Genomic DNA, 43,759 nt, shown 5'->3' on the forward strand with positions numbered 1-43,759 from the left:
CGCAGCATCCGGCGCTGGCCGGCGCCGGCCCGCTGCTGTTGCTGCCCGGCCGCGGCACGCGCCTGAAAGGCCACGCCGACGGCCTGCAACTGCTGGCCGACGTGCGCGCCGAGGGCTTCGACGCGCGCCTGTGGCTGCCCGGCGCGCGCGAAGCCGGCCGCGAGGAGTACATCGACGAAATGCAGACGCTCGCCAACGGACTCGGCATCGCCGACGCGGTCGCCTTCACCGCGCCGACCGACGCGATCGCGCGCGCCTACGCCGCCAGCGATCTGGTGCTGCAACTCTCGCGCAAGCCCGAAGCCTTCGGCCGCACCGTGGTCGAGGCGCTGTCCTGCGGTCGGCCGGTGCTGGGCTGGAACCACGGCGGCGTCGGCGAACTGCTCGCGCGCCTGCAACCGCGCGGCGCGGTCGCGCCGTTCGATCCGCAGGCGTTGCGGGCCGGCGCTTGCGAATTGCTAACGCATGCGCCCGCGCCAGTGGATACGATGGCGTTTTCCTTGCGGGCCATGCAGGAGGCCACGCTTGCCGTCTATGCCGAACTCGTCGATGCCTGAGCCGGCCGCGCCGTCGCCGGCGGCGCTGGGCCCCGCGTCGGCGGCAACCATGCCGCCCGATGCGCCGCGCACGCCGCCGGCGGAGATCGTCGGCTGGCGCTGGGCGCCGGTGTGGGTGCTGGCCTACGTCGCGCTGCTGTTCGCGCCCGGCTTCGCCGAGGCGGTGCTGAGCCTGGGCGCGCTGACCATGCTGGTGAAGCTGGCGCTGGGGCGCATGCGCACCGGCCCGCGCTTGCTCAGCGACGCGGCCTGGGCGCTGACCAGCGCGTTGTTCGCGGCGTACTGGCTGCCCGAACTGGTCTCGGCGATCGACGCGGTCGATCCGGCGCGCGCGTTGCGCGAGGCCGCGGTGGACCTGCGCTACCTGCCGTTCCTGTGGCTGGTCGCGGCGGCGGTGGCATCGACGCGCGGGCGCCGCGTCACCTTCGGCGGGCTGGCGCTGATCCTCGCGCTGTGGATCGCCGACGCCTTGCTGCAGGCGCTGTCTGGCACCGCCGAAAGCCCGCTGTTCCGCGCCATCGACGCGGCCAAGCATTCGATCAGCGGCCACGGCATGTGCAGCGCGGCCGAGCTGGCGCTGGCCGACCGCCTCGGCGGCGTGCTCGGCCCGTGCAATCTCAAGCTCGGCCAGGTCATCGCCAGCTTCTCGCCGTTCCTGCTGTATGCCGCCGGCCGCCGCTACGGCCTGGCCGGGTGGCTGGTCGCGACCGCGCTGACCGGCGTGGTGGTGGTGCTGGCCGGCTCGCGCGCGTCGTGGATCACCTTCGCCCTGGTGCTGCTGCTCAGCGGCTGGCGTCTGCTCGGATGGAAGAAGCTGCTGGCGTTGTTCGCCTGCGGATTGCTCGCGCTGGTCGTGCTCGATCGCACCTCGACCCAGGTGCACGAGCGGCTGGTGCGCACCGCGCACATCGTCAGCGCCGACATGTCCGGCATCGACGATGCGCTGTCCGGGCGCGCGCGGATCTGGCGCGCGGCCGGCTGCATGATCGCCCAGCACCCGATCAACGGCGTCGGCGCGCGCGGTTTCCGCGAGGCCTTTCCCGCCTGCGATCCGCTGCCGGGCGTCAACACCTCGTGGGGCTACGGCCCGGCGCTGCACGCGCATCAGCTGATCCTGGAAGTGCTCAGCGAAACCGGCGCGTTCGGCCTGTTGATGTGGCTGGCCGGCGCCGCGCTGGCGTGGCGCGCCTGGGCCTTCGCCGACGTGCAGGCGCGCGAGCGCGCCCGCCCGGCGATGGTGGCGCTGGCGGTGACGGTGTTCCCGCTCAATACCCACCTGGCGTTTTATTCGACGTTCTGGGGCGGGCTGACGTTGCTGTTGGCGGCGTTGTATGCGGGCAGCCTGCTGGCGCAGCCGCGCAGCGAATAGCTTCTGTGCAGGAGCGGCGCGAGCCGCGACCGCGACAACGCAACTGCGATGAAACCTGCGGCGTCGCTGCGTTGTCGCGGTCGCGGCTCGCGCCGCTCCTACAGGGGGCGCTCGCGGCTTACGGTTGCCGCTTGTACGGCGACACCATGCCTTCGGGCCGGCGCTTGAAGCGGCGGTGGATCCACAGGTACTGGCTCGGCGCCTGCCGCACCATCGCTTCGATCTGCGCATTGACCCGCGCGCTGTCGGCGGTGGCGTCGCTGGACGGGAAGTCGCTCAGCGGCGCGCCGATGCGCAGCACGTAGTCGGCGCCTTCGCGGCGATGGAAGAACGGCACCACCGCGCAGCCGGCCAGGCGCGCGAACTGGTGGGTGGCGGTGATCGTCGCCGCCGGCACGCCGAAGAACGGCGCGAACACCGTGTCCTTGCCGCGCATGTCCTGGTCCGGCGCATACCACAGGAAGCCGCCCTGCTTGAGGTGGCGCATCGCCGGGCGGATTTCCTCGTTGGTGAACATGGCCGCGGCGTAGCGCAGGCGGCCGCGCTTGACCGCCCATTCCATCACCGGGTTGCGGTGCTTGCGGTACATGCCGGCCAGCGGCAGGCGGTCGCACATCAGCCGGCCGCACATTTCCAGGGTCATGAAGTGGCCCGACACCATCAGCACGCCGCGGCCGGCGGCGCGGACCTCGTCGAGCAGCTCCACGCCCTCGATCCGCACCGTGCGCCGCATCGGCTCGACCCCGCCCCACCAGGCGCGGGCGAACTCGAAGAAGCCGATGCCCAGGTCGCGAAAGCTCTCGCGCAGCAGCGCCTCGCGCTCGGCCTCGCTCTTTTCGGGGAAGCACAGCGCCAGGTTGACCTGCGCCGCGCGCCGGCGGGTGCCGGCCACGCGCAGCGCGAACGCGCCGATCAGCGCACCCAGTCCGCGTTGCAGCGCCCACGGCAGGCGCGCGCCGGCGCACATGACGGCCAGCGCCAGCCACATCGGCCACAAGCGCGGCGACAGCAGGGAAGGACGGGGGGGCAGGGCGGGTTCGGCCATGGCGATAGTTTATTCGCTGCGCTGTTGTGGGAGGGCCTTCAGGCCCGACGCTTTTGTGTCCGCAGCGACGCGGCGATCGGAGCGAACAGCATCGGGGCTCAAGCCCCTCCCACAGAAGCGGCCGGGTTGCGGTTTTCGCTGGAACGACGAAACCGGAACAGCGCCGACGGCCGCAAGCGCCGGGCCTGCTTCATGAACACCGCCTCCACCCCGAACCGCCGCCGCAGCCTTTATCCTTGGCGCCATGCGGAAGGATTTGATCGAGCGCCTGTTGCGCGGCCTGTATTCGGTCGCCCTGTACCTGTTGGCCCCGGTCACGGTGTACCACCTGATCTGGCGCGGCTTCCGCCAGCCCGCGTACTTCCGCGGCTGGCTCGAACGCTACGCGGTCTACCGCGGCCCGGCCCAGACCCGCACCCTGTGGCTGCACGCGGTCTCGGTCGGCGAGGTCAACGCCGCGATCCCACTGGTCAACGCATTGCGCCGCGGCCGCCCGGACCTGCGCCTGTTGGTGACCACGATCACGCCGACCGGCGCCGACCGCGCGCGCGCGGCCTGGGGCGATTCGGTCGAGCACGTCTACCTGCCCTACGACCTGCCCGGCGCGGTCGGCCGTTTCCTCAAGCATCACCAGCCGTGCGCGGCGTTGATCATGGAAACCGAGCTGTGGCCGAACCTGCTGTTCGGCTGCCGCGACCGCGGCATTCCCGCCTACATCCTCAACGCGCGCCTGTCGGAGCGTTCGCTGCGCGGCTATCGGGTGCTGGCGCCGCTGGTGAGCCGCGCGCTGCGCACGGTGCGCACGGTCGCGGCGCAGTCGCGCGCCGACGGCGAGCGCTTCGTCGAGCTCGGCGCCGATCCGCGCCAGGTGGTGGAGACCGGCAACCTCAAGTTCGACGTTAGCGTGCCCGATGCGCTGGAGGCGTTCGCGCAGGAATGCCATCGCCACACCGGCGAGCGGCCGGTGTGGATCGCCGCCAGCACCCACGAAGACGAAGAAGCGGTGACGGTGACCATGCACCGGCATCTGCGCGAGCGTTTTCCCGATCTGTTGCTGCTGTGGGCGCCGCGCCATCCCGAGCGCTTCCGGGTGGTGGCCGAGAACGCGCGCAGCGCCGGCTGGCAGGTGTCCACGCGCTCGCGCGCGCGCTGGCCGCAGCCGGGCGACGATGTGTTCGTGATCGATACGCTCGGCGAACTGATGAGTTTCTACGCCTGCGCCGACGTGGCCTTCGTCGGCGGCAGCCTGCAGCCGATCGGCGGCCACAACCTGCTCGAGCCGGCCGCGACCGGCACCGCCATCGTCACCGGCCCGCACCTGCACAACTTCGTCGAGATCGCCCAGCGCCTGGACGACGCCGGCGCGCTGCGCATCGGCCAGGACGCCGAGCAGGTGGAAGCGGCGGTGGAGCGTTTGCTGGCCGACCCGGCCGAACGCGCGCAGATGGTCGCCGCCGGCCGCGCGCTGGTGGAAACCGGCCGCGGCGCGCTGACGCGGACGATGGCGCTGCTGCAACCGGCGTTGCCGCCGCGCTGAGATCCTCGTTGCGCCCGATGAGGCGCGAGCGTGGCCGCGCAGGCAAGCGGCCACGCTCGCCCTGGACACTGCTGCGGCGGGCGCAAGTTAACTAGACGCCGTCGACGCGCGCCGCAGCAGGGCTTTGTGCGCAAACCGTTGCGATCGCGACATCGCAGCGGCAGCGCGACCGCAGTCGGCCGACAAGCCCGTCGCGTTCGCAACGCAGGCCCGCGGCCCCGGAGCCGCCGCGGGCGTTCTTCGATCAGACCTCGCCGAACTGCGGGCCGCCGTCGTCCGCGACATGCTTGGCGCAGGTCACCGAGCCGAGGTAGTCGTAGCCGATGATCACCACGTCGGGGCCGGCCTGGTTGGTGCCGTAGGCGCGCAGGAAGGTCGCGGTCGGCGCGCTCACGGCGGTGCCGCCAGCGGACGTGCAGCGCTGCAGCGCGGCCTGCTTGGCGCGGGTGGCGGCGGCCGCCTCGGTGCTGCCCGAGCCGATGGCGGTGGCCTGGAAGCGTTCGGTGCGGGCGTTGGCGGCGCCGGCGAACAGGACGGCGGACGCGGCGACGGTCAGGGCGATGCTGCGGATGTTCATGCGTTGTCTCCAATGGACGAAGGGGATGATCGCTACACGCGGAACTGCAGCGCGGGCCGGGTATCGGCCGCGATGCGCTGCGTTCGAAGGATGAGCGCCGCCTTCGCCGCAGAAGGTTGCATCGCATGCGGGCACGATGCGCGAACTTGTGATGGGTTGACGGAAAGATCGCCGAATCAGACGAGTCTGATGCTGCGCGCCGCATCCATCGCCCAATGCGCAACGCACAACGCGATCGGCGCGCAAGCGGACAGGCGCCGTCGCGATGCATGGACCTGCGCCGCATCGACCGGCACGACGCGGATCGTGCGGTTGCGCTCATTCGCGCGCATCGCGCCTGCGCTCTTCGCGTCCGCAACAAGATCGATCGCGACGCGCGGATGTGCGATGCGGCCGCCGGAGCAAAGGCCGAGCCGAACGAATTCGATCGTTCGCGCGCACCGCACATCGCGCGCACAAACAAAAAAGCCGCCGGTTTCCCGGCGGCTGGGTGGCTTGCGGCGCGCGCGGCGCTGCTCAGCGCATCGTCGGCGGCGGCGCCAGCTCGGTGGCGGCGTTCGCGGTCAGCAGGCGGTTCACGTCCTGCACGTCGGCGATGTCGAGCGAACCGGCGGACTGCTCCAGCAGCAGGCGGTTGAGCAGGAAGTTGTACTTGGACTGGGCGTAGGCCTGCTGCGCCTGCAGCAGCGTGCGCTGGTTGTTCAACACGTCCAGCACGGTGCGGGTGCCCACTTCCAGGCCGACCTGCGAGGCGTCGTAGGCGGCCTGCGCCGAGACCACGGCCAGGCGGCGCGCTTCGACTTCGCTGATGCCGGCGACCAGGGTCTGGTACGCGTTGCGGGTGCTGCGCACCAACTGGCGGCGCTGGAATTCGTACTGGTCCTGGGCGGCGTCGCGGCGGGCCAGGGCCTGGCGCACGCCGGACTGCACCGCGCCGCCGGAGTACAGCGGAATCGACAGGGTGATGCCGAAGTTCGGGCCGCGGCCGGAGCTGGACGGCTGGTCGAAGGTCTGGCCGAGGAAGCGGCGGTCGCTCCAGCTGGTGCTGTCGCTGTAGCCGCCGTTCAGGGCCAGCGTCGGCCAGTGGCCGGCGCGCGCGGCTTCCACGTTGATGTCGGCCGATTCGACCTGCAGCTTGTACGCGCGCAGCGAGGGATTGGAGTTGACCGCGTTCTCGACCCAGGCGTCGACCTGCTGGCTTTCCGGCAGGGTCGGCTTGAAGTCGGCCGGCAGCGCCTTGAGCGTGGTCACCGGCTGGCCGGTGATCTGGCTCAGCGCCTGGTAGTTATCCTCGACCGTGTTGCGCGCGATGATGGTCTGGGCGCGCGCGTTGTCGTACTGGGCGCGCGCTTCGTGCACGTCGGTGATCGGCGCCAGGCCGACTTCCAGGCGCTTGGTGGTGTAGTCGAACTGCTTCTGCAGCGCGGTTTCCGAGGCCACCGTCGCGGCCAGGTTCTCCAGCGCGACCAGCACGTTGAAGTAGGCCTGCGAGGTGCGCACGATCAGGTCCTGGCCGGCCGACTCCAGGGTGTAGTCGGAGGCTTCGCTGAGCTTGTTCTGGCTCTGCAGGCCCTTGATCAGCGAGCGGTTGTACACGACCTGCTGGGCGCTGACGCCGTAGCGGCGGCTGCTGTTTTCGCTGGTGATGTCGGTGCCGCGAGGAACCACCGGCGCGTTGGGATCGGTCGGATCGCTGGAACCGCCGCCGGATTCGCTCTCGGTGCGGCTGCGGGTGAAGCTGGCCTCGCCGGTCAGCGACGGCAGCAGCCGCGCGCGCGCCTGGATGCGGTCTTCCTTGGTCGCCAGCCGGTTGGACTCGGCCTGGGCGAGCGTCGGGTCGCTCTGCCGCGCCTGCTCGTAGGTCTGCAGCAGGTCTTCGGCGGACGCGGCGGCCGGCAGCAGGCCAAGAGCGAGGGCAAGAACGAGCGGACGGCGGATCATGCGGCTTCCTTGGACTTGCATGTATTGATGGGTCCGCATGCTGGCACGCGGGCTCTTACGGTGGGCTGACGCTGGCCTGACAGGACGGTCAGAACTCGAAGGCGGGCGCGGGCGCGGCGCCTTGCAGATAAGGCAGATCGGTTTCGAACAACGACTGGATGCGCGAAGCGTTGACTTCGTTGCGCTCGCCGCCGCCGACCAGCACCGCTTCCATCGCCGGCGAACGGCCGCGCACGACGAACAAACGGCCGCCCGGCTGCAGCCACTGTAGCCACTGCGCCGGAATCTGCGACACCGCGCCGGTGACGCAGATCGCGTTGAAACGGCGGTCGGTGCTGTAGTTCAGCGCATCGGCGTCGACCACCTGGGCGTTGAGGATGGTCTGCGCGGCCAGGCGTTCGCGCGCGGCGGCGGCCAGGTCGGGGTGGATCTCCAGGCTCACCACTTCGCGCGCCAGCCGGCCCAGGCAGGCGGTCAGGTAGCCGCTGCCGGTGCCGATCTCGAGCACGTCGTCGGTGGGATTCACGCCCAGCGACTGCAGGCTGCGGCCTTCCATCACCGGCTTCATCATGAATTCGCCGTGCGCCAGCGGCAGGGCCAGGTCGGCGTAGGCGAGGTTCTTGTGCGCGTCGGCGACGAAGGCTTCGCGCGGCAGCGCGGCCAGCACGTCGAGCACGCGCGGGTCGAGCACGTCCCAGGGCCGAACTTGTTGTTCGACCATCAGTTCTCGGGCCTTGGCGTAATCGATCGTAGTCATGTGGAGGGTCTGCGGAATTCGTGCGCGGGGACTGCGGATTCTACCGGGACCGCGCTTCCCGGCGGGAAAAAGAATTAACCAGCGCGCGGGGCGGGCTCAGTGCCGAAAGTCACCAGAACTCCTGGCAGGGCGCGCACTTACGCGCATTCGCGAGAGCGCCAGACCCGGCACAGTCAGCGCTCGCGCCGGGCATAGGCGCGCAGGAACATGTCCACCGAGGCCTCCAGATGGGCGCGGATTTCGGCCGCGCCGGGCAGCGGATAGCCGAGCATCAGCAAGGCGTACGGCTCGCCCTTGAGCACGGCGAAGAACTGCCGCGAGGCGGTGTCGGCGTCGTCCAGCGCCAGCTCGCCGGCCTCGCCGCGCCGCCGCAGCAGGCCGGCGAATTCCTCGTGCAGGCGATGCGGACCGACGTCCCAGAACAGCTGGGTCAGCGGCGACTGCGCCAGCTGCGGCGTGCACAGCAGGCGGTGGATGCGGATCGCCTCGGGCGCGGCGGCCATGTCGAAGAAGGCCTGGGCGATCGCCAGCAGGCGCTCGCGCAGCGGCGTGCCGGGCTCCGGCGCGAACAGCTGCGGCGGCAGGTGCTGCTCGCAATGGGCGCGCACGGCGGCGGCGAACAGCGTCTCCTTGTCGCCGAAGTGGCTGTAGACGGTGAGCTTGGAGACGCCGGCCTCGGCGGCGATCTGGTCCATGCTCACGCCGTCGTAGCCCTGGATCAGGAACAGGCGCTTGGCGGCTTCGAGGATGGCGGTGCGCTTGCTCAGATCCTTCGGCCGGCCGGGTCCGGCCGGCTTGGAGGCGGACGGCGGCTGACCGGCGGTATCGGTTGGACTGGAGGGACGGGGCGAGACCATGATTGAATACTGGACTATCGGGTTTGATATTTATACAGTACTGACGAGTACATTAATTGCCTGAGAGGCCGTCCGCAATGCGCAGCCGGGTTCCTTCCGCCTTCTATTCTCTCCCGACCGGCCGCCGTTGGTGGCTGGCCGCGGCGCTGGCCCTGGCCCTGACCGCCTGCGGCGGCGCCCAGCCGGCCGCCGAAGCCGCCCGCCCGGTGCTGGTGGCCCGGCCCAGCGGCGCGGTGACCGCGGTGTCGGCCTATGCCGGCGAAGTCCGCGCCCGCGAGGAGAGCCCGTTGTCGTTCCGCGTCGGCGGCAAGCTGGTCGAGCGCAAGGTCGACGTCGGCGCCCACGTCGCCGCCGGCCAGGTGCTGGCCGTGCTCGACCCGGGCGACCTGGACGCCCAGACCCGCGCCGCCCAGGCCCAGTTGGCCGCGGCGGAGGCCGAGTATGCCCGCGCCCGCGCCGATCAGGTCCGTTACGACCAGTTGGCCAAGGATCAGCTGATCAGCCGCTCGGCCAAGGACGCCCAGGACGCTCAGGCCAAGGCCGCCCAGGGTCAGCTCAATTCGGCCCGGGCCAATTGGGAGGTGGCGCGCAACCAGTCGGCCTATACCCAGTTGCGCGCCCCGGCCGCCGGGGTGATCGCCTCGCGCAGCGCCGAGGCCGGGCAGGTGGTCGCCGCCGGCCAGCAGGTGTTCGCGCTGGCCGCCGACGGCGCGCGCGAGATCGCCTTCGCCGTGCCCGAGGGCGCGATCGCCGCATTCAAGCCGGGCCAGCAGGTGCAGGCGGAACTGTGGTCGATGCCGGGCAAGCGCTGGCCCGGGCGGGTGCGCGAAGTCGCGCCGGCGGCCGATCCGGCCTCGCGCACCTACGCCGCGCGGGTCACCGTCGACGCGCCGGCCGGGACGCTGGAGCTGGGCCAGAGCGCGCGCATCTATCAGGCCGATCCGGCCGGCTCGGGCCTGAGCGTGCCGCTGGCCGCGGTGCAGCAGACCGCCCACGGCACCGCGGTGTTCGTCGCCGACCCGCGCGCCGGCACGGTCAAGCTCAAGTCCGTTGCTACAGGCCCCTACGGCGCCGAGCGGGTGCCGGTGCGCTCGGGCCTGGGCGCGGACGACTGGGTGGTGGTGGCCGGCGGCCATCTGCTGCGCGACGGCCAGAAGGTGTTGCCGGTGGACCGCGAGAACCATCCGGTGGAGCGGTGAGCGCCGTCGGCGCCGCCGTTCCGCATGCGGCCGCGACGCGCGGCCGCTTCCGTTCCCGACCGGCCGCGCGCGCCACGCCGCGCGTCTCGCCCTAACGAGCTGATCCCATGCGCTTCAATCTTTCCGAATGGGCGTTGCGCCACCGCAGCCTGATCGTCTACGCGATGCTGGTGCTGGCCCTGGCCGGCGCCATGTCCTACCTGCGCCTGGGCCGCAGCGAGGATCCGGCCTTCACCTTCAAGGTGATGGTGGTGCGCACGCTGTGGCCGGGCGCCACCGCCGAGCAGGTCTCGCGCCAGGTCACCGAGCGGATCGAGAAGAAGCTCATGGAGACCGGCCAGTACGAGTTCATCCGCTCGTACTCGCGGCCAGGCGAATCGCAGGTGATCTTCGCCGCCAAGGACTCGCTGCGCTCCAAGGACATCCAGCCGCTGTGGTATCAGGCGCGCAAGAAGATCGGCGACATCCGCCCGACCTTGCCCGACGACATCGTCGGCCCGTTCTTCAACGACGAATTCGGCGACACCTTCGGCAACATCTACGCGTTGACCGGCCAGGGCTTCGACTACGCCGTGCTCAAGGACTACGCCGACCGCGTGCAACTCGCGCTGCAGCGCCAGCCCGACGTGGGCAAGATCGAACTGTTCGGCGTGCAGGACGAGAAGATCTGGGTCGAGCTGTCGAACGTGAAGCTGTCCACCCTCGGCGTCCCGGCGCAGGCGGTGCAGGATGCGCTGAACCAGCAGAACGCGCTGGTGCCGGCCGGCTTCTTCGAAACCGGGTCCAGCCGCGTGCCGGTGCGCGTCGGCGGGCAGTTCACTTCGGTCGAACAGATCCGCGACTTCCCGATCCGGGTCGGCGACCGCACCTTCCGCCTGGGCGACGTGGCCGAGATACGGCGCGGTTTCGCCGACCCGCCGCAGCCGCGCATGCGCTTCATGGGCGAGGACGCGATCGGCATCGGCGTGTCGATGAAGGAAGGCGGCGACATCCTCAAGCTCGGCAAGACCCTGGAAATCGAGTTCGCGCGCCTGCAGAAGACCCTGCCGGCCGGCATGGAGCTGCGCAAGGTCGCCGACCAGCCCGCGGCGGTGGAGGAGTCGGTCGGCGAATTCGTGCGCGTGCTGGCCGAGGCGGTGGCGATCGTGCTGCTGGTGAGCTTCTTCTCGCTGGGGCTGCGCACCGGCCTGGTGGTGGCGCTGTCGATCCCGTTGGTGCTGGCGATGACCTTTGCGGTCATGGACTTCTTCGGCGTCGGCCTGCACAAGATTTCGCTCGGCGCGCTGGTGCTGGCGCTGGGCCTGCTGGTGGACGACGCGATCATCGCGGTGGAGATGATGGCGATCAAGATGGAGCAGGGCTTCAGCCGCCTGCGCGCCGCCGCGTTCGCCTGGGAAAGCACGGCGTTCCCGATGCTGACCGGCACCTTGATCACCGCCGCCGGCTTCCTGCCCATCGCCACCGCGGCCTCGAGCACCGGCGAATACACCCGCTCGCTGTTCGAGGTGGTGACCATCGCGCTGTGCGTGTCGTGGATCGCCGCGGTCGCCTTCATTCCGTTCCTTGGCGACAAGCTGCTGCCCGACTACGGCCACGCCGCCGCGCCGCCCAAGCCCGGTTCGCTGGCCGCGCGCTGGAACGGCGCGCGCGAAGGGCTGGCGCGGCGGATGCCGGCGCTGGCCGGCGCGATCGCGCCGAAGCCGCCGATCGACGGCCACGTCCACGACCCGTACGCGTCCAAGTTCTACCTGCGCTTCCGCGGCTGGGTGCTGTGGTGCGTGCGCCGGCGCTGGCTGGTGATCGCGGTGACCGTGGCCGCCTTCGTCGGTTCGATCTTCCTGTTCCGCTTCATCCCGCAGCAGTTCTTCCCCGACTCGGTGCGGCCGGAGCTGATGGTGGACATGGAACTGGCCGAAGGTTCGTCGCTGCGCCAGACCGCCGAGCAGGCGCAGCGGCTGGAGGCGATGCTCAAGCAGCGCAAGGACCTGGCGAACTACGTCGCGTACGTAGGCACCGGTTCGCCGCGCTTCTACCTGCCGCTGGACCAGCAACTGCCGGCGGCCAACTTCGCCCAGTTCGTGCTGATGCCCAAGGACCTCAAGGCGCGCGAAGCGCTGCGCACCTGGGTGATCCAGGACGTCGCGCCGCGCTTCCCCGAGCTGCAGTTGCGCGTGACCCGACTGGAGAACGGCCCGCCGGTCGGCTATCCGGTGCAGTTCCGCGTGTCCGGCGAGCACATCGACCAGGTGCGCAAGATCGCCTATCAGGTGCGCGAGAAGATCCGCGAGAACCCGCACGTGGCCAACGTCAACCTCGACTGGGACGAGCCGAGCAAGGTGGTGCGCCTGCAGGTCGACCAGGAGCGCGCGCGCGCCCTGGGCGTGAGTTCGGCGCAGCTGTCGCAGTTCCTGTCCAGCTCGCTGTCGGGCTCGCACATCAGCACCTATCGCGAAAGCAACCGGCTGATCGAGATGTTGCTGCGCGGCCCCGGCGAGGAGCGCATCCAGCTCGACATGCTCGGCAATCTGATGGTGCCGACCAGCAGCGGCCGCAGCGTGCCGCTGAGCCAGATCGCGACCCTGGAGTACGGCTTCGAGGAAGGCATCATCTGGCACCGCGACCGCCTGCCGACCATGACCGTGCGCGCCGACATCTACGACGGCACCCAGCCGGCGTCGGCGATGGGCCAGATCTCGCCGACCCTGGACGGATTGCGCGCGCAGCTGCCGTACGGCTATTCGATCGACGTCGGCGGCAGCGTCGAGGACTCCGCGCGCGGGCAGAAGTCGATCAACGCCGGCATGCCGCTGTTCCTGTTCGCGGTGTTCACCCTGCTGATGCTGCAGCTGCGCAGCTTCTCGCGCAGCTTCATGGTGCTGCTGACCGCGCCGCTGGGCCTGATCGGGGTGACCTTGTTCCTGCTGGTGTTCCGGGTGCCGTTCGGCTTCGTGGCGATGCTGGGCACGATCGCGCTGGCGGGCATGATCATGCGCAACTCGGTGATCCTGGTGGACCAGATCGAACAGGACCGCGCCGAGGGCCACGAGCCGTGGAAGGCGATCGTCGATGCGACCGTGCGGCGTTTCCGCCCGATCGTGCTGACCGCGCTGGCGGCGATCCTGGCGATGATTCCGTTGTCGCGCAGCGCCTTCTTCGGGCCGATGGCGGTGGCGATCATGGGCGGGTTGATGGTGGCGACGGCGCTGACCTTGCTGTTCCTGCCGGCGTTGTATGCGGCGTGGTTCAAGGTGAAGGTGCCGCAGGAGACCTGATCGGGCGGCCGCTTCGTTGCGGCCGCCGCGCCTGTTCTATCCCGTCATTCCTCTCGCCCCGTCATCCCCTCACCCCGTCATTCCGGCGAAAGCCGGAATCCATTTTGATTTTCGCGAAGATGCGGTCGCGGCTCGGGCAAGCGCGAAAGCAAAGTCAAAATGGATTCCGGCTTTCGCCGGAATGACGGGGTAGGAGGATGACGGGGTAGGGTAGGGATGACGCGATGTAAGACGCGATGGAGGTCGCGCAGCGGCCGTCGCAGACGTCAGGCGTGCTCCACGCTGAACGCCAATGTCGCTTCGATCGCCCGCTTCCACCCCGCATACAGCTTCTCGCGCTCGGCCTCCAGCATCTGCGGCTCGAAGCTGCGCTCCACCTGCCATTGCTGCGCGATCTGCTCGCGGCTTTCCCAGAAACCGACCGCCAGCCCGGCCAGATACGCCGCGCCGAGCGCGGTGGTCTCGTTGACCTGCGGGCGCTGCAGCGCGACGTTGAGGATGTCGGCCTGGAACTGCGCAGTGAAGTCGTTGGCGATGGCGCCGCCATCGGCGCGCAGCGAGGTCAGTTCGATGCCGGCGTCGGCCTGCATCGCGCTGAGCACGTCGCGGGTCTGGTAGGCCAGCGATTCGAGCACGGCGCGGATGAAATGTTCCTTGCTGGTGCCGCGGGTCAGGCCGAACGCCGCGCCGCGCACGTCGCTGCGCCAGTACGGCGCGCCCAGGCCGACGAAGGCGGGGACGAAATAGACGCCGTCGGTCGAGCGCGCGCGTTCGGCGTAGGCCTGCGAATCGCTGGCCTTGCCGAGCATGCGCAGGCCGTCGCGCAGCCACTGCACCGCCGAGCCGGCGACGAAGATGCTGCCTTCCAGTGCGTACTCGACCTTGCCGTCCACGCCCCAGGCGATGGTGGTGAGCAGGCCGTTGTCGGAGCGCACCGCCTTCTCGCCGGTGTTCATCAGCAGGAAGCAGCCGGTGCCGTAGGTGTTCTTGGCCATGCCGGCCTCGAAGCAGGCCTGGCCGAACAGCGCCGCCTGCTGGTCGCCGGCGACGCCGCAGATCGGCACCGAGTTGTTGAAGAAGTGGCGCGCGCCGGTGTGGGCGTAGACCTCGCTGCTGGAACGCACTTCCGGCAGCATCGAGGCCGGCACGCCGAGCATCTCCAGCAGTTCCGGGCACCACTGGCGCTTGTGGATGTCGTACATCAACGTGCGCGAGGCGTTGGAGTAGTCGGTGACGTGGGCCTTGTTCTCCGACAGGTTCCAGATCAGCCAGGTGTCGATGGTGCCGAACAGCAGGTCGCCGCGCTCGGCCTTGGCCCGCGCGCCTTCGACGTTGTCGAGGATCCACTTGACCTTGGTGCCGGAGAAATAGGCGTCGATCAGCAGGCCGGTGCGTTCGCGCACCATGTCCTCGTAGCCGTCGGCCTTGAGCTGCTCGCAGATCTGCGCGGTCTGGCGCGATTGCCAGACGATGGCGTTGTGCACGGCCTGGCCGGTGTGGCGGTCCCAGACCACGGTAGTCTCGCGCTGGTTGGTGATGCCGATGCCGGCGATCTGCGACGCGCCGATCTGGGCCTTGGTCATCACCTCGATCGCGGTGGTCTGCACGCTGGCGAGGATCTCGCGCGGATCGTGCTCGACCCAGCCCGGCCGCGGGAAGATCTGCTCGAACTCGCGCTGCGCCACGCCGACGACGCGGCCTTCGCGGTCGAACAGCATGGCGCGCGAGCTGGTGGTGCCTTGGTCGATGGCGAGGATGTAGCGTTGGGTCATGGTGGGCCGCCGGGGTAGGGGTTAGCGGGTAGGAGATAGGAGATAGGAGATAGGAGATAGAAGATAGAAGTAGCGTCGAGGCGAGGAGGGGGGGCAGGCGCGCGCTTTGGCTATCTCCTACCTCCTATCTGCTATCTCCTAGCCGTACGCTGCCTGAAACGCGAACGCCCCCAACACCGCGCCAACCACCGGCGCCACCACCGGCACCCAGGCATAGCCCCAGTCCGAGCCGCCCTTGCCGGCGATCGGCAGCAGCGCGTGGGCGATGCGCGGGCCGAGGTCGCGCGCGGGGTTGATGGCGTAGCCGGTGGGGCCGCCGAGCGACATGCCGATCACCACCACCAGCAGGCCGACGCCGAGCGGGCCCATGCCGGGAGCGAGGCTGTTGGCGCCGATGGCGAGCGCGCCGAAGGTCAGGGCGAAGGTGCCGATGGCTTCGGTCAGCAGGTTGGCCTTGGTGTCGCGGATCGCCGGCGAGGTGCAGAAGATCGCGCGCTTGAGTTCCGGGTCGTCGGTGACGCGCCAGTGGGCGAGATACGTCAGCCAGACCAGGGTCGCGCCGGCGAAGGCGCCGGCGAGCTGGGCGAGCACGAAGCCGGGCACCACGGCCCAGGACAGCTTGCCGATCGCGGCCAGGGCGATGGTCAGCGCGGGGTTCATGATCGCGCCGCTGGTCGGGCCGGCGATGTAGATGCCGATCAGCACCGCCAGCCCCCAGGCGGCGGTGATCACGCCCCAGCCGGCGCCTTGCGCCTTGGACCGGTTGAGCAGCGCGCCGGCGACCACGCCGTTGCCGAGCAGGATCAGCATGGCGGTGGCGATGAACTCGCTGAGGTATTGCGACATCGGTGAGGCCATTGCGGTGGATTTCCTTATGTCGCGGGGTTCGGGAATCTTCCTGCAGGAGCGGCGCGAGCCGCGACCGCGACGTCGCAGCTGCGACGCAAGCGCGGTGTCGCGGTCGCGGCTTGCGCCGCTCCTACAGGGAGCAATCGAGAGGTCAAGGCGATCATGCGGCGGCGCGCTGCGCGATGTAACGCTGCAGAGCGTCACGGCCGGCGGCGTCGAAGCGCAGGCCGAGCTTGGAGCGCCGCCACAGGATGTCTTCGGCGGTGCGCGCCCATTCGAAGTCGATCAGGTAATCCACTTCGGCCTGGTAGAGGTCGGCGCCGAAGCGCTGGCCGAGGTCTTCCAGGCGCACGCAGCTCTCAAGGATGCGCAGCGCGCGGCTGCCGTAGTTGCGGCACAGGCGGTAGGCCAGCGGGTCCGGCAGCCATGGCCGGCGCAGGCTGAAATCCTCGAAAAACCCCTCGAAATCGGCGTTCGGCAGGTCGCCGCCGGGGAGCCTGGAGGCGCCGGTCCAGGCCGGGCGGCGGTTGTCCAGCAGCGGCGCCAGGATGTCGCAGGCCTCCTCGGCGAGCTTGCGCGCGGTGGTGATCTTGCCGCCGAACACGCTCAGCAGCGGCGCGCCGCCGCGATCGAGGTCGAGCACGTAGTCGCGGGTGATCTGCGAGGCCTTGTCGCTGTCGTCGTCGAGCAGCGGGCGCACGCCGCTGTAGGTCCACACCACGTCTTCGGCCAGCACCGGGCGTTGGAAATAGCGCGAGGCGGCGGCGCACAGGTAGTCGATCTCCTCGCCGGAGATGCGCGGCGCCGAGGGATCCTCGCGATAGTCGACGTCGGTGGTGCCGATCAGGGTGTAGTCGTGCTCGTAGGGAATCGCGAACACGATGCGGCGGTCGGGCTGCTGGAAAATATAAGCGTGGTCGTGCTCGAACAAGCGCGGCACGACAATGTGGCTGCCCTTGATCAGGCGCAGGTTGCGCTTGTGCGCGACGTGCGCGACCCGGTCGAGAAAGCTCGCCGCCCACGGCCCGGTGGCGTTGACCAGGGCGCGCGCGCGGACCGCGCGGAGCGTGCCGTCGGCGCCGCGCAGCTGCGCGTTCCAGTGCCGCGCGTCGCGCTCGGCCGCGACGCAGGCGGTGCGCACGCACACCTGCGCGCCGCGCTCGGCCGCATCCATCGCGTTGAGCACCGACAGGCGCGCGTCCTGCACCCAGGCGTCGGAATAGACGAAGCCGCGGCTGAACTCTTCGCGCAGCGCGCGCCCGGCGATGTGCTTGCGCAGGTTGACCGAGCGCGAACCCGGCAGGTCGCGGCTGCGGCGCCCGCCGAGGCGGTCGTACAGGAACAGGCCGATGCGGATCATCCACGCCGGCCGCAGATGCGGCTGGTGCGGCAGCACGAAGCGCAGCGGCCAGATGATGTGCGGGGCCATGCGCAGCAGGCGCTTGCGTTCGGCCAGGGCCTTGCCGACCAGGGCGAACTCGAACTGTTCCAGATAGCGCAGGCCGCCGTGGATGAGCTTGGTGCTGGCGCTGGAGGTATGCGAGGCGATGTCGCCCTGCTCGCACAGGATCACGGACAAACCGCGTCCGGCCGCGTCGCGCGCGATCGCCGCGCCGTTGATGCCGCCGCCGACGATCAGCAGGTCGGCCGTGGGTACTTCTGCTTCGGTCATGCGGCTTCGGGGGCGCGTTCGCGTCTGGCTGCGGGCTGCTTGGCGCCGGCCCAGGGTGCCTCGGGATCATGGCACAGCGTGATGCGGCGATTGTTGCCTGGGTTCACATCAATGACGGGTGAGGGATCGATGTCGGCCGCGGATCGACGACACAAAAAAGAAGCCCGATGCGGGGGGGCATCGGGCGAGGGGATGGTGTTGCTGGAGAGAGCGGTGGGGTTCGCTTTGTTATGAGTGGCCGATCGTGGTGGCGCATGGAGTTCGCATGGTTCGCAGGAAGCCGCGGCTGCGCCCCTCTCCGCGCGGGAGAGGGACGCAGGGCGCGCTCAGTCGCGCAGTTCGGCGACGTGGCAGGGCAGGTCGAGCTGGGCCAGCACCGCGGCGGTGACCGCGGCGGTGCTCGCCGCTTCGCCCGCGGGCGCGAGGTCGGCGGTCAGCACGCCGGCGTCGAGCACCGCGGCCACGGCTTGTTCGATGCAGGCCGCTTCGGCCTCCAGGCCCAGCGAGTGGCGCAGCAGCAGCGCGGCGCTGAGGATGGTGCCGCAGGGGTTGGCGATGCCGCGGCCGGCGATGTCCGGGGCCGAGCCGTGGATCGGCTCGTACAGGCCGACCTTGCCTTCGCCGAGCGACGCCGATGGCAGCAGGCCGAGCGAACCGGCCAGCATCGAGGCCTCGTCGGTGAGGATGTCGCCGAACATGTTCTCGGTGACGATGACGTCGAACGCGCGCGGCTTGGCGATCAGGTGCATGGCCATCGAATCGACCAGCTGATGCTCCAGGGTCACGTCGGGGAATTCCTCACGCGCCACCCGGCTGGCGACTTCACGCCACAGCCGCGAGGTTTCCAGCACGTTGGCCTTGTCCACGCTGACCACGTGGCCGCGGCGGCCGCGCGCCAGTTCGCAGGCGCGGCGCACCACGCGCTCGATCTCGGCCACGCTGTACTCGCACAGGTCGCTGGCGCTGGTGTCGCTGCGCTGCTTGTCGCCGAAATAGATGCCGCCGGTGAGTTCGCGCACCACGATCAGGTCGACTCCGGCCAGCAGGTGCGGCTTGATCGGCGAGGCGCCCAGGGTGGCCGCGTGCGGCTGCACCGGGCGCAGGTTGGCGTACAGGCCCAGGCCCTTGCGCAGCGCCAGCAGGCCTTGCTCGGGGCGCACCTTGGCCTTGGGGTCGGACCACTTCGGGCCGCCGACCGCGCCGAGCAGCACGGCGTCCGCGCGCTGGCAGGCCTGCAGCGTGGCCGCCGGCAACGGCTCGCCGGTCGCGTCGATGGCGGCGCCGCCGATCGGATGGCGATGCAGCTGGAACTGATGGCGGTAGCGGGCGGCGACCGCCTGCAGCACCTCGACCGCGGCGGCGGTGACTTCCGGACCGATGCCGTCGCCTTCGAGAACGACGATGTCAGCGCGCATGGACTTGCTCCTGTGAAAACGATGCGGGTTGGGCCGCGGCGCGGCGTTGTTCGAATCCGTGGATGGCATCGAGCTGGCGCAGCAGGTAGCCGAGCTGGTCGACGCCTTCGAGCAGGCAGGTCTGGGCGAACGCGTCGAGCGGGAACTGCACGCTGCGCCCGTCGGGCAGGTGCAGGCGGCGCTCGCGCACGTCGATGCGCAGCTCGATGCCGGGCGAGTCGAGCAGTTCGTCGAGCAGCTCTTGCTCGACCACGATCGGCAGCAGGCCGTTCTTGAGCGAATTGCTGCGGAAGATGTCGGCGATCTCGCTGCTGATCACCGCGCGCAGGCCCAGGTCGGTCAGCGCCCACGGCGCGTGTTCGCGCGAGGAGCCGCAGCCGAAGTTGCGCCCGGCCACCAGGATCGCGGCGCCGGCGTTGGCCGGCTTGTTGAGCTCGAACTCCGGGTTGGGCGAGCCGTCGGCGAGATAGCGCCAGTCGTTGAAGGCGAACTTGCCCAGGCCGCGGCGCTCGGTGGTGGTCAGAAAGCGCGCCGGGATGATCTGGTCGGTGTCGATGTTGCGTTCGCGCAGCACCACGCTGCGCGAGACGACTTCGGAGAATCCAGTGGAAGCTTGGGCGGCGGACATCACGCAACCTCCTTCACATCATTGAGATAGTCGCGCGGATCGACCACGTGTCCGGCGACCGCGCAGGCCGCGGCGGTCAGCGGCGAGGCCAACAGGGTGCGCGCGCCCTTGCCCTGGCGGCCCTCGAAATTGCGGTTGCTGGTGGACACGGCCAACTGGCCGGCGCCGACCAGGTCGCCGTTCATGGCGATGCACATCGAGCAGCCCGGCTCGCGCCATTCGGCGCCGGCCGCGCGCACCACCGCGTCGATGCCTTCGGCTTCGGCGGCGCGCTTGACCTGTTCGGAACCGGGCACCACCAGCATGCGCACGCGCGGATGCACGCGGCGGCCGCGCAGCACCTGCGCGGCCTGGCGCAGGTCGGACAGGCGCGAGTTGGTGCAGCTGCCGACGAACACCACGTCCACCGGCCGCCCGGCCATCGCCGCGCCGCCGTCGAAGCCCATGTAGGCCAGAGCCTTGGCTTCGTCGGCGTCGTTCGCCTGCGGCAGGTGCGCGTCGATCGCCGCGACCTGGCCCGGGTGCGTGCCCCAGGTCAGGGTCGGCTTGATCGCGCCGGCGTCGATGCGCACTTCGCGGTCGAACCGCGCGCCGTCGTCGGTCTTGAACTCGCTCCAGCGCGCGACCGCGCGCTCCCAGTCGGCGCCGCGCGGCGCGCGCGGGGTCTGGGCGAGATAGTCGAAGGTGGTCTGGTCCGGCGCGATCAGGCCGGCGCGCGCGCCGGCTTCGATCGACATGTTGCACACGGTCATGCGCTCGTCCATCGACAGCGCGCGGATGGTCGAGCCGCGGTATTCGATGACGTGGCCGGTGCCGCCGTTGACGCCGATCGCGCCGATGATGTGCAGGATCAGGTCCTTGGCGCCGACGCCGGGCGCCAGTTCGCCTTCCACATCGATCGCCAGGGTCTTGGGCTTGCGCTGCAGCAGGCACTGGGTGGCCAGCACGTGGCCGACCTCGCTGGTGCCGATGCCGAAGGCCAGCGCGCCGAACGCGCCGTGGGTGGCGGTGTGGCTGTCGCCGCAGACGATGGTCTGGCCGGGCTGGGTCAGGCCCAGTTCCGGGCCGATCACGTGGACGATGCCGCGATGCTCGCTGTCGTAGTCGAACAGTTCGACGCCGTGGCGCGCGCAGTTGCGGCGCAGGGTTTCGACCTGGTTCTCGGCTTCGGCGGTGTAGTAGGGCAGGCGGCCGTCGGCGCCGGCGGGCAGGGTCGGGGTGGAGTGGTCGAGCGTGCCCTTGGTCAGATCCGGGCGGCGCGGCGAGAGCCCGCGCGATTCCAGTTCGGCGAAGGCCTGCGGCGAGGTGACTTCGTGGATCAGGTGCAGGTCGATGTAGAGCACCGCCGGCGCGGCCTCGGATTCGGGCGCGACCAGGTGGGCGGTCCACAGTTTGTCGAACAGCGTGGTGGGTTGGGTGGCTGAAGTCATGATGGAGGCGACTATGGCTTTCGGTTTCAAGGTGTTTGGTTTTCCTTCTCCCGCGAGCGGGAGAAGGTGGCCCGAAGGGCCGGATGAGGGCGAGCGGCTACGTGCCCTCACCCCAACCCCTCTCCCGCAAGCGGGAGAGGGGCTTCGGTTCTTCATGCGGTCGCCGCGACTTTGCGCGCTTCGCGCGGCTGCTCCGCCTGCCGCTGCGTGCGCACCCGCCGGTTCGCCAGCTCCAGCCAAGCCAGCGCGCTGGCCTCGATGATGTCGGTGCTGGTGCCCGAGCCGGTCAGCTCGACACCGTCCACGCGCGCGGTGATGCTGGCCTGCCCTTGCGCGTCGTCGCCGGTGGTCACGCTGGAGACGTTGTAGCTGTCGATCGCCAGGGTCGTGCCGGTGGCGCGCGCCAGCGCGGCGAACAGCGCGTGCACCGGGCCGTCGCCGACCGCGGCTTCGCTGACCGTGGCGCCGTCGGGATCGACCAGTTGCACGCTCGCGGTCGGCAGGCTGCCGTCGGCGACGCCGGTGCTGACATGGGCGCGCACCAGCCGGTAGCCGCGCGCGGCCTTGGCGTCGGCGCCGAGCACCAGCGCTTCCAGGTCGGCGTCGAACACTTCGCGCTTCTTCTCGGCCAGGGCCTTGAACGCGGCGAACACTGAGTTCAGGCGCGCCTCGTCGATACTGAAGCCCAGCGCCTGCAGGCGGTCGTTCAGCGCGGCGCGGCCGCTGTGGCGGCCCATCACCATCTGCGACTGGGCCCAGCCCACGTCTTCCGGCGCCATGATTTCGTAAGTGCCGCGGTGCTTGAGCATGCCGTGCTGGTGGATGCCCGACTCGTGCGCGAACGCGTTCTGCCCGACCACCGCCTTGTTGCGCTGGACCACCATGCCGGTGATGCGCGAGAGCAGGCGCGAGGTCGGCACCAGCCGGCGGGTGTCGATGCGGGTGCTGGCGTTGTAGTAGGCGTTGCGCACGCGCAGCGCCATCACCAGTTCTTCCAGCGCGCAGTTGCCGGCGCGCTCGCCGATGCCGTTGATGGTGCATTCGACCTGGCGCGCGCCGCCTTCGATCGCCGCCAGGCTGTTGGCCACGGCCAGGCCCAGGTCGTTGTGGCAGTGGGCGCTGAACACCGCCTTGTCGGCGTCGCGCACGTTGTCGCGCAGGTATTCGAACAGCGAGCGGATCTCGCTGGGCGTGGTGTAGCCGACGGTGTCGGGAATGTTCAGGGTACGCGCGCCGGCGGCGATCGCCGCGCTGCAGATTTCGACCAGGTACTCCGGCTCGGTGCGCAGCGCGTCCTCGCACGAGAACTCGACGTCGTCGACGTAGCGGCGCGCCTGTTCGACCGCGGCGACGGCGCGTTCCAGCACCTGCTGCTTGTCCAGGTTGAGCTTGTGCTGGCGGTGCAGCGGACTGGTGGAGATGAACACGTGGATGCGCGGCTTGGCCGCACCATCCAGCGCGCGCGCGCAGGCTTCGATGTCGCCGGGGTGACAGCGCGCCAGGGTCGCCAGCGACGAGGCGCGCACTTCGCGCACGATCGACCGCACGCCCTCGAGGTCGGCCTCGGAACTTGCGGGGAAGCCGGCCTCGATGACGTCCACGCCGAGCTCGCTGAGCGCGTGGGCGAAGCGCAGCTTCTGGCTGGCGCTCATGCTGCAGCCGGGCGATTGCTCGCCGTCGCGCAGGCTGGTGTCGAAAATGGTGACGTGTTGCGGCGCGTCGGCAATCGACGCTACCGGACCGGGCGACTCGTTCATGCGGGGATGTCCTCTGTAACGCTGCGATTCGGGGAGGGAGAGGGGGAAGGCGACGCCGCACGCGGCGGCGGCAGGTTGGCGAGCTTGTAAATGTCCGCCTCGATGGTGGCGCCGGCACGCGACAGCGAGGTGTCGCGATTGCGACGGCGCGGCCGCCGCGGTGCGCGCGGTCGCACATCCGACAACAGCTGCGCCAGCACCAGGGCGTCGAGGTTGCCGCCGGAGACCACCGCGCACTTGCGCTTGGCGGCGATGCGGCGGCCGGCCGCCAGCGCCAGCGCGCCGGCGCCTTCGGCGATGATGTGTTCTTCCAGCGCCAGCCGGACCAGGGTTTCGCGCAGTTCGGCTTCGCGCACGATCACCACGTCGTCCAGCAGCTGCGCCAGCAGGCGTTCGGTCAGGCGGCCGGGGTCTTTGACCCGCACGCCGTCGGCCAGGGTCGCGGCCGGTTCGATCAGGCGGCGGTCGCCGCGCAGCGCGCGCGCCATCGAATCCACGCCTTCGACCTGCGCGCCGATGATGCGCACGCCCTGGGATTTCAACGCCAGCGCCACGCCGGACGCCAGGCCGCCGCCGCCGATCGGCACCAGCACCACATCCGGCGCGAACGCGGCCAGCTCCAGGCCGACCGTGCCTTGCCCGGCGATCACGTCGGGATCGTCGAAGGCCGACAGCAGGCGGTAGTCGTGTTGCTGCGCCAGTTCGATGGCGAAGGCCTTGGCTTCGTCGTAGGTCTCGCCGTGCAGGCGCACGGTCGCGCCCCAGTGGGCGACGCCGGCGATCTTGGTCTGCGGCGCGCAGCGCGGCATCACCGTGATCGCGTTCACGCCCAGGCGGTAGGCGGCCCAGGCCAGGCCCTGGGCGTGGTTGCCGGCGGAGGCGGCGATCACCGGGCGGTGGTCGCCGCGTTCGCGCCCGGCCAGCAGCGCGTTGAGCGCGCCGCGCACCTTGTAGGAGCCGGTGCGCTGCAGGTTCTCGAGCTTGAGCCAGCAGCCGAAGCGTTCGGCATGGTGCAGCGGGGTGACGGCGAGGTAGCGGCGCAGCCGCGCCTGCGCCGCCAGCAGATCGGCGGCGCCGACGGTCGTCTCGGTGCGTACTACGTCGCCGTCCATGCTCAGACCGCCGTCAGCCAGTGCGCGTAGCGGCCGTCCTGCCCGCGCACCACCTTGGCGTACAGCGCCGCCAGTTCGCGGGTGACCGGGTTGTCGCCGAACTCGCGGCGGTCGAGCACGCTGATCGCGCAGGCCTCGGCCGCGGTGCCGCAGACGAACACTTCGTCGGCGTCGAGCAGCTCGTGCAGGGTGACTTCGCGCGAGGCGGCGCCCGACAGCGCGATCATGGTGTCGCGGGTGATGCCCGGCAGCGCGTCGCGATGCTCGACCGAGGTCACCTCGCCGTTCTTGACCATGAACACGTTGGCGCCGGTGCACTCGACCACGTAGCCCTTGTCGTCGGTGAACAGCGCCTCGTCGAAACCGCGCTGTTTGGCTTCGCGCTTGGCCAGGATCGAGTTGACGTAGGCGCCCGACAGCTTCAGCGGCGGCAGCGAGGTCGCCGGGTTGCGCTTCCATGGCGACACGGTCAGGCGGGTGCGCGCGCCGCCCAGGTGCACGACCTTGGCGATGGTGGCGACCATCAGGTGCTGGCTCAGCGGATCGACGTCCAGGCCGATGCTGCCGGTGCCCATCCAGGTCAGCGGACGGATGTAGGCGTCGCGGTGGCCGTTGGCGCGCAGCGTGTCCAGCACCGCGCGGCCGGCGCGTTCGACATCGAAGTCGATGCCGAACATGTCCGCGCCCTTGCGCATGCGTTCCAGGTGCTCGGGCAGGCGGAACACCGCCGCGCCGCCGTCGGCGGTGGCGTAGCTGCGGATGCCTTCGAACACCGCGGTGCCGTAGTGCATGGCGTGGGTGGTCAGCGGCGCTTCGGGGGCGTCGCTGGTGATGAACTTGCCGTCGAACCAAATGACAGGTTGGCGCTGGGAAGCCGGGACTTCGCCGCGAGCGCGGGACTCAGAGCTTTCTGCCGCATCGAAAGCCTCACCGCTGCGGCTAGGCGCCTGCGAACGCTCGCGAACGACCGCAGCGGCCTGCGCCGGCGACTGCGCTTGTTCGGGACGTTCCAGAACTTCGGTGTTCATGTGCATGGGGAAACCTCGACAGCAAGACAGTCGTAGAGCTTGGCGAGCTGGCTCTGCAGCGCGGTGTCGGCGCGGTCGCCTTCCACGGTCATGCGCAGGTGCCAGCGGTCGCCGTCGGGTTGCGCCTCGCCGTCCACCGACAGGGGACGGAAGCCGCGGCGTTCGGCGGCGCCCAATACCCGGGCCAGGGCGCCTTCGGCCTGGCGCAGGGTCAGATCAAGCTGGTATCGCATGGGCGCTCTCCTGTTCGGCGGCGGGGGGCGTCAGGCTGACGATCGCGTCGGCGTCGGCGGCTTCCGGATCCAGCATCTGCGCGTTGTTGTGGTTCGGCGGAACCAGCGGCCAGACGTTGGCGGCCTGGTCGATGGCCACGTGCAGCAGCACGGGGCCGGGGGTGTCGAGCATGTAAGTCAGCGCTTCCTCGACCGAATCGGCGCGGTCGACGTACATCGCCTTGATCCCGAACGCGGCCGCGATCGCGCAGAAGTCCGGGTTGTCGGACAGGTCGATCTCCGAATAGCGGCGCTCGAAGAACAGTTCCTGCCACTGCCGGACCATGCCCAGGGCCTGGTTGTCGAGCAGCACGATCTTCACCGGCAGGCGATAGCGGGCGATGGTCGCCAGTTCCTGCACGTTCATCAGGAACGAGCCGTCGCCGCTGACGCAGATCACCGTCGCCTCGGGGTTCTCCAACTGCGCGCCCAGCGCGGCCGGCACGCCGAAGCCCATCGCGCCCAGGCCGCCGCTGGTCAGGTGCTTGCGCGGATCGTCGAAGCGCCAGTGCTGGGCGACCCACATCTGGTGCTGGCCGACGTCGCAGGCGACCACCGCCTGCGGCGCGCGCTCGGACAAGGCGCGCAGCAGCGCCGGCGCGTACACGGTCTCGCCCGGCGCGTCGTAGCGCGGCGCGCACTCGCGCTTGCGCTGCAGGCAGGTGTCGCGCCAGGCGCGGCGGGCGCCGCCGTTGCGGCCCTGCAACTGCGCGGTGATCGCCGGGGTCAGCGCGTCCAGCGAGCGGCGCAGGCAGCCGCGCACGCCGGCGTCGGCGTGGCGCAGCTTGCCGATCTCGCAGGCGTCCAGGTCCATGTGCACCACCCGCGCGTTCGGCGCGAACTCGGCCAGCTTGCCGGTGGCGCGGTCGTCGAAGCGCGCGCCGACCACGATCAGCAGATCGCATTCCTGCACCGACAGGTTGGCGGCGCGGTTGCCGTGCATGCCGAGCATCCCTAAGTTCAGGGCGTGATCGGCCGGCAGCGCGCCCAGGCCCTTCAGCGTCAGCACCGCCGGGATCTGGCTGCCCTCGACGAAAGCGCGGAACGACTCGACCGCATCGCCCAGCGAGATGCCGCCGCCGCCGTAGACCAGCGGTTTGCGCGAATGCGCGATCAGCGCCGCCGCCTCGTGGTAGGACGCGTCCGGCGCCGCCGCCACCGGATCGGTCGGCAGCGGCGTGTGCGCGGGCAGGTGCGAGGCGTCGGCGTTCTGCACGTCCTTGGGCAGGTCGATCAGCACCGGCCCCGGCCGGCCCGAACGCGCCAGCCGAAACGCTTCGCCGAGCATGCGCGGCAGGTCGTCGACGCTGCGCGCCAGGAAGCTGTGCTTGACGATCGGCAGGGTCATGCCGAACACGTCCAGTTCCTGGAACGCGTCGGTGCCCATCAGCGAGGTCGCGACCTGACCGGTGATGCAGACCATCGGCACCGAATCCAGCATCGCGTCGGCGATGCCGGTGACCAGGTTCGACGCGCCGGGACCGGAGGTGGCTACGCAAACGCCGACTCGCCCGCTGGCACGGGCGTAGCCGTTGGCCGCGAAAGCCGCGCCTTGCTCGTGGCGGACCAGGATGTGCTTGAGGTCCGATCCATGCAAAGCGTCGTAGAAAGGCATGATCGTGCCGCCCGGATAACCGAACAGCGTGTCCACGCCTTCTGCGGCCAGCGCTTGCGCCAGCCAGCGGGCACCGTTCATCAGGCGGCCTCTTCCTGTCGTTCGCCGCGCGATGCGGCCGGGGCGGCCGCCGCAGCGGCCGCGGTCTTGGGAGCGTTGTCGAGCCACTTCATGTTCGCGCGCAGCTTCTTGCCGACCGCCTCGATCGGATGCTCCAGATCGCCGCGCTTGAGCGCCTTGTAGTTGGCGTTGCCCGAGGCGTATTCGGCGATCCACTGCCGGGCGAAGGTGCCGTCCTGGATTTCGGTCAGCACCTTGCGCATCTGCGCCTTGGTGTTGTCGTCGACGACGTAGCTGCCGCGGGTCAGCGCGCCGTACTGGGCGGTCTCGCTGATGAACTCGTGCATGCGAGTGATGCCGCCTTCGTAGAACAGGTCGACGATCAGCTTCAGCTCGTGCAGGCACTCGTAGTAAGCGACTTCCGGCTGATAGCCGGCTTCCACCAGGGTTTCCCAGCCGGCCTGGACCAGCTTGGTCGCGCCGCCGCACAGCACCGCCTGCTCGCCGAACAGGTCGGTCTCGGTCTCTTCCTTGAACGTGGTCTTGATCGCGTTCTGGCGCGCGCCGCCGATGCCGGCGCAGTAGGTCAGGGCGAACTCCTCGGCGCGGCCGCTCTTGTCCTGGTGCACGGCGTAGACGCTGGGCACGCCGCGGCCGATCTCGTACTCGCGGCGCACCAGCGCGCCCGGGCCCTTGGGCGCGACCAGCACCACGTCGAGGTCGGCGCGCGGCGCGATCTGGCCGTAATGCACGTTGAAGCCGTGCGCGAACAGCAGGCACGCGCCTTGGCGGATGTTCGGCTCGATCACCTCGCGATAGAGCTGCGCCTGGACCATGTCCGGGGTCAGCACGGCGACCAGGTCGGCGTCGGCGACCGCTTCGGCCGGCGTCTTGACGGTGAAGCCGTCGGCCTTGGCCTTGATCTCGGTCGGGCCGCCGGGGCGCAGGCCTACGGTGACGTCGAAGCCCGAGTCGCGCAGGTTGAGCGCGTGGGCGCGGCCTTGGCTGCCGTAGCCGACGACGGCGATCTTGGGGCGGGAGGCGGTGCTGGTCATGGCGGGGTCTCGTAGGGAGGAGTTAGCGGAGAGGAGGTAGGAGGTAGCGGAAAGCGGGTTACGCGGGTTCGGATGCTTCGGGTTCTAAGGCGGGGTGTTCGATCAGGGTCGCTTGGATTTTTTTCGGCGCTTGCAGGGGGCCGGGGGCGGTGACGGCGCCGCGCGAGGCGGAACCAACGCTGCGCGCGTACTTGGCCAGCACGCCGGTGGTCACGCGCGGGGCGATGCGCGCGGGCTCGCGCGAGGCCAGGTCGGCGGCGACGCTCAAGGTGCGGCTGGCGACGTCGATGACGACGCGGTCGCCTTCGCGCAGCCGCGCGATCGGGCCGCCGTGCGCGGCTTCGGGCGAGATGTGGCCGACCATGAAGCCGTGGGTCGCGCCGCTGAAACGGCCGTCGGTGATCAGCGCGACATCGTTGCTCAGTCCCTGGCCGACCAGCGCCGCGGTCACCGCCAGCATCTCGCGCATGCCCGGGCCGCCGGTGGGGCCTTCGAAGCGGATCACCACCACGTCGCCCGCGTTGATCTGTCGCGTCTGCACCGCGGCGAACGCCGCTTCTTCCGAATCGAACACCCGCGCCGGGCCTTCGAAGTGCTCGCGGCCGTGGCCGGCCAGCTTGAGGATGCAGCCTTCCGGCGCGAGGTTGCCGTAGATGATCGAGTAGCCGCCGCGCGGCTTGATCGGGTCGCTGATCGGGCGCACCACGTCCTGCTGCGCGGCCATCGTCGCTTCGCGCAGCTCCTGGAAAAAGGAACGGCCGGTGACCGTCGGAATATCCTCGATCAGACCGGCCGTCTTCAGCTCGCGCGCCACCAGCGCCGCGCCGCCGAATTCGAACATTTCCGCGGCGGTGTAGCGTCCGCCGGGTTTCAGGTCGGCGATGACCGGCGTGTGCGCGGCGGCTTCGAATTCCTCCAGGTCGAAGGCGACGCCGGCTTCGTGGGCGATCGCCAGCAGATGCAGCGCGGCGTTGGTCGAACCGGCGGTGGCCGAGACCGCGCGCGCGGCGTTGCGCAAGGAGGCGGCGGTGATCAGCTCGCGCGGCGTCGGCGAACCGTCGCGCAGCCGCTGCATCACCAGCTCGCCGCACAGGCGCGCGGTTTCCGGCTTGTCGTCGTGGATCGCCGGGACGTCGTTGTAGCCCAGCGGCGACAGGCCCAGGAAGGTCAGCACCATCGCCATGGTGTTGGCGGTGAACTGGCCGCCGCAGGCGCCGGCGCCGGGGCAGGCGTGCGATTCGATCCGGTGCAGCTCGGCGTCGTCGATGCGCCCGGCCGAATGCGCGCCGACCGCTTCGAACACGTCCTGCACGGTCAGCGGCTTGTCCTGCGCGCTGCCCTTCTTCGACGGGCAGTGGCCCGGCATGATGGTGCCGCCGTAGAGGATCACGGTCGGGATATCCAGGCGCGCGGCGGCCATCGCCGCGGCGGGGATGGTCTTGTCGCAGCCGACCAGCAGCACCATCGCGTCCAGGCAATGGCCGGAGACCGCCAGTTCGATCGAGTCGGCGATGGTCTCGCGCGAGGCCAGCGAGGCGCGCATGCCGTCGCTGCCCATGGCGATGCCGTCGGTGACGGCGATGGTGTTGAACTCGATCGGCGTGCCGCCGCCGTCCTGGACGCCGCGGCGCACGTGCTGGGCCAGGTCGCGCAGGGTGATGTTGCAGGGCGAAACGTCGCTCCAGGTGTGGACCACGGCGACCAGCGGTCTGGCGATGGCCGCGTCGTCCAGGCCGGTGGCGCGCAGCATCGCGCGCGCGGGGGCTCGGGCCGGGCCTTGCTTGATGGCGTTGCTTCTCACGAACGGCGTTCCTTGGAGGCGAATCCTTCGCCGTTGCCGCACGTCCGCGTGCGGTGTTGCCAGGAACCCGAGGCCGTATAACGAAAAACCCCGCGCCTTTTGGGCGCGGGGTTCAGGTTCTTTCGACCTTCGGGTGGTGTGGTTTTCTACACGAACCCGTATCCCGCGCTGGTGAGCGAGGTAATAAGTACGAGGGCAAGAATAATGCTTGCGATGGCCGGAGCGGCCTTGAGCAGGGTGCTGCGGAGCTGCGCGGCGCGCGCGGATTCGTTCGAGGCCGCGATGGCCTGCGAATTCGTCCGGCGGTGGTTGCTGCGCTGCGTCATGGGTCGAGAAGACCATGCGCGCTCAGGGCTTGTCAATAGTTTCCTCGGCAATCATCGCGAGCCGCTAAAACCATCACAGCCCGCGCTTGCGGCAGGCCCGGATAGGGCCGCGGCGCGGCCGGCCGCGTTCAGGATCGCGGCGGCGCCGTCGCGGAAGACGGCGCGCCGTGTGTGCGAAGCCGCGCTGATTAGTCCGCGCGCGTTCCTTATAGTGCGGCCGCGACCGCCTCGGCCAGCAAGCGCTCGCGCAGCGCCGCATAGTCCGCCGCGATCGGTTCCGCCGAGGCCGGCCGCGCCAGCGATGCGGCCAGCGCCGGCGGCGGCTCGACCGCGTGGCCGACCAGCGGCTCGACGATGCTGTCGAACTTGGACGGATGCGCGGTCGCCGCCACCGCCCACGGCCGCTCGTCGCCGTGCGCGCGCAGGTGTTCGAGCGCGCGCAGCCCGGTCGCGGTGTGCGGGCAGGGCACGATGCCGTAGCGGGCCGGCGCGGCGCGGATGGTGTCGACGATGGCCGCATCGTCCACGCCCTCGGCCTGGATCGCCGCGCGCAGTTCGGCGTCGTCGCGGTGCCAGTGGCGCAGGCGTTCGAAATTGCTCGGCGCGCCGACGTCCATCGCATTGGCCAGGGTCGCGCGGGTCGGCTGGGCGGCGTAGTCGGCGCCGGCGAAGTAGCGCGGCAAGGTGTCGTTGGCGTTGGTCGCCAGCCGCAGGTCGCCGACCGGCGCGCCCATGCGCTTGGCCACCAGCGCGGCGCAGGCGTTGCCGAGGTTGCCGGTGGGGACGATGAAGTTCAGCGGCTCGCCGTGGGCCGCGTAGTACTGCGCCGCGGCGTGCGCGTAGTACGCCGCCTGCGGCAGCAGCCGGCCCAGGCTGATGCTGTTGGCCGAACTCAGCGGCACCCGCGCGCGCAGCGCTTCGTCGCCGAGCGCCTGCTTGGCCAGGCGCTGGCAGGCGTCGAAATCGCCGTCCACGCGCAGCGCCCGGACGTTGTCGCCCCAGCAGCCCAGGCCGTGGGCCTGGCGCGGCGAGACCCGGCCGTCGGGGTACAGGATCAGCACCCGGAAGCCGGGCCGGCGGTGGAACGCCGCGGCCACCGCGGCGCCGGTGTCGCCGGAGGTGGCGACGACGATGGTGGTGTCCGGCGCATCGGGCGCGCGCAGGCCGGCCAATGCAGCGGCGAGGAAACGCGCGGCGTAATCCTTGAACGCGGCGGTGGGGCCGTGGAACAGCTCCAGCAGCCAGCTGTCGGCCGGGCTCAGCGCACGCAGCGGCGCGTCGAACGAGAACGCCTGCGCGCACAGCTCGCCGAGGCGTCCGCGCAGCGCCGATCGGGCGAAATAGGGCGCGAGCACGGCGTGCGCGGTCTCGGCCAGCGAGCCCGCGGCGAGCGGCTGCGCCAGCAGCGGGATCGATTCGGGAACGTAGAGGCCGCCGTCGGGCGCGAGGCCGGCGGCGAGCGCGGCGTCGATCGGCGTGGGCGCGGTCTGGCCGCGCGTGCTGAGGAAGTTCATGCGTAATCCGGTTGGGGGCGGCGCGCCGCGGTTCGGCTCAGGAACCCGGCGCGTTGCGGTAAGCGGGGGACGGATCGTCGCGATGCGACGCGGGCGGACTCAGTCGAGCACCTCCGCGCGCGGCCCCGCCACCGGGGTGACGTAGGCGCGCGAGTCGAAGCCGGCATCGGCGAACGCCTGGCGCATCGCCGGCGCCGCCGCGGCCGCGTCGCTGCGCGAGGCGAACCAGGCGAAGCAGCTCGGCCCGGCGCCGGAAATGCTGGCGCCGAGCGCGGCGTGGTCCAGCGCCGCCGCCTTGACCGCGGCGAAGCCCGGAATCAGCGGCGCGCGCCGCGGTTCCACCAGCAGATCGACCAGGCCTTCGCGCAGCAATGCCGCATCGCCGCGCTGCAGGCCGGTCAGGAACAGCGCCAGGTGCGCGCTCTGCTTGACCACCTGCGCCAGCGGATACGGATCGGCCAGCACCGCGCGCGCGCGCCGGGTTTCCAGCACTTGATCGGGATGCACCACCACCGCATGCAGCCATTCGGGCACCGCCAGCGCAATCATCCGCGCCGAGGTCGCCATGACCACGCCGCCGAGCAGCATCGGCGCGACGTTGTCGCCGTGGCGGCTGCCGCTGGACACCGATTCGCCGTCGAGCGCGAATTCGTACAGCGCATCGCGCGACAACGGCTTGGCCAGCACCGCGTTGGCCGCGACCAAGGCGGCGACGCACGACGCCGCCGAGCCGCCCAGGCCTGAGCCCAGCGGGATGCCCTTGTCCAGCTCCAGCTCGAAGCCGTGTTCCAGCCCGAGCTTGTCGCGCAGCGAGATAAGCGCCTGCCCGGCGGTGTTGCGCGCGGCTTCCAGCGGCAGCGAATCCGCGCCCGGCACCGCGCCGCGGATCGCGCGGATGCGCACGGTCGGCTCGGCGATGCGCCGCACGGTGGCGACATCGCGCACGCCGTCGATGGAATGGCCGAGCACGTCGAAGCCCACGCCGATGTTGCCGACGCTGCCGGGCGCGAACGCGCGCGCCTGCTGCGCAGGCGTGTGCGGCGCGGGCGCGGCGGCGGCCTCGTCGGCGGAAGGAAGGGCAGCGCTCATGCACGGGCTCCGAGGGTCTGGGCGATGGTCAGCAGATCGCCGAACACGCCGGCGGCGGTGACGTCCGGGCCGGCGCCCGGGCCTTGCACCACCAGCGGATTATCGGCGTAACGGCGCGTGCGGAACTGGATCAGGTTGTCGGTGAGCGCGCCGTGCAAGGCCGCGTGGCCAGGCTGCGGGGTGACCACGCCGACGCTGGCGCGGCCGTCGCGGTCCAGCCGGGCGAGGTAGCGCAGGCTCAGCCCGGCCGCGCGCGCGGCGTCGAAGCGCTGTTGCAGCGGCGCGTCGAGTTCGTCGAGGCGGGCGAAGAATTCGTCCTTCGATACGTTGCGCAACGACTCCGGCACCAGGCTCTCGACCTCGATCTGCTCCAGCGACAGCGGCCGCCCGGCTTCGCGCGCCAGGATCACCAGCTTGCGCGCGACGTCGGTGCCGGACAGGTCGTCGCGCGGATCCGGCTCGGTGTAGCCCAGCTCGTGCGCCTCGCGCACCAGGTGCGAGAACGGCGTGCGGCCGTCGTAGCGGTTGAACAGCCAGGCCAGGGTGCCCGACAGGATGCCTTCGACCTCGGTCAGTTCGTCGCCGGTGTCGAGCAGCGAGCGCAGGGTCTGGATCACCGGCAGGCCGGCGCCGACGGTGGCCTCGTAACGGAACTGGCCGCCGTGGCGCGCCGCTTCGCGGATCGCCTCGAAGCGCGCCAGCGGGCCGGCGCCGGCGTGCTTGCTCGGGGTGACCACGTGGATGCCGGCGGCGAGCCATTCGGGGTAGCGCGCGGCGACCGCATCGGAGCCGCTGCAATCGACGATCAGCGCGTGCGGGATGTGCTCGGCGCGCACGTGCGCGGCGAAGCGCTCCAGGTCCAGCGCTTCGGATTCGGCGTCGAGCGCCTGGGCGTCGTCGAAATCGAGCGCGCGCGGCGCCAGGCGCATGCGCCGGCTGTCGGCGAGCGCGCGCAGGCGCAGGTCCAGGCGCCGCTGCGGGCGCGATTCGCGCTGGAAGCGCGGCTGCGCGGCGGCCAGTTGCGCCAGCAGCGCGCGGCCGACCTTGCCCGGGCCGATCACGCCGATGGAAATGCATTGCGGCGACAGCCAGAACGCCGAATGCGCCGCGCGCAGCGCGCGGGTGGCGTCGCGCGCGGCGATCGCCACCGAGATGTTGCGCTCGCCCGCGCCCTGGGCGATGGCGCGCAGGTTGACCCGCGCCTTGGCCAGGCCGTCGAACAACTGCGCGGCCACGCCGGGCTGGCCGACCATGCCGTCGCCGACCGCGGCCAGCACGCAGACGTCCGGGGTGACCTGCACGTGCTGCGCCTGGCCGTCGGCCATCGCTTCGGCGAACGCGGCGACGATCGCGTCGCGGCCGCGTTCGGCCTCGGCGGCGCGCACCACGCAGCAGATCGAATGTTCGGAGGAGCCTTGCGAAATCATCGTCACCGACACCCCGGCCGCGCGCAGCGCGCCGAACAAGCGCTCGGCCGCGCCGGGCACGCCGACCAGGCCGTTGCCGACCAGTTCCAGCACCGCCAGGTCGTGGACCAGGCTGAGCCCCTTGACCGGCGCCTGCCCGGGCTGCGCGCGCAGGCTGATCAGCGTGCCGGGCGAGTGCGGGTTGCGGGTGTTGCGGATGCGCAGCGGAATGCCGCGCTGCTGCACCGGCGCCATGGTCTGCGGATGCAGCACCTTGGCGCCGAAATAGGCCAGTTCGCAGGCTTCGGCATACGACATCGAGGGCAGGCAGACCGCATCGGGCACCAGCCGCGGGTCGGCCGAAAGCACGCCGTCGACGTCGGTCCAGATCGTCAGCGCGTCGGCGTCGAACAGGTTGGCGAAGATCGCCGCGGAGTAGTCGCTGCCGTTGCGGCCGAGGGTGGTGGCGTAGCCGTGGCCGTCGCGGGCGACGAAGCCGGTGACCACGACGTTGGCCGCGGCGTTGCGTTTTCGCCACGTGGCGAGATTCTCGCGGCTTTGCGCCCAGTCCACCGCCATGCCCATTTCGCTGGGATGCACCACCAGCACCTCGCGCGCGTCCAGCCGCGCCCAGCCGGCCGGGTCGCCGCCGAGCGCGGCGTGGATCAGGTAGGACGACCACACCTCGCCGAGGCCGGCGATCGCCTGCGGGGTCTTTTCGTCGCGCGAATGCAGGGATTCCAGGGCGTCGCGCAACTGCACGAACTCGGTTTCCAGCGCTCCCAGCGCGCCGTGGCGGCGGTGCGGGTCGAGCGACAGCGCGGTGTCGAGGTGGCGCTTGCGCAGCGTGCTCCAGGCCGGTTTCCAGTCCTGGCCGCTCAGGCGGGCGTCGACGATCGCGACCAGCGCGTCGGTGACGCCCTGCATCGCCGAGACCACGGCGATGCGTTCGCGCGCGCCGTCGTCGAGCAGGCCGACCGCGACGCGGTAGCGGTCGGGATCGGCGAGGCTGCTGCCGCCGAACTTGTGCGCGTGGCGCGCGGGCGGACCGGCTGCGGCCGCAAGCGCGGCGGCGTCGGCGGCGAGAGGATCTTCGCCCGCGGCCGCATCGGGCTGGGCGTCGAAAGCGGCTTGGGGTGGGGCGGACGACATGGCAGGCTCCTGGTGGAGCTCCGCGGGTCCGTCGCAGGTGGGGCCGGCAGCCCGCACCCTGGTCGGGTGCGGAGCGGCGTGGTGGTTCAGCTGGACACGCCCGTCCGCACCCTGTGAGGAGTGGTACCGGTACCGGTGGTGGTAATCGACATCGCCGCGACGGCCGATACCCGGCCGTGCGGCTGGGTCGAGACGGAGCGGGCGAGGGCGATGGCGGCGTGCATGGGCTTAGCAATACCGTGCTGTTGTGCGGCGCGTCAAGAGGGTCGGCGCAAAAATGTGCGCGCGGCGCGAAGCCAATGCCGGCGCGGGTTTGCGGTCGCGCCGGCGACGGCGACGCGGGGCCCGGCGATGGTTTCTGCGGTTACTTTCGGCCGCGTCCGGGCGCGGCCGTTTGCGCAGCGGTTCGGCGCGCGCGCAGGTGCGCGCGAGGCCGAACTCAAACTCAGCTGGGCCGGAAACTCACTTGGGCCGGCTGTACTTCACCGTGATGGTCGCTTGGCCGAGCGCGTCGGCGCGGGCCATCGCGCCGCCCAGCATCGCCTGCGCCTTGGCGTCGAGCTTGAGCTTGTCGCTCTTGAGCGCCCATACCGTGAACTCGTAGCGGTGGGTCTTGCCCGGCGGCGGGCACGGGCCGCTGTAGCCGGCCACGCCGAAGTCGTTGCGCAGCGCCATCGCCCCCGGCGGTTTCGCGCCGCGCGCCAGGGCGGCGGTGTCGGGTGGCAGGTTGACCAGGGCCCAGTGCCACCAGCCGTTGCCGGTCGGCGCGTCGGGGTCGAACACGGTGACCGCGAAGCTGCGCGTGCCTTCGGGCGGGTTCTTCCATTCCAGCGCCGGCGAGACGTTGCCGCCGGCGCAGGCCGGGAACAGGTGCAGCGCCGGCACTTGCTCGCCTTCGCGCAGGTCGGCGCTTTGCAGGACGAATTCGTCGGCGTGGGCGAACGCGCTCAGCGTCAGCGCGGCGATGGCCACGAGCGCTGCGGTTGCACGGCGGCCGCGCGAGCGGCGGGTCGGTGGGACTGGATCGGGTCGATGCATGCGGCTCTCCTTGGCGTGCGGGGCGCCAGTGTCGCAGATGCGGATCCTGCATGCCTCGCGCATGCGGCGCGCGGCGCAGGCGCGCGCGGCAGCGCAACAAACCCGCGCCGCGGCGCGCGCATTGTGTGCGCTGCTCCCATTTGCGTTCATGCTCGCCGCGCCGCAACGGCGCGGCTTTGCGACGCGATCGCGCGCGCGGTGTGAACCGCATTGAGGAATGGCCGTGCGCAAGCGCATGTACGGCCTCGATTTGAACTGCGTCGCACGACAGCGTCCGCGCCCGCGGTCAGAGTCCGGCCGCCCGCGCTCTACGGACAGCGATCGCGGGGCTCCGCCGATGACGAACGGTCGTGCGCATCCATGCGCACGCACCGCTCGCCGCTGCGGTTCCGGCTTCGCGGCCGCGGCGCCGTCCACACATCCACTCTTCAAACGTCTTTCTCGGGAGCAGACCATGAAGAAGATTTCCAAGGCGGGACTGGGGCTGGCGCTGCTGTGCGCGCTGGCGACGATCGGCGGCAACGCCAGCGCGCAGGGCCGCGGCCTCAGCGGCGAAGACCTGGTGTATTCCTACGACGAGATGTTCGACTTCGACATCGATGCGTACCTGGCCAAGCACGCGCCGCATCTGCGCAAGCACTCGGAAGAGATCTCGCACTGGGCCGGCTACAGCGGGATCAGCCCGAAGGTGCTGATCGCGCTGATGGAGCAGCAGAGCGGCGCGCTCAGCGCCAAGCGCGCGAGCAGCCGTCCGTTCGGCAAGCTGGCGCGCGCCGACGGCTTCGGCGCGCAGACCCGCGAGGTCGCGCTGGCGCTGCGCGAGTCGCTGTACGAGCGCGATCCCGACGGCGCCAAGGGCCCGGTGACGCTGGCCCGCGCCAATCCGCTGCAGGCGCTGTTCGAGCGTTCCGGCGACAGCGAACCGGCGGCGGCGCTGCGCGGCGACGGCGAATTCCAGCTGGTCTACGGCCGCCTGTTCAACGAACCGCGCCAGGCCAAGGCGCCGTCGGACCGCTTCAGCAAGGCCGGCCCGGACGTGCAGCCGCTGTCGCCCAACGGCCTGTTGCAGTTCCCGTTCCCGCGCGGCGCCAGCTGGCATGTCGGCGGCGCGCACACCAACACCGGCTCGGGCAACTACCCGATGTCGTCGCTGGACATGTCGCGCGGCGGCGGCTGGGGCAGCAACCAGAGCGGCAACTGGGTGTCGGCGTCGGCGGCGGGCTCGTTCAAGCGCCACTCCTCGTGCTTCGCCGAGATCGTCCACACCGGCGGCTGGTCGACGACCTACTACCACCTGATGAACATCCAGTACAACACCGGCGCCAACGTGTCGATGAACACCGCCATCGCCAATCCGGCCAACACCCAGGCCCAGGCGCTGTGCAACGGCGGCAGCTCGACCGGCCCGCACGAGCATTGGTCGCTGAAGCAGAACGGCAGCTTCTACCACCTCAACGGCACCTACCTGTCGGGCTACCGCATCACCGCCACCGGCAGCAGCTACGACACCAATTGCAGCCGGTTCTATCTGACCAAGAACGGCCAGAACTATTGCTACGGCTATTACGTCAATCCGGGCCCGAACTGAGGCTCGCGGGCGGCGCGCGGCCCGCTCACAGGGCCGCGCGCAGTTCGCTCGGCGACAGCCCGTAACGGCGGCGGAAGCGGATCGCGAAACGCGAGGCCGAGGCGTAGCCGGCCGCCGCGGCGATGCGGACGATGCTTTCGCGCGTGCCCTGCAACTGCGCGAGCGCGAGTCCGAGCCGCTCGTCTTCGAGCATCTCGCGGAACCCCGCGCCGTGCGCGGACAACTGGCGGCGCAGGGTCGATGCGCCCAGGCCCAGGCGCCTGGCGATCTCGTCCAGGCTCCAGTCGCGGCCGGGGTCTTCGCGCAGCAGCTGGCGCACCCGTACGTTGAGCGGCGCTTCGCGGTCGGCTTGCAGGCAGGCGGCGGCGCCGGCCAGGGTCAGGCACAGCAGCAGCGTATGCGCGTGCTGTTCCAACAGCGGCGCCGGCGCCGGTTCGCACGCCGCATCGAGCAGTTGCCGCCAGGCCTGGCCGGTGTGCCGGTCGCGGCGCAGGCTCGGTGCGCCGTGCGCTGCGCCATGCAGTGCATGTTTCAGCGCCGATTCGTAGACGGCCTTGTGCCGGTGGCGGAAGTCGGCCACCAGCGCGGACGGGAGCTGGAGCAGATCGGCGCGATAGCCGCGCGCGCCGGGACGGTTGTCGATGCCGTAGCGTTCGCCCGGCCGCAGCACGATCAGGTCGTCCTGGCCACCGCGGTATTCGCGTCCGCGCCACAGCACGCGCTTATGTCCGTCGGTGACGCCGACCAGCAGCAGTTGCGGCACGCTCACGTCGCGCAACGCATGGGGTTTGCGCGCCGACAATTCGCTCGCAGCCACGCGCTTGCAGGTCAGGCGCAGTGGCGCGTCGATGGCGGCGGCGCGGTCGGTCCGGTCGAGCATGGCGCGATGCTGCCACAGACTCGCGCTCACCGTCCGTAGCTCGCTTCCAGCGTGGCATGGCCGAGGGCGTTGGCGCGGATCGCGAAGCCGGCCATCGCGCCGCTGGCGTCGGCGCCCAGTCCCAGCGACGCGGTCTTGAGCGCCCAGACTTCGAAACGGTAACGGTGCGGCCGGCCCGGCGGCGGGCACGGGCCGCCGTAGCCGGGCGCGCCGAAATCGGTGCGGGTCTGCACCGCGCCGGCCGGCAGCGGCGCGCCGCCGCGCGGCAGGGCGCGCACGTCGGCGGGCAGGTCGAGCACGACCCAGTGCCACCAGCCGCTGCCGCTCGGCGCATCCGGGTCGTAGACGGTGACGGCGAAGCTGCGCGTGCCGGCCGGCGGGTCGGTCCATTCCAGCGCCGGCGAGAGGTTGCCGCCATCGCAGCCGAAGCCCGCATAGACGTGGCGGGCGGCGATCGGGCGGTCGTGCGGCAGGTCGGCGCTGCGCAGGCGGAAGTCGCCGGCATGCGCCTGCGATGTGGCCATCGCGAGCGGCAGGCTCAGCGCGGCGAGGACGAGGATCAACACGATCAGGCGGCGGAGCGAAGACATGGCGGCGTTCCGTGGGGACTGGCCGCAGTCTCGCGCCGGCGGACGCGGCCGGCGGTGCGCGAACGCTCGGCTTCGGTGCGCGAACGCTCGCGCCCGACGCGGCGCCGCGCAGGCGTCTACGGCGCGCGCGGCGCGCTCAGCCGCCCCACGGCGGCGGCGGCGCGGGCACCGGTCGGGTCAGGTCGAATTCGATTCGGAACAGGCGGCCGGGGCGGGCGAGTTCGTAGACGAAGCGCTGTCCGTCGATCTCCACCGCCCACACGTTCGGCACCGAGACCTCGCGGCCCAGGCGCCGGAACAGCGCGCGGCTTTGCGGGTCGGCCGGGAATTCGTAGCGGTCGCCTTCGCCGCGCGGCTTGAGGTCGCCGCCGTACATCGTCAGCTCGTCCTCGCTGCCGTCGCGGTGGCGGTGGTCGTGCTTGAAGCGCAGTTCGCCGGCGCGGCGGTCGAACACCCAGGTGCGCGAGCGGTCTTCGCCGACCTGGAACGGGATGCGGATCGTGTCGGCCTCGCAGCCGCGCACATGCATGACCAGGGTCTTGCCGATGAACGGGTCGTCGGCGCTGCGCGGGGTGTCGGCGACGATGCGCCCGGCGAAGGCCTGCCCGCACAGCGGCCGCAGGCGTTCGAACAGCGCGGCGGCGCGCGCGTCGACGGCGGCGCGTTCGGCCGCGGGCGTGGGCTGCACGGTGTGGCCGAGCACGCAGCCGCCGAGCAGCAGGGCGGCGGCGAGGGGCAGCACGGCGAGCGGGCGAAGGCGCGGGCGGATGGGGTTCATGCGCGCACGCTAGCGGTCGCGCGCGACGCGGGCAAGACAGCCGGCGCCGGGCTGCGACCGCCGTCGCCGCGGCGGCATTGGCGCCCGGGCCGGTTTCCGGGTCTAATGCACGCTTGAAGCGGGGGTACCGCGGCGGGCCGACAGGGCCGTCCGGTTGAGACAGTCCCTTCGAACCTGATGCGGTTGAGACCGCCGTAGGGAAGCTTCGCAGGACGCGATCGCTGCGTCCGCGCGCCCGCTTTGTGCGAGCCCTCCGGCTCGCGACGCCGCACCCGATGGTGCGGTCTTCCCCTCCAAAGCGGACGAATTCCCATGAACGCGGTTCCCTCCGAGCTGATCCAGCAAGCCGAGAAGTTGTCGGCCGACGTCACCCGCCCGATCCCCGGCTCGCGCAAGATCCATGTGCAGGGCTCGCGCCCGGACCTGCACGTGCCGATGCGCGAGATCGCGCTCGACCGCACGCCGACCATCTTCGGCGGCGAGGACAACGCGCCGCTGGCGGTGTACGACACCTCCGGCGCCTACACCGACGCCGACGCGAACATCGACCTGGCCGCCGGCCTGGCGCCGCTGCGCGCGAACTGGATCGCCGAGCGCGGCGACACCGAACTGCTCAAGGGCCTGTCGTCGGAATTCGGCCGCCAGCGCGAGCACGATCCCAAGCTCGCCCACGTGCGCTTCGGCAACCGGCCGCTGCCGCGGCGCGCCGTCGCCGGCGCCAACGTCACCCAGATGCACTACGCCCGCCGCGGCATCGTCACCCCGGAGATGGAATACATCGCCATCCGCGAGAACCAGCGGCTGGAATCGATCCGCGAAGCGCACCTGCTGAACCAGCATCCGGGCCAGAGCTTCGGCGCCAACATCCAGAAGATCATCACCCCCGAGTTCGTGCGCGAGGAAGTCGCGCGCGGCCGCGCGATCATCCCCAACAACATCAACCATCCGGAAAGCGAGCCGATGATCATCGGCCGCAACTTCCTGACCAAGGTCAACGCGAATATCGGCAATTCGGCGGTGTCCTCGGGCATCGCCGAGGAAGTCGAGAAGCTGGTGTGGTCGATCCGCTGGGGCGCGGATACGGTGATGGACCTGTCCACCGGCAAGCACATCCACGAGACCCGCGAGTGGATCATCCGCAATTCGCCGGTGCCGATCGGCACGGTGCCGATCTACCAGGCGCTGGAGAAGGTCGACGGCCGCGCCGAAGAGCTCAACTGGGAGATCTTCCGCGACACCCTGATCGAACAGGCCGAGCAGGGCGTGGACTACTTCACCATCCACGCCGGCGTCCTGCTGCGTTACGTGCCGCTGACCGCCAGGCGCGTCACCGGCATCGTCTCGCGCGGCGGCTCGATCCTGGCCAAGTGGTGCCTGGCGCACCACAAGGAGAATTTCCTCTACACCCACTTCGAGGAAATCTGCGAAATCATGAAGGCCTACGACGTGGCCTTCTCGCTCGGCGACGGCCTGCGCCCGGGCTCGATCGCCGACGCCAACGACGCGGCCCAGTTCGGCGAGCTGGAAACCCTGGGCGAGCTGACCCAGATCGCGTGGAAGCACGACGTGCAGACCATGATCGAGGGCCCCGGCCACGTGCCGATGCAGCTCATCAAGGAAAACATGGACAAGCAGCTGGAGGTGTGCGGCGAGGCGCCGTTCTACACGCTCGGGCCGCTGACCACCGACATCGCGCCGGGCTACGACCACATCACCTCGGCGATCGGCGCGGCGATGATCGGTTGGTACGGCACCGCGATGCTGTGCTACGTGACGCCGAAGGAACATTTGGGCCTGCCCAATAAGCACGACGTGCGCGAAGGCCTGATGGCGTACAAGATCGCCGCCCACGCCGCCGACCTGGCCAAGGGCCACCCGGGCGCGCAGGCGCGCGACAACGCGATGAGCAAGGCGCGCTTCGAATTCCGCTGGGAAGACCAGTTCAACCTCGGCCTGGACCCGGAGCGGGCGCGCGAGTACCACGACGAGACCCTGCCCAAGCAGGCGCACAAGGTCGCCCACTTCTGCTCGATGTGCGGCCCGCACTTCTGCTCGATGAAGATCACCCAGGACGTGCGCGACTACGCCAAGGAACACGGCCTGGACGAGAGCGCGGCGGTGAGCGAGGGCATGGCCGAGAAGTCGGCGGAGTTCCGCGCGCAGGGGGCGGAGGTCTACCACCGCGCCTGACGGCGCGGCGGGAGGTGGCGGTTAGGAGATAGGAGATAGGAGATAGGAGATAGGAGGTAGGAGGTAGGAGGTAGGAGATAGGAGATAGACAAAGGTGGGCGGCTGGCCTGTGGCGGCGTTTTGGCTCTTACTATCTCCTAACTCCTATCCGCTAACTCCTAGCCCAATGGCCAGCTACGCCTCCCTCAAATGGCGCGCCATCGCCCGCCGCCACCCGTCGGCGTTCCTGCTGGCGGCGCAGTTGCTGAGCCTGCTGGTCTATCCCTTGTTCGAACCCGCCGGCGGCGGGCGCGTGGTGTTCGGCGCGTTCGGGGTGCTGGTGCTGGCGCTGGCGGTGTGGGTGGTCAACCGCAGCCCGGCGATCAAGTGGATCGCCTGGATCATCGCGATTCCGGCGTTCGCGCTGTCGGTGCTGTCGGTGCTGTTCGCCAGCCCCGGCCTGCTGATTCTGTCTTCGGCGCTGGAGGCAGCGCTGTACTTCTACGCGGCCAGCGCGTTGATCGGCTACATGATGAGCGACCACAAGGTCACCGCCGACGAGCTGTTCGCCGCCGGGGCGACGTTCACGCTGTTGGCCTGGGGTTTCGCCTATGCCTTCGTGGTCTGCCAGGCCTGGTATCCGGACAGCTTCGTCGGCGCGCAGCGGCCGGGCGAGCCGCGCACCTGGCTGGAGCTGCTGTTCCTGAGTTTCACCAACCTGTCGGCGGTCGGGCTGGGCGACATCCTGCCGATGTCGCCGGCGGCGCGGGTGCTGACCATGCTCGAGCAATTCGCCGGCGTGGGCTATGTCGCCGCGGTGGTGTCGCGCCTGATCGGGCTGACCATGCTGCGCTATCCGCGCGCCTGAGGCCCGCGCCGGGCGCGCGGCGCTGAACGAAGTTGAAATGACTCCGCGTTAAGCTGGCGCGGGTGCCGCAGCGAGGCCATCGTTGCGCACCCGATGCGTTACAGATAAGTACGCGGCGTGGAAGGCGTTTTGGAACGATACGTTCCGGCCCGATCGCGGCGAAAACCGCCCTGCGACGTTGCGGACCGGTCGTGACGGCGTTCGCCGGCGCTAGAATAGGCGGCTAGAACAAGCAATGCCGGCGCGCCTTTCCGATCGCGCCACCGCGCCATGCCGGATATGTCGGTTGGTCCGTCTTGTGCCTAGGCGTTCAGGCACATGACCGATCGCGGGCAAGTGCGCACCATCAGCAGGATCCATGCCGCGAACCCACGAGCCATCGACGCCGCCCTTGCCCGCCGAGCATCTGCGGGTAGGCGATTGCCTGGTCGACATCCCCCTGCGCGAAATCCGCGCGCCGGGGGCGCGTCGGCCGCGCCGGATCACGCCCAAGGCGATGGGCGTGCTGCTCGTGCTCGTCGATCACGCCGACCGCGTGGTCAGCCGCGACGCGCTGCTGGCAGAGGTCTGGCCCGACACCCTGCCGACCGACGATGTGGTGACCCAGGCGATCACCCAGCTGCGCAAGGCCTTCGACGAGGACCGCGGCAACCCGCGCTACATCGAGACCATCGCCAAGAACGGCTATCGGCTGCTGGCCAAGGTGCGCTGGCTGGTGCCCGAAGCGGCCGCGGACGCGGCGCCGGCCGGCGCGGCCGAGGGCGACGCCGGCCAGGCCGAGCCC

General features: G+C 70.6%; 36 protein-coding genes and 1 riboswitch. Of the genes, 9 read left to right on the forward strand and 27 right to left on the reverse strand.

Annotated elements, in window-relative coordinates; genetic code table 11:
* Together A7A76_RS00805 and A7A76_RS00810 are read left to right on the forward strand one after the other, a co-directional pair.
* On the forward strand, nucleotides 1-557 hold a 557-nt coding region (locus tag A7A76_RS00805; RefSeq protein WP_206409406.1), incomplete at its 5' end, for a glycosyltransferase.
* A gap of 49 nt (nucleotides 558-606) precedes the next feature.
* Complete coding sequence (locus tag A7A76_RS00810) at nucleotides 607-1,926, forward strand: O-antigen ligase family protein (protein WP_206409436.1); 1,320 nt, start codon at nucleotides 607-609, stop codon at nucleotides 1,924-1,926.
* A 118-nt stretch (nucleotides 1,927-2,044) separates the two neighbouring features.
* Here A7A76_RS00810 and lpxL read toward each other — a convergent pair whose 3' ends face one another.
* The gene (lpxL, locus tag A7A76_RS00815) at nucleotides 2,045-2,971 is read right to left on the reverse strand and encodes an LpxL/LpxP family Kdo(2)-lipid IV(A) lauroyl/palmitoleoyl acyltransferase (protein ID WP_206409407.1); all 927 of its coding nucleotides are present in this window, start codon (nucleotides 2,969-2,971) and stop codon (nucleotides 2,045-2,047) included.
* Nucleotides 2,972-3,215: 244 nt separating this feature from the next.
* Between lpxL and waaA the strand changes: the two genes are divergently transcribed.
* Nucleotides 3,216-4,508 (forward strand): lipid IV(A) 3-deoxy-D-manno-octulosonic acid transferase, encoded by a 1,293-nt coding sequence (gene waaA, locus A7A76_RS00820; RefSeq protein WP_206409408.1) that lies wholly within the window; start codon nucleotides 3,216-3,218, stop codon nucleotides 4,506-4,508.
* A 244-nt stretch (nucleotides 4,509-4,752) separates the two neighbouring features.
* Here the strand turns inward: waaA and A7A76_RS00825 are convergent, their stop codons facing one another.
* The 5 genes from A7A76_RS00825 to A7A76_RS00845 form a co-directional block, all read right to left on the reverse strand.
* The gene (locus tag A7A76_RS00825) at nucleotides 4,753-5,085 is read right to left on the reverse strand and encodes a hypothetical protein (RefSeq protein WP_206409409.1); all 333 of its coding nucleotides are present in this window, start codon (nucleotides 5,083-5,085) and stop codon (nucleotides 4,753-4,755) included.
* A 176-nt stretch (nucleotides 5,086-5,261) separates the two neighbouring features.
* Nucleotides 5,262-5,531, reverse strand: coding sequence for a hypothetical protein (locus A7A76_RS00830; protein ID WP_206409410.1), 270 nt, complete (start codon nucleotides 5,529-5,531; stop codon nucleotides 5,262-5,264).
* 70 nt (nucleotides 5,532-5,601) lie between these two features.
* Complete coding sequence (locus A7A76_RS00835) at nucleotides 5,602-7,026, reverse strand: TolC family outer membrane protein (protein WP_206409411.1); 1,425 nt, start codon at nucleotides 7,024-7,026, stop codon at nucleotides 5,602-5,604.
* A gap of 88 nt (nucleotides 7,027-7,114) precedes the next feature.
* Nucleotides 7,115-7,783 (reverse strand): protein-L-isoaspartate O-methyltransferase family protein, encoded by a 669-nt coding sequence (locus tag A7A76_RS00840; RefSeq protein ID WP_074872831.1) that lies wholly within the window; start codon nucleotides 7,781-7,783, stop codon nucleotides 7,115-7,117.
* Nucleotides 7,784-7,956: 173 nt separating this feature from the next.
* Nucleotides 7,957-8,640, reverse strand: a complete 684-nt coding sequence (locus A7A76_RS00845; protein WP_206409412.1) for a TetR/AcrR family transcriptional regulator — start codon at nucleotides 8,638-8,640, stop codon at nucleotides 7,957-7,959.
* Nucleotides 8,641-8,717: 77 nt separating this feature from the next.
* Here A7A76_RS00845 and A7A76_RS00850 point away from each other — a divergent pair, with 77 nt between their 5' ends.
* Together A7A76_RS00850 and A7A76_RS00855 are read left to right on the forward strand one after the other, a co-directional pair.
* Complete coding sequence (locus A7A76_RS00850) at nucleotides 8,718-9,839, forward strand: efflux RND transporter periplasmic adaptor subunit (RefSeq protein WP_206409413.1); 1,122 nt, start codon at nucleotides 8,718-8,720, stop codon at nucleotides 9,837-9,839.
* A gap of 107 nt (nucleotides 9,840-9,946) precedes the next feature.
* The gene (locus tag A7A76_RS00855) at nucleotides 9,947-13,111 is read left to right on the forward strand and encodes an efflux RND transporter permease subunit (protein WP_206409414.1); all 3,165 of its coding nucleotides are present in this window, start codon (nucleotides 9,947-9,949) and stop codon (nucleotides 13,109-13,111) included.
* A gap of 266 nt (nucleotides 13,112-13,377) precedes the next feature.
* On the opposite strand, the gene glpK is transcribed toward A7A76_RS00855, so the two are convergent.
* From glpK to A7A76_RS00945, 18 genes are all read right to left on the reverse strand, one after another.
* Nucleotides 13,378-14,883: a glycerol kinase GlpK gene (glpK, locus tag A7A76_RS00860; RefSeq protein ID WP_206409415.1), complete on the reverse strand. Its 1,506-nt coding sequence runs from the start codon at nucleotides 14,881-14,883 to the stop codon at nucleotides 13,378-13,380.
* A 138-nt stretch (nucleotides 14,884-15,021) separates the two neighbouring features.
* The gene (locus A7A76_RS00865; protein WP_241200648.1) at nucleotides 15,022-15,741 is read right to left on the reverse strand and encodes an MIP/aquaporin family protein; all 720 of its coding nucleotides are present in this window, start codon (nucleotides 15,739-15,741) and stop codon (nucleotides 15,022-15,024) included.
* A 151-nt stretch (nucleotides 15,742-15,892) separates the two neighbouring features.
* A complete protein-coding gene (gene glpD, locus A7A76_RS00870; RefSeq protein WP_206409416.1) occupies nucleotides 15,893-17,404 on the reverse strand; it encodes a glycerol-3-phosphate dehydrogenase in 1,512 nt (503 codons plus the stop codon).
* 326 nt (nucleotides 17,405-17,730) lie between these two features.
* The gene (leuB, locus tag A7A76_RS00875; RefSeq protein ID WP_206409417.1) at nucleotides 17,731-18,819 is read right to left on the reverse strand and encodes a 3-isopropylmalate dehydrogenase; all 1,089 of its coding nucleotides are present in this window, start codon (nucleotides 18,817-18,819) and stop codon (nucleotides 17,731-17,733) included.
* Entirely contained in the window at nucleotides 18,809-19,447 is a 639-nt protein-coding gene (gene leuD / locus A7A76_RS00880; RefSeq protein ID WP_206409418.1) for a 3-isopropylmalate dehydratase small subunit, read from the reverse strand. Before leuD ends, leuB begins: the two co-directional genes overlap by 11 nt.
* Nucleotides 19,447-20,877, reverse strand: a complete 1,431-nt coding sequence (gene leuC, locus A7A76_RS00885; RefSeq protein ID WP_206409419.1) for a 3-isopropylmalate dehydratase large subunit — start codon at nucleotides 20,875-20,877, stop codon at nucleotides 19,447-19,449. Before leuC ends, leuD begins: the two co-directional genes overlap by 1 nt.
* Before the next feature lie 152 nt (nucleotides 20,878-21,029).
* Complete coding sequence (locus A7A76_RS00890; protein ID WP_206409420.1) at nucleotides 21,030-22,634, reverse strand: 2-isopropylmalate synthase; 1,605 nt, start codon at nucleotides 22,632-22,634, stop codon at nucleotides 21,030-21,032.
* Nucleotides 22,631-23,746: a threonine dehydratase gene (locus A7A76_RS00895; RefSeq protein ID WP_206409421.1), complete on the reverse strand. Its 1,116-nt coding sequence runs from the start codon at nucleotides 23,744-23,746 to the stop codon at nucleotides 22,631-22,633. Before A7A76_RS00895 ends, A7A76_RS00890 begins: the two co-directional genes overlap by 4 nt.
* 2 nt (nucleotides 23,747-23,748) lie before the next feature.
* Nucleotides 23,749-24,774: an aminotransferase class IV gene (locus A7A76_RS00900; RefSeq protein ID WP_206409422.1), complete on the reverse strand. Its 1,026-nt coding sequence runs from the start codon at nucleotides 24,772-24,774 to the stop codon at nucleotides 23,749-23,751.
* Nucleotides 24,771-25,007: an ACT domain-containing protein gene (locus tag A7A76_RS00905; RefSeq protein WP_057946323.1), complete on the reverse strand. Its 237-nt coding sequence runs from the start codon at nucleotides 25,005-25,007 to the stop codon at nucleotides 24,771-24,773. Before A7A76_RS00905 ends, A7A76_RS00900 begins: the two co-directional genes overlap by 4 nt.
* Nucleotides 24,991-26,742, reverse strand: coding sequence for an acetolactate synthase 2 catalytic subunit (gene ilvG, locus A7A76_RS00910; RefSeq protein ID WP_206409423.1), 1,752 nt, complete (start codon nucleotides 26,740-26,742; stop codon nucleotides 24,991-24,993). Before ilvG ends, A7A76_RS00905 begins: the two co-directional genes overlap by 17 nt.
* Nucleotides 26,742-27,776, reverse strand: coding sequence for a ketol-acid reductoisomerase (gene ilvC / locus A7A76_RS00915; RefSeq protein ID WP_206409424.1), 1,035 nt, complete (start codon nucleotides 27,774-27,776; stop codon nucleotides 26,742-26,744). Before ilvC ends, ilvG begins: the two co-directional genes overlap by 1 nt.
* A 58-nt stretch (nucleotides 27,777-27,834) precedes the next feature.
* The gene (locus tag A7A76_RS00920; RefSeq protein WP_206409425.1) at nucleotides 27,835-29,577 is read right to left on the reverse strand and encodes a dihydroxy-acid dehydratase; all 1,743 of its coding nucleotides are present in this window, start codon (nucleotides 29,575-29,577) and stop codon (nucleotides 27,835-27,837) included.
* Nucleotides 29,578-29,723: 146 nt separating this feature from the next.
* Nucleotides 29,724-29,903, reverse strand: a complete 180-nt coding sequence (locus tag A7A76_RS00925; protein WP_206409426.1) for a hypothetical protein — start codon at nucleotides 29,901-29,903, stop codon at nucleotides 29,724-29,726.
* Nucleotides 29,904-30,109: 206 nt separating this feature from the next.
* Nucleotides 30,110-31,417, reverse strand: a complete 1,308-nt coding sequence (thrC, locus tag A7A76_RS00930) for a threonine synthase (protein WP_206409427.1) — start codon at nucleotides 31,415-31,417, stop codon at nucleotides 30,110-30,112.
* Between the two features lie 99 nt (nucleotides 31,418-31,516).
* Nucleotides 31,517-32,506 (reverse strand): homoserine kinase, encoded by a 990-nt coding sequence (locus A7A76_RS00935; RefSeq protein ID WP_206409428.1) that lies wholly within the window; start codon nucleotides 32,504-32,506, stop codon nucleotides 31,517-31,519.
* Entirely contained in the window at nucleotides 32,503-35,064 is a 2,562-nt protein-coding gene (gene thrA / locus A7A76_RS00940; protein ID WP_206409429.1) for a bifunctional aspartate kinase/homoserine dehydrogenase I, read from the reverse strand. The genes A7A76_RS00935 and thrA overlap by 4 nt, the downstream gene beginning before the upstream one ends.
* 462 nt (nucleotides 35,065-35,526) lie before the next feature.
* On the reverse strand, nucleotides 35,527-36,036 hold the full coding sequence (locus A7A76_RS00945) for a YbhB/YbcL family Raf kinase inhibitor-like protein (protein WP_206409430.1): 510 nt from the start codon (nucleotides 36,034-36,036) through the stop codon (nucleotides 35,527-35,529).
* A gap of 520 nt (nucleotides 36,037-36,556) precedes the next feature.
* Here A7A76_RS00945 and A7A76_RS00950 point away from each other — a divergent pair.
* On the forward strand, nucleotides 36,557-37,690 hold the full coding sequence (locus A7A76_RS00950) for a M23 family metallopeptidase (RefSeq protein WP_206409431.1): 1,134 nt from the start codon (nucleotides 36,557-36,559) through the stop codon (nucleotides 37,688-37,690).
* 25 nt (nucleotides 37,691-37,715) lie between these two features.
* Here the strand turns inward: A7A76_RS00950 and A7A76_RS00955 are convergent, their stop codons facing one another.
* The 3 genes from A7A76_RS00955 to A7A76_RS00965 form a co-directional block, all read right to left on the reverse strand.
* Nucleotides 37,716-38,570 carry a helix-turn-helix transcriptional regulator gene (locus A7A76_RS00955; protein ID WP_206409432.1) on the reverse strand — a complete coding sequence of 285 codons (855 nt, stop codon included), beginning with the start codon at nucleotides 38,568-38,570 and terminating at the stop codon, nucleotides 37,716-37,718.
* Nucleotides 38,571-38,596: 26 nt separating this feature from the next.
* The gene (locus A7A76_RS00960; protein WP_241200650.1) at nucleotides 38,597-39,160 is read right to left on the reverse strand and encodes a YbhB/YbcL family Raf kinase inhibitor-like protein; all 564 of its coding nucleotides are present in this window, start codon (nucleotides 39,158-39,160) and stop codon (nucleotides 38,597-38,599) included.
* Nucleotides 39,161-39,296: 136 nt separating this feature from the next.
* Nucleotides 39,297-39,938: a hypothetical protein gene (locus A7A76_RS00965; RefSeq protein ID WP_206409433.1), complete on the reverse strand. Its 642-nt coding sequence runs from the start codon at nucleotides 39,936-39,938 to the stop codon at nucleotides 39,297-39,299.
* A gap of 110 nt (nucleotides 39,939-40,048) precedes the next feature.
* Nucleotides 40,049-40,157: riboswitch (TPP riboswitch) on the forward strand.
* 93 nt (nucleotides 40,158-40,250) lie between these two features.
* Here A7A76_RS00965 and thiC point away from each other — a divergent pair.
* The 3 genes from thiC to A7A76_RS00980 form a co-directional block, all read left to right on the forward strand.
* On the forward strand, nucleotides 40,251-42,128 hold the full coding sequence (gene thiC / locus A7A76_RS00970) for a phosphomethylpyrimidine synthase ThiC (protein ID WP_206409434.1): 1,878 nt from the start codon (nucleotides 40,251-40,253) through the stop codon (nucleotides 42,126-42,128).
* A 166-nt stretch (nucleotides 42,129-42,294) separates the two neighbouring features.
* Nucleotides 42,295-42,975, forward strand: a complete 681-nt coding sequence (locus A7A76_RS00975; protein ID WP_206409435.1) for a two pore domain potassium channel family protein — start codon at nucleotides 42,295-42,297, stop codon at nucleotides 42,973-42,975.
* A 358-nt stretch (nucleotides 42,976-43,333) separates the two neighbouring features.
* On the forward strand, nucleotides 43,334-43,759 hold a 426-nt coding region (locus tag A7A76_RS00980), incomplete at its 3' end, for a winged helix-turn-helix domain-containing protein (protein ID WP_241200651.1).

The sequence above is a fragment of the Lysobacter enzymogenes genome (genome assembly GCF_017168095.1).
Lineage (GTDB): Bacteria > Pseudomonadota > Gammaproteobacteria > Xanthomonadales > Xanthomonadaceae > Lysobacter > Lysobacter enzymogenes_D.

Bases quoted from the DNA above. Each gene is read 5' to 3' on its own strand.
- A7A76_RS00810 (WP_206409436.1), top strand. From the start codon at position 607: ATGCCGCCCGATGCGCCGCGCACGCCGCCGGCGGAGATCGTCGGCTGG.
- lpxL (WP_206409407.1), bottom strand. From the start codon at position 2,971: ATGGCCGAACCCGCCCTGCCCCCCCGTCCTTCCCTGCTGTCGCCGCGC.
- waaA (WP_206409408.1), top strand. From the start codon at position 3,216: ATGCGGAAGGATTTGATCGAGCGCCTGTTGCGCGGCCTGTATTCGGTC.
- A7A76_RS00825 (WP_206409409.1), bottom strand. From the start codon at position 5,085: ATGAACATCCGCAGCATCGCCCTGACCGTCGCCGCGTCCGCCGTCCTG.
- A7A76_RS00835 (WP_206409411.1), bottom strand. From the start codon at position 7,026: ATGATCCGCCGTCCGCTCGTTCTTGCCCTCGCTCTTGGCCTGCTGCCG.
- A7A76_RS00840 (WP_074872831.1), bottom strand. From the start codon at position 7,783: ATGACTACGATCGATTACGCCAAGGCCCGAGAACTGATGGTCGAACAA.
- A7A76_RS00845 (WP_206409412.1), bottom strand. From the start codon at position 8,640: ATGGTCTCGCCCCGTCCCTCCAGTCCAACCGATACCGCCGGTCAGCCG.
- A7A76_RS00850 (WP_206409413.1), top strand. From the start codon at position 8,718: ATGCGCAGCCGGGTTCCTTCCGCCTTCTATTCTCTCCCGACCGGCCGC.
- A7A76_RS00855 (WP_206409414.1), top strand. From the start codon at position 9,947: ATGCGCTTCAATCTTTCCGAATGGGCGTTGCGCCACCGCAGCCTGATC.
- glpK (WP_206409415.1), bottom strand. From the start codon at position 14,883: ATGACCCAACGCTACATCCTCGCCATCGACCAAGGCACCACCAGCTCG.
- A7A76_RS00865 (WP_241200648.1), bottom strand. From the start codon at position 15,741: ATGGCCTCACCGATGTCGCAATACCTCAGCGAGTTCATCGCCACCGCC.
- glpD (WP_206409416.1), bottom strand. From the start codon at position 17,404: ATGACCGAAGCAGAAGTACCCACGGCCGACCTGCTGATCGTCGGCGGC.
- leuB (WP_206409417.1), bottom strand. From the start codon at position 18,819: ATGCGCGCTGACATCGTCGTTCTCGAAGGCGACGGCATCGGTCCGGAA.
- leuD (WP_206409418.1), bottom strand. From the start codon at position 19,447: ATGTCCGCCGCCCAAGCTTCCACTGGATTCTCCGAAGTCGTCTCGCGC.
- leuC (WP_206409419.1), bottom strand. From the start codon at position 20,877: ATGACTTCAGCCACCCAACCCACCACGCTGTTCGACAAACTGTGGACC.
- A7A76_RS00890 (WP_206409420.1), bottom strand. From the start codon at position 22,634: ATGAACGAGTCGCCCGGTCCGGTAGCGTCGATTGCCGACGCGCCGCAA.
- A7A76_RS00895 (WP_206409421.1), bottom strand. From the start codon at position 23,746: ATGGACGGCGACGTAGTACGCACCGAGACGACCGTCGGCGCCGCCGAT.
- A7A76_RS00900 (WP_206409422.1), bottom strand. From the start codon at position 24,774: ATGAACACCGAAGTTCTGGAACGTCCCGAACAAGCGCAGTCGCCGGCG.
- A7A76_RS00905 (WP_057946323.1), bottom strand. From the start codon at position 25,007: ATGCGATACCAGCTTGATCTGACCCTGCGCCAGGCCGAAGGCGCCCTG.
- ilvG (WP_206409423.1), bottom strand. From the start codon at position 26,742: ATGAACGGTGCCCGCTGGCTGGCGCAAGCGCTGGCCGCAGAAGGCGTG.
- ilvC (WP_206409424.1), bottom strand. From the start codon at position 27,776: ATGACCAGCACCGCCTCCCGCCCCAAGATCGCCGTCGTCGGCTACGGC.
- A7A76_RS00925 (WP_206409426.1), bottom strand. From the start codon at position 29,903: ATGACGCAGCGCAGCAACCACCGCCGGACGAATTCGCAGGCCATCGCG.
- thrC (WP_206409427.1), bottom strand. From the start codon at position 31,417: ATGAACTTCCTCAGCACGCGCGGCCAGACCGCGCCCACGCCGATCGAC.
- A7A76_RS00935 (WP_206409428.1), bottom strand. From the start codon at position 32,506: ATGAGCGCTGCCCTTCCTTCCGCCGACGAGGCCGCCGCCGCGCCCGCG.
- thrA (WP_206409429.1), bottom strand. From the start codon at position 35,064: ATGTCGTCCGCCCCACCCCAAGCCGCTTTCGACGCCCAGCCCGATGCG.
- A7A76_RS00950 (WP_206409431.1), top strand. From the start codon at position 36,557: ATGAAGAAGATTTCCAAGGCGGGACTGGGGCTGGCGCTGCTGTGCGCG.
- A7A76_RS00955 (WP_206409432.1), bottom strand. From the start codon at position 38,570: ATGCTCGACCGGACCGACCGCGCCGCCGCCATCGACGCGCCACTGCGC.
- A7A76_RS00960 (WP_241200650.1), bottom strand. From the start codon at position 39,160: ATGTCTTCGCTCCGCCGCCTGATCGTGTTGATCCTCGTCCTCGCCGCG.
- A7A76_RS00965 (WP_206409433.1), bottom strand. From the start codon at position 39,938: ATGAACCCCATCCGCCCGCGCCTTCGCCCGCTCGCCGTGCTGCCCCTC.
- thiC (WP_206409434.1), top strand. From the start codon at position 40,251: ATGAACGCGGTTCCCTCCGAGCTGATCCAGCAAGCCGAGAAGTTGTCG.
- A7A76_RS00975 (WP_206409435.1), top strand. From the start codon at position 42,295: ATGGCCAGCTACGCCTCCCTCAAATGGCGCGCCATCGCCCGCCGCCAC.